This window comes from Marinicella meishanensis (genome assembly GCF_019931145.1).
Taxonomy (GTDB): Bacteria; Pseudomonadota; Gammaproteobacteria; order Xanthomonadales; family Marinicellaceae; genus Marinicella; species Marinicella meishanensis.
On the sequence record NZ_JAIOUV010000007.1, the window covers coordinates 57,672 to 115,342 of the forward strand.

The 57,671-nt window shown below is 52.3% G+C and carries 51 protein-coding genes and 1 tRNA gene (1 of these 52 only partly in view); 28 read left to right on the forward strand and 24 right to left on the reverse strand.

All coding sequences use genetic code 11. The features are described from left to right. Window positions 1–403 precede the first annotated feature (403 nt). A tRNA-Ser gene (locus tag K7G70_RS12625) sits at window positions 404–494 on the forward strand. A gap of 635 nt (window positions 495–1,129) precedes the next feature. Here the strand turns inward: K7G70_RS12625 and K7G70_RS12630 are convergent. The 8 genes from K7G70_RS12630 to K7G70_RS12665 all read right to left on the reverse strand — a co-directional run bounded on the left by K7G70_RS12630 (window position 1,130) and on the right by K7G70_RS12665 (window position 8,324). Next, window positions 1,130–1,303, reverse strand: a complete 174-nt coding sequence (locus tag K7G70_RS12630) for a hypothetical protein (RefSeq protein WP_223789016.1) — start codon at window positions 1,301–1,303, stop codon at window positions 1,130–1,132. Window positions 1,304–1,405: 102 nt separating this feature from the next. Next, window positions 1,406–2,617, reverse strand: a complete 1,212-nt coding sequence (locus K7G70_RS12635; protein ID WP_223789017.1) for a hypothetical protein — start codon at window positions 2,615–2,617, stop codon at window positions 1,406–1,408. Continuing rightward, the gene (locus K7G70_RS12640; RefSeq protein ID WP_223789018.1) at window positions 2,614–3,198 is read right to left on the reverse strand and encodes a MiaE family protein; all 585 of its coding nucleotides are present in this window, start codon (window positions 3,196–3,198) and stop codon (window positions 2,614–2,616) included. Before K7G70_RS12640 ends, K7G70_RS12635 begins: the two co-directional genes overlap by 4 nt. A 2-nt stretch (window positions 3,199–3,200) precedes the next feature. Further along, window positions 3,201–3,842 (reverse strand): response regulator, encoded by a 642-nt coding sequence (locus K7G70_RS12645; protein ID WP_223789019.1) that lies wholly within the window; start codon window positions 3,840–3,842, stop codon window positions 3,201–3,203. Between the two features lie 24 nt (window positions 3,843–3,866). Further along, window positions 3,867–4,991 carry a sensor histidine kinase gene (locus K7G70_RS12650; protein ID WP_223789020.1) on the reverse strand — a complete coding sequence of 375 codons (1,125 nt, stop codon included), beginning with the start codon at window positions 4,989–4,991 and terminating at the stop codon, window positions 3,867–3,869. 25 nt (window positions 4,992–5,016) lie between these two features. Beyond that, window positions 5,017–6,222, reverse strand: coding sequence for a hypothetical protein (locus tag K7G70_RS12655; protein ID WP_223789021.1), 1,206 nt, complete (start codon window positions 6,220–6,222; stop codon window positions 5,017–5,019). Next, a complete protein-coding gene (locus K7G70_RS12660) occupies window positions 6,219–7,604 on the reverse strand; it encodes a class II fumarate hydratase (RefSeq protein ID WP_223789022.1) in 1,386 nt (461 codons plus the stop codon). The genes K7G70_RS12655 and K7G70_RS12660 overlap by 4 nt, the downstream gene beginning before the upstream one ends. A 180-nt stretch (window positions 7,605–7,784) precedes the next feature. After that, window positions 7,785–8,324, reverse strand: a complete 540-nt coding sequence (locus K7G70_RS12665; protein WP_223789192.1) for a DUF924 family protein — start codon at window positions 8,322–8,324, stop codon at window positions 7,785–7,787. Window positions 8,325–8,464: 140 nt separating this feature from the next. On the opposite strand from K7G70_RS12665, the gene K7G70_RS12670 reads away from it, so the two are divergent. Continuing rightward, a complete protein-coding gene (locus tag K7G70_RS12670) occupies window positions 8,465–9,043 on the forward strand; it encodes a superoxide dismutase (RefSeq protein WP_223789023.1) in 579 nt (192 codons plus the stop codon). A gap of 73 nt (window positions 9,044–9,116) precedes the next feature. On the opposite strand, the gene K7G70_RS12675 is transcribed toward K7G70_RS12670, so the two are convergent. Then, window positions 9,117–12,269 carry an efflux RND transporter permease subunit gene (locus tag K7G70_RS12675; protein ID WP_223789024.1) on the reverse strand — a complete coding sequence of 1,051 codons (3,153 nt, stop codon included), beginning with the start codon at window positions 12,267–12,269 and terminating at the stop codon, window positions 9,117–9,119. A gap of 42 nt (window positions 12,270–12,311) precedes the next feature. Next, complete coding sequence (locus tag K7G70_RS12680; RefSeq protein ID WP_223789025.1) at window positions 12,312–13,505, reverse strand: efflux RND transporter periplasmic adaptor subunit; 1,194 nt, start codon at window positions 13,503–13,505, stop codon at window positions 12,312–12,314. A 321-nt stretch (window positions 13,506–13,826) separates the two neighbouring features. Between K7G70_RS12680 and K7G70_RS12685 the strand changes: the two genes are divergently transcribed. Then, the gene (locus K7G70_RS12685; protein ID WP_223789026.1) at window positions 13,827–15,290 is read left to right on the forward strand and encodes an amidohydrolase family protein; all 1,464 of its coding nucleotides are present in this window, start codon (window positions 13,827–13,829) and stop codon (window positions 15,288–15,290) included. Window positions 15,291–15,296: 6 nt separating this feature from the next. Here K7G70_RS12685 and ribA read toward each other — a convergent pair whose 3' ends face one another. Genes ribA through ribD form a run of 5 tightly spaced genes read right to left on the reverse strand, consistent with a single transcriptional unit; the run spans window position 15,297 to window position 19,217 of the window. Beyond that, a complete protein-coding gene (ribA, locus tag K7G70_RS12690; RefSeq protein WP_223789027.1) occupies window positions 15,297–15,881 on the reverse strand; it encodes a GTP cyclohydrolase II in 585 nt (194 codons plus the stop codon). Then, window positions 15,878–16,321: a 6,7-dimethyl-8-ribityllumazine synthase gene (gene ribH / locus K7G70_RS12695; protein ID WP_223789028.1), complete on the reverse strand. Its 444-nt coding sequence runs from the start codon at window positions 16,319–16,321 to the stop codon at window positions 15,878–15,880. The genes ribA and ribH overlap by 4 nt, the downstream gene beginning before the upstream one ends. A 27-nt stretch (window positions 16,322–16,348) precedes the next feature. After that, complete coding sequence (gene ribB, locus K7G70_RS12700; RefSeq protein ID WP_255590041.1) at window positions 16,349–17,461, reverse strand: 3,4-dihydroxy-2-butanone-4-phosphate synthase; 1,113 nt, start codon at window positions 17,459–17,461, stop codon at window positions 16,349–16,351. Window positions 17,462–17,472: 11 nt separating this feature from the next. Beyond that, on the reverse strand, window positions 17,473–18,090 hold the full coding sequence (locus K7G70_RS12705) for a riboflavin synthase (protein WP_223789029.1): 618 nt from the start codon (window positions 18,088–18,090) through the stop codon (window positions 17,473–17,475). After that, window positions 18,090–19,217 carry a bifunctional diaminohydroxyphosphoribosylaminopyrimidine deaminase/5-amino-6-(5-phosphoribosylamino)uracil reductase RibD gene (ribD, locus tag K7G70_RS12710; protein ID WP_223789030.1) on the reverse strand — a complete coding sequence of 376 codons (1,128 nt, stop codon included), beginning with the start codon at window positions 19,215–19,217 and terminating at the stop codon, window positions 18,090–18,092. The genes K7G70_RS12705 and ribD overlap by 1 nt, the downstream gene beginning before the upstream one ends. A gap of 80 nt (window positions 19,218–19,297) precedes the next feature. On the opposite strand from ribD, the gene nadC reads away from it, so the two are divergent. The 11 genes from nadC (at window position 19,298) to K7G70_RS12760 (ending at window position 29,691) form a co-directional block, all read left to right on the forward strand. After that, a complete protein-coding gene (gene nadC, locus K7G70_RS12715) occupies window positions 19,298–20,125 on the forward strand; it encodes a carboxylating nicotinate-nucleotide diphosphorylase (RefSeq protein ID WP_223789031.1) in 828 nt (275 codons plus the stop codon). 10 nt (window positions 20,126–20,135) lie between these two features. Further along, complete coding sequence (locus K7G70_RS12720) at window positions 20,136–21,803, forward strand: NAD+ synthase (RefSeq protein ID WP_223789032.1); 1,668 nt, start codon at window positions 20,136–20,138, stop codon at window positions 21,801–21,803. Further along, window positions 21,790–22,446, forward strand: coding sequence for a nicotinate-nicotinamide nucleotide adenylyltransferase (locus K7G70_RS12725; protein WP_223789033.1), 657 nt, complete (start codon window positions 21,790–21,792; stop codon window positions 22,444–22,446). The genes K7G70_RS12720 and K7G70_RS12725 overlap by 14 nt, the downstream gene beginning before the upstream one ends. A gap of 58 nt (window positions 22,447–22,504) precedes the next feature. Next, window positions 22,505–22,891 carry a type II secretion system protein GspG gene (locus K7G70_RS12730; protein WP_223789034.1) on the forward strand — a complete coding sequence of 129 codons (387 nt, stop codon included), beginning with the start codon at window positions 22,505–22,507 and terminating at the stop codon, window positions 22,889–22,891. 53 nt (window positions 22,892–22,944) lie between these two features. Beyond that, window positions 22,945–23,367: a type II secretion system protein GspG gene (locus K7G70_RS12735; protein WP_223789035.1), complete on the forward strand. Its 423-nt coding sequence runs from the start codon at window positions 22,945–22,947 to the stop codon at window positions 23,365–23,367. 246 nt (window positions 23,368–23,613) lie between these two features. Then, window positions 23,614–24,549, forward strand: coding sequence for a hypothetical protein (locus K7G70_RS12740; protein WP_223789036.1), 936 nt, complete (start codon window positions 23,614–23,616; stop codon window positions 24,547–24,549). A gap of 27 nt (window positions 24,550–24,576) precedes the next feature. Further along, window positions 24,577–26,892: a glycoside hydrolase gene (locus K7G70_RS12745; RefSeq protein WP_223789037.1), complete on the forward strand. Its 2,316-nt coding sequence runs from the start codon at window positions 24,577–24,579 to the stop codon at window positions 26,890–26,892. Between the two features lie 235 nt (window positions 26,893–27,127). Beyond that, complete coding sequence (locus K7G70_RS12750; RefSeq protein ID WP_223789038.1) at window positions 27,128–27,532, forward strand: RDD family protein; 405 nt, start codon at window positions 27,128–27,130, stop codon at window positions 27,530–27,532. Window positions 27,533–27,586: 54 nt separating this feature from the next. Further along, window positions 27,587–27,715 carry a hypothetical protein gene (locus K7G70_RS17940; RefSeq protein ID WP_255590049.1) on the forward strand — a complete coding sequence of 43 codons (129 nt, stop codon included), beginning with the start codon at window positions 27,587–27,589 and terminating at the stop codon, window positions 27,713–27,715. Between the two features lie 123 nt (window positions 27,716–27,838). Beyond that, the gene (locus tag K7G70_RS12755; protein ID WP_223789039.1) at window positions 27,839–29,026 is read left to right on the forward strand and encodes a tetratricopeptide repeat protein; all 1,188 of its coding nucleotides are present in this window, start codon (window positions 27,839–27,841) and stop codon (window positions 29,024–29,026) included. Between the two features lie 71 nt (window positions 29,027–29,097). Continuing rightward, the gene (locus tag K7G70_RS12760; protein WP_223789040.1) at window positions 29,098–29,691 is read left to right on the forward strand and encodes a hypothetical protein; all 594 of its coding nucleotides are present in this window, start codon (window positions 29,098–29,100) and stop codon (window positions 29,689–29,691) included. 7 nt (window positions 29,692–29,698) lie between these two features. On the opposite strand, the gene K7G70_RS12765 is transcribed toward K7G70_RS12760, so the two are convergent. The 4 genes from K7G70_RS12765 to K7G70_RS12780 all read right to left on the reverse strand — a co-directional run bounded on the left by K7G70_RS12765 (window position 29,699) and on the right by K7G70_RS12780 (window position 31,877). Beyond that, on the reverse strand, window positions 29,699–30,217 hold the full coding sequence (locus K7G70_RS12765; RefSeq protein ID WP_223789041.1) for a hypothetical protein: 519 nt from the start codon (window positions 30,215–30,217) through the stop codon (window positions 29,699–29,701). 9 nt (window positions 30,218–30,226) lie between these two features. Then, window positions 30,227–30,871 carry a chromophore lyase CpcT/CpeT gene (locus K7G70_RS12770; protein WP_223789042.1) on the reverse strand — a complete coding sequence of 215 codons (645 nt, stop codon included), beginning with the start codon at window positions 30,869–30,871 and terminating at the stop codon, window positions 30,227–30,229. 72 nt (window positions 30,872–30,943) lie between these two features. Then, window positions 30,944–31,597, reverse strand: coding sequence for an SdpI family protein (locus K7G70_RS12775; protein ID WP_223789043.1), 654 nt, complete (start codon window positions 31,595–31,597; stop codon window positions 30,944–30,946). Continuing rightward, window positions 31,584–31,877: a metalloregulator ArsR/SmtB family transcription factor gene (locus tag K7G70_RS12780; RefSeq protein ID WP_223789044.1), complete on the reverse strand. Its 294-nt coding sequence runs from the start codon at window positions 31,875–31,877 to the stop codon at window positions 31,584–31,586. Before K7G70_RS12780 ends, K7G70_RS12775 begins: the two co-directional genes overlap by 14 nt. 92 nt (window positions 31,878–31,969) lie before the next feature. Here K7G70_RS12780 and K7G70_RS12785 point away from each other — a divergent pair, with 92 nt between their 5' ends. The 10 genes from K7G70_RS12785 (at window position 31,970) to K7G70_RS12830 (ending at window position 41,051) form a co-directional block, all read left to right on the forward strand. Beyond that, on the forward strand, window positions 31,970–32,263 hold the full coding sequence (locus K7G70_RS12785; protein WP_223789045.1) for a hypothetical protein: 294 nt from the start codon (window positions 31,970–31,972) through the stop codon (window positions 32,261–32,263). A 108-nt stretch (window positions 32,264–32,371) separates the two neighbouring features. Continuing rightward, window positions 32,372–33,658, forward strand: coding sequence for a DcaP family trimeric outer membrane transporter (locus tag K7G70_RS12790; RefSeq protein WP_223789046.1), 1,287 nt, complete (start codon window positions 32,372–32,374; stop codon window positions 33,656–33,658). Between the two features lie 77 nt (window positions 33,659–33,735). Then, the gene (locus K7G70_RS12795) at window positions 33,736–34,170 is read left to right on the forward strand and encodes a hypothetical protein (RefSeq protein WP_223789047.1); all 435 of its coding nucleotides are present in this window, start codon (window positions 33,736–33,738) and stop codon (window positions 34,168–34,170) included. Beyond that, complete coding sequence (locus tag K7G70_RS12800) at window positions 34,170–36,032, forward strand: putative nucleotidyltransferase substrate binding domain-containing protein (protein ID WP_223789048.1); 1,863 nt, start codon at window positions 34,170–34,172, stop codon at window positions 36,030–36,032. Before K7G70_RS12795 ends, K7G70_RS12800 begins: the two co-directional genes overlap by 1 nt. Next, complete coding sequence (locus K7G70_RS12805; protein ID WP_223789049.1) at window positions 36,033–36,722, forward strand: exonuclease domain-containing protein; 690 nt, start codon at window positions 36,033–36,035, stop codon at window positions 36,720–36,722. A 44-nt stretch (window positions 36,723–36,766) separates the two neighbouring features. Next, the gene (locus K7G70_RS12810) at window positions 36,767–37,177 is read left to right on the forward strand and encodes a 7(1) septoil knot domain-containing protein (RefSeq protein WP_223789050.1); all 411 of its coding nucleotides are present in this window, start codon (window positions 36,767–36,769) and stop codon (window positions 37,175–37,177) included. A gap of 103 nt (window positions 37,178–37,280) precedes the next feature. Then, the gene (gene acs, locus K7G70_RS12815) at window positions 37,281–39,221 is read left to right on the forward strand and encodes an acetate--CoA ligase (protein WP_223789051.1); all 1,941 of its coding nucleotides are present in this window, start codon (window positions 37,281–37,283) and stop codon (window positions 39,219–39,221) included. 17 nt (window positions 39,222–39,238) lie between these two features. Further along, window positions 39,239–39,904, forward strand: coding sequence for a response regulator (locus K7G70_RS12820; protein ID WP_223789052.1), 666 nt, complete (start codon window positions 39,239–39,241; stop codon window positions 39,902–39,904). Window positions 39,905–40,000: 96 nt separating this feature from the next. Beyond that, complete coding sequence (locus tag K7G70_RS12825) at window positions 40,001–40,444, forward strand: hypothetical protein (RefSeq protein ID WP_223789053.1); 444 nt, start codon at window positions 40,001–40,003, stop codon at window positions 40,442–40,444. Next, complete coding sequence (locus tag K7G70_RS12830) at window positions 40,437–41,051, forward strand: hypothetical protein (RefSeq protein ID WP_223789054.1); 615 nt, start codon at window positions 40,437–40,439, stop codon at window positions 41,049–41,051. Before K7G70_RS12825 ends, K7G70_RS12830 begins: the two co-directional genes overlap by 8 nt. On the opposite strand, the gene K7G70_RS12835 is transcribed toward K7G70_RS12830, so the two are convergent. Then, on the reverse strand, window positions 41,035–44,817 hold the full coding sequence (locus K7G70_RS12835) for a hybrid sensor histidine kinase/response regulator (protein WP_223789055.1): 3,783 nt from the start codon (window positions 44,815–44,817) through the stop codon (window positions 41,035–41,037). The genes K7G70_RS12830 and K7G70_RS12835 overlap by 17 nt on opposite strands. A 166-nt stretch (window positions 44,818–44,983) precedes the next feature. Here K7G70_RS12835 and K7G70_RS12840 point away from each other — a divergent pair, with 166 nt between their 5' ends. After that, complete coding sequence (locus tag K7G70_RS12840; protein WP_223789056.1) at window positions 44,984–45,241, forward strand: DUF4212 domain-containing protein; 258 nt, start codon at window positions 44,984–44,986, stop codon at window positions 45,239–45,241. Between the two features lie 2 nt (window positions 45,242–45,243). After that, window positions 45,244–46,986: a sodium:solute symporter family protein gene (locus tag K7G70_RS12845; RefSeq protein WP_223789057.1), complete on the forward strand. Its 1,743-nt coding sequence runs from the start codon at window positions 45,244–45,246 to the stop codon at window positions 46,984–46,986. Between the two features lie 157 nt (window positions 46,987–47,143). Here K7G70_RS12845 and K7G70_RS12850 read toward each other — a convergent pair whose 3' ends face one another. Next, the gene (locus K7G70_RS12850) at window positions 47,144–48,424 is read right to left on the reverse strand and encodes a choice-of-anchor Q domain-containing protein (protein WP_223789058.1); all 1,281 of its coding nucleotides are present in this window, start codon (window positions 48,422–48,424) and stop codon (window positions 47,144–47,146) included. A gap of 121 nt (window positions 48,425–48,545) precedes the next feature. Continuing rightward, complete coding sequence (locus tag K7G70_RS12855; protein ID WP_223789059.1) at window positions 48,546–50,450, reverse strand: winged helix-turn-helix domain-containing protein; 1,905 nt, start codon at window positions 50,448–50,450, stop codon at window positions 48,546–48,548. Window positions 50,451–50,663: 213 nt separating this feature from the next. On the opposite strand from K7G70_RS12855, the gene K7G70_RS12860 reads away from it, so the two are divergent. Both K7G70_RS12860 and K7G70_RS12865 read left to right on the forward strand, forming a co-directional pair. Then, window positions 50,664–53,942 carry a WD40/YVTN/BNR-like repeat-containing protein gene (locus K7G70_RS12860; RefSeq protein ID WP_223789060.1) on the forward strand — a complete coding sequence of 1,093 codons (3,279 nt, stop codon included), beginning with the start codon at window positions 50,664–50,666 and terminating at the stop codon, window positions 53,940–53,942. A gap of 75 nt (window positions 53,943–54,017) precedes the next feature. After that, the gene (locus tag K7G70_RS12865; protein ID WP_223789061.1) at window positions 54,018–55,397 is read left to right on the forward strand and encodes a lipase/acyltransferase domain-containing protein; all 1,380 of its coding nucleotides are present in this window, start codon (window positions 54,018–54,020) and stop codon (window positions 55,395–55,397) included. A gap of 3 nt (window positions 55,398–55,400) precedes the next feature. Here K7G70_RS12865 and K7G70_RS12870 read toward each other — a convergent pair whose 3' ends face one another. Next, window positions 55,401–57,212 carry an acyl-CoA dehydrogenase gene (locus tag K7G70_RS12870; RefSeq protein ID WP_223789062.1) on the reverse strand — a complete coding sequence of 604 codons (1,812 nt, stop codon included), beginning with the start codon at window positions 57,210–57,212 and terminating at the stop codon, window positions 55,401–55,403. A gap of 111 nt (window positions 57,213–57,323) precedes the next feature. Beyond that, window positions 57,324–57,671, reverse strand: partial view of a DUF2207 domain-containing protein gene (locus K7G70_RS12875; RefSeq protein WP_223789063.1) — the 3' end only. The gene runs 1,518 nt beyond the window's last position; the window shows 348 of its 1,866 coding nt (coding positions 1,519–1,866); the start codon falls outside the window, past its right edge — the gene reads right to left on this strand; it ends in the stop codon at window positions 57,324–57,326.

The window sequence follows — 57,671 nt, forward strand, 5'->3', positions numbered from 1 at the left end:
GTATATCGTCTTTTTCATCGCTCTTGGGGATTCGGCAAATAATGACACAATTTGATCCCCGCACCATTCCAATCACATGAAAAAAACGTTACAAGACACCACCCACGCGGTGAGGTGTCTGAGTGGTTGAAGGAGCTCGCCTGGAAAGCGGCCAAAAACATACTTTGGCGTTAATAGCGTATCGGGGGTTCGGAAATTATGTCAGGAACAAAATTTACCATTCACCTCCCTGTGAATGGCCCTACGGGTTGCATGAAAAAGTTTTCCCGAAACTTTTTTCACGTCAGCCCAAAGGGGCAAATACATGGATGTATTTGATAATCCCTCTCTGACATTTCACAAACTTCCCACCATTAAGCCATTCCAATCACATGAAAAAAACGTTACAATCCACCACCCACGCGGTGAGGTGTCTGAGTGGTTGAAGGAGCTCGCCTGGAAAGCGGGTATACGTTAATAGCGTATCGAGGGTTCGAATCCCTCTCTCACCGCCAATATTTGCATGCCGCTGGCATACAAATATTGGCAGTTCGATCGGGTGCCGAACCCGAGCTGGTTCGAAAAAAATGACAGGATCATTTTTTGACGCCGAAGGCGCCCGCAGGTTCAAATGCAGGACGCATTTGATCAATCCCTCCCCCAACAATTCTCACTCGCCAAACATCATCTATTTGCCGCTGGCATACAAATATTGGCAGTTCGATCGGGTGCCGAACCCGAGCTGGTTCGAAAAAAATGACAGGATCATTTTTTGACGCCGAAGGCGCCCGCAGGTTCAAATGCAGGACGCATTTGATCAATCCCTCCCCCAACAATTCTCACTCGCCAAACATCATCTATTTGCCGCTGGCATACAAATATTGGCAGTTCGATCGGGTGCCGAACCCGAGCTGGTTCGAAAAAGATGACAGGATCATTTTTTGACGCCGAAGGCGCCCGCAGGGTCAAATGCAGGACGCATTTGATCAATCCCTCCCCCAACAATTCTCACCCGCCAAACATCATCTATTTGCCGCTGGCATTGATACATCAGTGCATTTTTGGGCAGCTCGAACAGCCGCCAATCATCTATGTTAAGCCACAAAAAAAACCCGCCAAAGCGGGTTTTTTTATGCTCACATGGTTACTTCTATATACCCTTGACCAAATTGCCCAATGCCAATAAGGCAAAACCGGCGACCAAGACCCAGTATTCATAACCCGAGACCACCGGGATGGCGGTGACTTTGGCTGATACGATTGACAAAATGGCCAGGATGACTGCAATCAAAAAGACCACTTGTTTGGGTGCACTTAAACTCATGTTCACTCCTCTTTTTTTGGTTTGACTTCGACGTTTTTTTTGGTTTGAGATCAAATCCACCCTGGATCATGGCAAAAAATACTTGAGATTGCAAGCCATCTTTCAGTCTGGACCTGCCCCGATGATGGTTTGATAGTCAGGCATGTCCAGCAATTGTTGTTGGGGTATCGAGTTGAATTGATCTTGCAAAAAATGCACGGATTTCAAAATTTTGAAGGCATCAAACCACTCATGCACGAATTGTTGCCAACGTTGATTGGTTTTGGCTTGTGAGTGGTTTTTGGGCAACAATTGGCCCAATTGCCAGTATTGATTGAGGCCGTGGTCATCAGTTGGCAGTTGTTGGGATTCAAAATAATCCAACAGTTCTTGGCGCCATGACTGCAGCACATGAAAAATGTGTGGGTGGTAGTAAAGCACCGATTGATCGCGGGCTGCCGCCTGTTGTAGCCGCTTGATCGCTGGTCCGGTACCAAAGGGCACCCGATCAGACAGCCGGCTGCGAATGCGCACCACCACATCGGCCACATTCAGGACCGCTCCCACCTTGGCCAATTTGTTCAACAAATAAAAATCTTCGCCACCACTGCGACAAGGAAAACCCCTGACTTGCACATAGGCGGTGGCATGGACCACCAACGTGCTGCCCAATGGAATGTAGGCATATTGCGCACCCAGGAACTGCACCCCTTGCCGGTAGTAATGCAGCTTGAAATCATATTGCTGTTGCCAATGTTGCAAGTCAGGATCGTCGCTGTGGTGCTCAAAGGACAGGCTCAAGGCCGCTGCTTGTTGCGCCTGGGCGGCTTGGAAATAGTTGGCTGGCAAACATACGTCGGCATCGGTGCTGTGAATCCATGGTGAGTTGACTCGCCCCATCAACATCAGGCGCAGAGCCGTGTCGGCTGCAATTTTGCGGGCCAGGCCCACTCCTTTACTGGGGTCAAAGGGGTGTTCATTGAAATCCAACAACAACAAATCACAACCAGCCAAACCCAACAACAAATGATGCCCAGCCGCCAATGCATGTTGCCGTTTGGCCTGAGCCAAGCAATGTGCTTTGAGCCGTTGGTTTTGTTGTTGCCACGTGGCGCTTTTGTCATGGTCTTGAGGTCGATTCAGCAACACGATCAACAACACAGACGGGGTTACCTGATGTTGCATCAGGCGCTCTATGAAATCGGGCGCTTCGCCACAAACGGGTACCATCACCACCTGTTGCCACTGGTGTTCCTTGGCCCCTTCAAGGCAGTCCACATCGTGGCCATATTGGCTGAGGTATTGCTTGGCGGCTTGCCGCTGTGTTGGGGTCAATGCACGGCAGCCCGGAACGGCAACTGTTTGACGATTTCGGCTTCGGCATCCAACAATTCATCCAACCGATCCTGGACTTCTTGCTGGCCGTAATATTGATGGGCCAATTTCACAAACAAAGTGTAGTGGCGGTTTTCGGCTTTGGCCAAGCGCAAATAGAAGTCTTTCATTTTGGCATCGTCCAATGACTCACCCAGCAGGTGAAAACGTTCATGCCCGCGCTTTTCCACGATGCTGAATATCAGCAATCGATCCAACAAATAGGTGCGGCCATCCTTCCTGATCAGTTTCAACAAGGCCCGAATGTACGGATCCTTTTCATCATTGGCCTGTTGCAGCCCGCGATCCAGCATGATTTTCATGACTTCTCTGAAATGCGCCATTTCTTCCATCGCCAAATCAATCATGCCACGAATCAAGTCGGGTTTATCGGGATAATGTTGCACCATAGACATGGCCAAGGCCGCGGCTTTGCGCTCACAAGCCGCATGGTCTTGCAAGAAGGCATTGAAATCAGATTTGGCCACATCAACCCATTCGGGGGCGGTTTGCACCCGCAATTCGTATTCCATATCACTCATGCTCAGATCAGTCCCAGCTCCAAAGCTTTCAACACCGCACGGGTGCGGTCTCTGACGCCCAGTTTAGACAAGATATTGGACACGTGGTTTTTCACAGTGCCTTCGGCCACAAAGATGGAATTGGCAATTTCCTTGTTGCTGTAGCCACCGGCCATGAGTCGCAGGATCTCGGTTTCGCGGTTGGTCAATGGTTCCGGGCGTTCAAAACTGACGAACTCATTTTTCAAGCCTTCCACACTCTCTAATATGCGTTCGGTGATTTGTGGGCGCACGATGGTTTTGCCTTCGGCCACTTGTTTGATGCCTTCCACCAACTCTTCCAGTGGCACGTCTTTCAACAGATAACCTTTGGCCCCGGCTTTGACCCCGGCCAAGATCAATTCTTCATCATCAAAGGTGGTCAGAATGATGGTGGGCGGCAATTGATTGAGTTGCGACAACTCATGCAACACATCCAGTCCAGACATGCCGGGCATGCGCATGTCCAACAACACCACATCCGGGTTTAATTTGGGCACCAAATCTATGGCTTCCTGCCCAGATCGGGCTTCGCCAATCACTTCGATGTCATCGGCAATTTCCAACAGGGCTTGAACCCCTTGCCTGACCAAATTTTGGTCGTCTACCAGTAATACTTTAATCATTCGTTGTTATGCCCTCAACTGCCATTAAACGGGAAAAGTCAGGGTGCATTTTAACCCCTTTCCAGACTCATAAACACACTGACCATTCAGTAATTTAACACGTTCGGCCATTCCTGTCATGCCGTTGCCTTTTTTCGACTGACCCAAGCCTATGCCGTCATCCTGCACCACCAAAACCACGCTGTGTTCCGAGCGCGCCAGTTTCACTTTCAAATGGTTGGCTTGGGCGTGCTTCATGGTGTTGGTGATCAATTCTTGTGCACAGCGCAAAATGGTTTGCGCCAGCTTGGGGTCCTCCACCAAAAACTCATCAGGTATTTCTTGAGTCACATTGAGGCGAGGCAAACCCGACAACAACTCTTTGATCGCCAAGCCCAGGTCCAAGGTGCCAGATTGGCGGAATTTCCCCACCACCTCGCGCACATCAGACAACAACAAACGGGCTATCGAATGGGCCTTCTTGACATAGGATTGGGGCTTGCCATCGGTCATGTGAGAGGCCGCCTCCAAATTCAAAGTCAAAGCCGTCAGATGGTGGCCGATCAAATCATGTAATTCCCGCGAAATGCGCAAGCGTTCATTGATCCGGGAACTGTCAGCCAACAGCACCTGCGTGGCTTTCAATTCGGTGTTCAACATGCGCAGTTCTTCCTTGGCGTTTTGTTGGCGAAATGCCACCAAAGAGATGATGAAGGAAAACACCGAAACACCCAGGTAAATAAAGAACAACACATAAGACTGGGTGCGGTCTTCCAATTCACTGCCGATGTAACCAAACTGAAACCCAATCAACAAATTGCACACGGTCAAAAGGATCAGGCTTTGGCGCAGCGGAAACAGCCATGCCAACAACACCGAGATGATCAAAGCATAAAAAATGCCGGTGCCGCTGTCGGTGATGTGGTTGATCACCAACACCAACACGATCAACATCACGATGGACATCCAGGCCTTGAGTTTGAAGCTCATTTGACCGATGTTGTTGGTCACAAACCAAAACACCAGCCCAAACAGCACATGAGATATCAGGTAAACATTGAAGGGGCGATTGAAGCTTTCGTACTGCAGCAACAATGGGATCGACAGGCTGAGCCAGATGATCAGCCCAGCCAGTCGAATTAAGCGGATGTGTGAGTAGCGATAAACCATGCTTTATGCCCTCACTGATTGGTGCTTATTTGATCAAAAATTCGTCGTCACCTATGCGTTCCACCGCCCGGGTGATGGTGGTGTCGCCGACCAACCAAAAATAGGTGCTTCTGGCGCTGGTCAACGGCCGTTCAACCAACACCGTTTGATTCAACACGTACAGGATGTCATCTTCTTTGAGTTGGTCGGCCACGATGCTCAAATCAATGCGTTTGTTGCGGGCGTGTGAACGACGCAGGTCATCCTGATCTTCGATGTTGGTGTCCACCGCAACGAAATTCAGTTCAGTCGGCTCGACCGTGGCTTCGACCACGGCTTCCTGGCGCTCAGCTTTCGGGGTGTCTCCAGCCACAGCTTCAGGGTCTTTTTGGTACTTGCCACTGCCTTTTTCAATCAACTTGTGCTCTGCGGGGTCATAGGCTTCCTGCATCCAGAAGTAGATCACCACACCTTGATTCACAAAGCGTTTGATCAACACCACATCACCTTGGATGTACAAATCATCTTTGCTGGTGATGTTGGCATAACTCATTTCTTTTTCCACCCGTTTGGTGCGGGCGTAGCGCTTGCGCAAGTCTTCTTTGTTTTCTTCGGTGATGGCGGCATCACTCTCCTCTGCTGGCGCAGCTGGGGTGGCGGCCACCACCGGTTCGCTGACGGCTTGTGGGGCCGTTTCACGGACCGCCGGCTCGGGTTGGGCCACTTCAGTTCGGCTCGGTTCATAGGCCGAATCGGTGCTGCCATTGGCTGGCGGCACGGTGATTTGCATGTTGCTGATGCCTTCCAACAAGTCACTGTTGTTGTTTTCGAAACTGGTGTCACCAAAATCCGGTGCTTCCACCTCGGTGTCAATTTCTGGCTTGTCAATGATGACTTGTTTTTGTACCGGTGTGTCACTGCTGGATGACGATGAAATTTTTGCCACCTTGGCGCCTTTCACAGCGGTGATGGCAATGCTTTGGTACAGTGAATCTTTGAAGGTCATTTGCACATCACGCTCGCCGGTGTTGGTCAAACCATTGCGGATGGTGGCATGCCAGTCTTTGGGTGCAGTGACTTTTAACAACCAATTGTTCTTCGTGGCTTGGGCCCCAATTTCAGACATTTTGCTGCTGAAGTTGGGTAATTTGTACTGGTTTTCAGTCATGCCCCATGAAGGCAATTCGGCGGCAACAGTGAAGCTGCACAGCATCAGTACGCTGATCAATGTGTTTTGAATAAATGATTTCATTTTGAGTCCTCGATTCCCCCTGTGGTCAATTTTATCGGATCTAAGATGGCTTTGATTTCAGCCTCTGTCATGTTGGTATTTTCTAAAGTCACGTCCAGCACCGAACGTTTTTCGCGGTAAGCTTGTTTGGCAATTTTGGCCCCCAAGTCATACCCAATCACCGCATTCAATGCCGTCACCAAAATGGGGTTTTTACCCACATTTTCGCTGACCGCATCGTGGTTTACTTTGAAACCTTTGATCGCACTGTGCGCCAATTCGTGGGTCGCGGTGCTTAATATTTCGATGCTCTGTAATGCATTATACGCAATCACGGGTAACATCACGTTAAGTTGAAAGTTACCGGATTGTCCAGCCACTGCAATGGTGGCGTCATTGCCAATCACTTGGGCACAAACCATGGCCATGGCTTCTGGGATCACTGGATTGACTTTGCCGGGCATGATGCTGCTGCCGGGTTGCAGCGACGGCAATTCAATTTCGCCGATACCCGCCAAGGGACCTGAATTCATCCAACGCAAATCATTGGCAATTTTCATCAACGTGGTGGCCAACACTTTAAGCTGTCCAGACAGTTCAGTGATGTTGTCTTGGGCACTGATGCCGTCGAATTTGTTGACCATGGAACTGAATGTCACATCGGTTTCGGCACTGAGTTTGGTCGCAAACAAGGCGCCGAATTTGGGATCGGCATTGATGCCGGTGCCCACTGCAGTGCCGCCTTGAGGCAGTTGCGAAACGCGGGTCAAAGCATCTTGCAATCGTTGGATGTTGGTTTCGACCAAACTGGCCCAAGTGTTCAACTCTTGTGCAAAAGTGACCGGCATGGCATCCATCAAATGGGTGCGACCGGTTTTCACCACATCTTGTAAACTGGCGGCTTTGTCTCGGCACACCGACACAAAGTCCGTCAATGACGGCAGCAATTGGCGGGTCACCGACAACACACAACTCACGGCAATCGCCGTGGGGATCACGTCGTTGGAACTTTGCCCCATATTGACATGGTCATTGGGGTGGATGAACAACGCATCCGTGCTGGCCAGGTGGGAGATGACTTCATTGCAGTTCATATTGGAACTGGTGCCGGAACCGGTTTGGAACACATCGATGGGAAAATGGGCGTCCACCGCACCCGATTGCACCTGTTGTGCCGCCTGGGTGATGGCCTGGCAAATGGCCGGTTCCATGTGCCCCAACTCTTGGTTGGCTTCGGCGGCGGCCGCTTTGATCAAGCCCAAGGCGTTGATGAAAGCCCGCGGCATGGTCAAGCCGCTGATGGGGAAGTTATTAACGGCCCGTTGAGTTTGTGCCCCATACAAGGCATCGGCGGGTACTTGCAGTTCACCCATGCTGTCTTTTTCGGTTCGAAATTCAGTCATCGTGTCCGTGGTTAAAAAAAGAGCCGAAATTATACGCGTAAATGGGGTCCGATTGAATAGGTAAATGGGCCTGTTCGCTGCAGGAAGGGATGTTGGCGAAGAAAATTAACAAAGTTTTACTTCACGGCACAAATGTCTGACATTCGATTGCTTGAGCAACAATTTTTGTCAATCAATGACTCAAAAACTGGACCCAGGTAGTTGCAGGAACGCCAATTCTTCCTGGGTTGATTGGCGGCCCAAAATGGCGTTGCGATGGGGGTAACGACCAAAGCGATCAATAATGGCCTGGTGCTTAAGTTCGAAGTCCAGGTTTGACTCCAAACCTGGTTGGCTGAACATGGCCACCGCTTGCGTATGAATCAAGGCCGATTCACTGTGCATCAACGGCATGTACATGAAGGCCAGCCTGGCCGGTTGGGTCAACAAGGCTTGGTCGGCACCGGTGTCAATGGCCGCCTGAGTCAATGACACTGCCAGGTCATCGTGGGCAAATGCCGCAGCCTGACCACGGAACATGTTCCTTGGGAATTGGTCCAAAACAATGATTTCGGCCAAGCGACCTGGCGGCGTTGCGCGCCATTGATACAATTCATTGCGAATGGCCCGCTGGTACAAATCTGCAAATCGCAGTTCGATCAAGCGATCAAATTCAGGGTCTTTGACCCACCATTGTTTGGCGTCAATTTCTGCAAACCAGAATGACAACACCGCTGACATCTCTTTCACACCCAATCTCCTAACATGTGGTCGATCCATACATTGCCACTAAAAATATAAACCGAACCTTTAAATGTGCCAGGTGGACCACATATGAAAGGCTGGAACTTTTTATCTCACTTTACAATAGGAATTTGCACATGTCATTTGAATTACCCCAATTACCCTATGCCAACAATGCATTGGAACCCCACATTTCTGAGGAAACTTTGAATTATCACCACGGCAAACACCACAACGCCTATGTCAACAACCTCAACAACTTGGTCAAAGACAGTGAATTTGCCGGCTTGTCGTTGGAAGAAATCATCCTGAAATCATCTGGTGGCGTGTTCAACAATGCGGCTCAAATTTGGAACCACACCTTTTACTTCAATGGCTTTTCACCCAACGGTGGTGGTCAACCCAGCGGTGCCTTGGCGGACAAAATCAACGACGCATTTGGCAGCTTTGATGCCTTTGTGGAACAGTTCAACCAATGCGCCATGACCACTTTCGGTTCCGGCTGGGCTTGGTTGGTACAGGATCAATCAGGCGCTTTGCAAATCGTCAGCACCGCCAATGCGGGCAACCCCATGACCGATGGCTTGCACCCTTTGTTGACCTGTGATGTGTGGGAGCATGCTTATTATGTGGACACCCGCAACGACCGTGGCGGCTACTTGAAAAACTTCTGGAACATCGTCAACTGGGACTTTGTGGCCAACAACTTGAAATAAACGCGATTCCATATTCGCCCAAAAAAACCGCAGCTTATTGGCTGCGGTTTTTTTGGGTCAAGACCAAGCCCGATCAATTCACCACGGTGATGCTGGGTTCATCAGAACCTGACTCGTCATTTTGGTCGTCTTTTTTGCGGCGACGGAACAACTTGCGCGCACCAGTCTTGATGTCAATGCCAATGCCATACAGCGATGGCACCATCAACAAGGTCACAAAGAAGGCCATGAACACCCCAAAGGCCAGTGACACCACAATGGGTTGCAAGAAGGCTGCTTGAATTGACCGTTCCAGCATCATCGGCATCAAGCCCACAATGGTCGTCACCGAAGTCAGCAGAATCGGTCTGAAGCGCAACACCCCGGCTTCCACGATGGCTTCTTTCGCATCCATGCCCTTTTCCCTGAGCTTGTTGCAATAATCCATCAACACCAGGTTGTCGTTGACCACCACCCCAGCAGCAGCGGCGATGCCAAAGTAGGAGAAGATGGCCATGGTCATGTCCAAAGCCGCGTGACCGACGACGGCGCCCACGAATGCAAATGGGATGGCGATCAGGATCAATATGGGTTGCGAGTAACTCTTGAACGCCACTGCCAACAAGGTGTACATGGCAAAGAATGCCATGAAATACAAACCCATCACTTCTTTGATGAAACGGGCCTCACCTTCAGCCTGGCCCACCGAGCCACGGATGATGCCTGGATACTTGGCTTCCCAGGCTGGGTAGAAATTTTCTTCCAGGTCTTTGTTGATGTCACTCCTGACATCGTCTTTCAAATCCGCACTGATGCGGGCAGCGCGGTTACCATTCCAGCGTTGGATGCTCTTGATGCCAGGGGCATATTCCAGATCAGCCACCGCCATCAAAGGCACTTCACGACCATCGGTGGTGCGCACAAAGAAGTTATTCAAGGATTCAATGGAGCGTCTGGACTCCACCGGATAACGCACTTTGACCCGCACATCTTGTCCGTTTCTGGGCACCCGTTGCACTTCTTCGCCAAAATAAGCTTGTCTCACCTGTCGGTTGATTTCTGCCAACGACAGGCCCAATTTGGTGGCACCTGGCTTCAGGGTCAGGCGAATTTCTTCCGAAGCCCCTTCCAGGTTGTTGCGCACATCATACAAACTTTCATAGGTGCGCAACTGGTCTTCCAGTTCATTGGTGGCCGCCCGCAACACATCCAGGTCGGGGTGTCTGATGGACAGCTCAAAGCCAGGATCATTGTTGCCTTGGGTGTATTGCACCGACACCTCTTTGGCATCCGGCACATCCCCCATCAACTCACGCAAGCGCACCGAGGCGTCTTTGGCCGACATGCTCTGTACCGCTTCAGGTCGCGATTCCGGCGGGGTCAGCTTCACAATGGCGATCACGCTGTCGCGTCTGGAACGGGTGTACCAATTTTCAATCAAGCCGCCTTGACCATCGGTCATTTCGTTGACTTCATCTTCCAATTGTTTTTCGGCCGCTTGCAACTGCGCCAAAATTTCCAGGGCCCGACTGTACGGCGCCCCTTCTGGCAACACCACATTGACGATGATTTCATCGGACTCAATGTCAGGCATGAAACTTTTCTTCACCAAACCATTGCCGAACATGCCAAAACCGATGACCAACAGGCCAATAAAAAAGCTGGTGGTCAAGTAGCGGTTGCGCAAGGCAAACTCACCGATCTTGCGATAGTGGTTATGGGCAAAGTTGATGATGCTTTGCGACACCGCTTTTTGCATGCGACCCAAGCGGTTTTGGTCTTTGCGCGGTTTCATGGTCGACAAGTGAGCCGGCAAAATCAGCAAGGACTCAATCAAGGAGAATGTCAGGGCCAAAATCACCACCCAGGTGATGTGGCGGGTGAACTCACTGGTCGAGCCACCCAAAAACAGCCACGGCATGAAAGCCATGATGGTGGTCAAGACCCCAAAGATCACCGGTTTGGACACCAGCTGGGCGCCGGAGATGGCGGACTTGGTACCACCACCCAGACGGGTTGATTCGGAATGGATGCCTTCACCGACCACGATGGCGTCATCCACCACAATACCCAGCACCAGCAGGAAGGCAAAGGTCGACAACATGTTCAAAGAAACGCCAACCGTTGGCAGGAACACAAAGGCACCGGCATAGGCCGTGGCAATGCCCACAGCCACCCACAGCGCCACCCTGGGGCGCAAGGTCAACATCAAAATGGCCAACACCAGGATCAAGCCCATGAAAGCTGATGAGCCAATGGTTTCCATGCGGCCTTTGAAGTCTTCGGCTTGGTCATTCCACAAAGTCAGTTTGGCACCATGTGGCAAGGTGTCTTGTCGTTCAGCAATCCATTTGCGCACCGATTGTGAAGCGGTCACAATGTCCATGATTTCGGTGGTCATCACCTGAATCAACACCCCAGGTTCACCATTCAAGGTGGCCAAAATCGGGTTGTCTTCAAAGCCGTCAATAACGGTGGCCACATCACCCACCCGAATGACACCACCGTCATTGGTTTCTTTGATGATGATGTTGGCAAAATCGGCTTCGGTGTCGGCTTGGCTGCGAACTTTCAGTTGATAAGTACCGACTTCGGTTCTGACCGTACCGGATGATTGGTTCATCGAAGAATTGCGGATCGCGGTGGCCACATCAGAGAAGGTCAGGCCATACCGTTGCAAGGCGTCTTCACCTACCTCAATGGAAATTTCTTCGTTGCGGGTACCGAACAATTGCACCACCGTGATGGCCGGTAATTGGGCCACCTCACGGCGCAAGGTTTCGGCCAAGCGCTTCAACTCGCGCTCGGTCATGTCACCATGAACGGCGATGCGGATGAATTCATCGCGGTTGACCCATTGCTGCACAATTGGTTGTTCCATGTCAGTGGGGAACGACGAAATCGAATCAACACGGATTTTCACGTCATTCATGAACTGATTGAAATCAACCTGTTGTTCAGCCAGGATGTACACCTGACCTATGCCCTCACGGGATGACGACCGCACCCATTCGATGGCATCCATGTCGCTGACCGATTCTTCGATTCGGGCCACCAACTGTTCTTCCACGTCTTGTGGCGAAGCACCTGGCCAGGCCACGCTGATTTGTAAGCCAGGGAACCTGACTTGTGGATCCATTTCGCGTTCCATTTGGCTGAACTGGATGAAGCCAGCGACAAATATGCCGATCATCACCAAATTCGCAGCCACTGAATTTTTTGCCCACCAGGCTATCAATCGATTCATGCTGTTACCTCGCTCTCTTGTTCTTCACTGGTCTGTGCGCTGTTAAAGTTGAGCCAAAGATTCATTACTGGCGGCCTGGCCTTTGACCATTGGCTCCACCAACATGCCTTGGGCCGCATTGGGTAAGGTGGACACCGCCACCTTTTCACCCACACTCACACCACCGCTGAGCAACACCTGCTCTTTGGAAGTGGAAATCACTTCCACCGAACGGATGTCCAATTTGTTCTCGGCATCCACCACATACACTTTGTCGGCGTTGCGCAAGGCGTCCCGTGGAATCACCATGGCTTGAATGGATTCAACCCCTTCGATGTTGGCCTGGACAAACATGCCAACCGCAAATGGCACCCCGAAATCGGCGCCAGCGCCATAAGGATCTTGCACTTCAGCGATGGCGTATACCAAGCGGGTTTCTTGATCAAATGAGGCATTGATGCGGGTGATTCTGCCTTGCCAGCTGTGTTTGGAGCGGCCCATGTGAGAAGTGAATTCCACCGCAGGGCCAGCACCATTTTCAGCCATGAAACCCATCGGCAAATCCAACTCAGTCAACTGAATATCGGTCAGTGGCAAACGCACTTCAACGGCATCCACGGAAAACACCTTACCCAGCTGGGTTCCAGCGGTGATGTACTGACCCACACCGACCAAGCGGTTGACCACGCGGCCTTTGAATGGCACTTTGATTTCGGTTCGGGCCACATTCAATTGGGCTTCTTTCAAATTGGCTTGGGCCGCCCGCAATTGGGCTTTGGCGTCTTCGACCTGAGGCTTGTTCAAAGCAAATTCGGTCGGTTTGACGTTGCCATTCTTTTGCAGCCAGGTGTCTTTTTTCATTTCGGCATTGGCCAATTCGCGTTCCAGATTGACTTTGGCAGCCGCTACTTCGGCTTCGGCCCGCACCACCGCCACTTTGTAATCGGTGTCGTCGATTTTGATCAAAGTTGACTCAGGCTCAAACTGCGCCCCTTCGGCAAATGAATCAGCAATGCTGACCACGTGGCCAGTAACCCTGGAAATCAAATCAATTTCGGTTTTGGGCCGAACTTCGCCTTGGGTTTCAACATCGGGGGTGATGACTTCGCTTTTCACTTCGTCAACATACAGGGAAATCAGCCGCTGGGTGGGCTCTTTCTTTTCAGGTTCTGGCTTGGCGGCCGCCAACGCTTGGACCACGTAAACACTGATCACCAATACCAAGACAGGTGCAAGAATTTTGACAAATGTTTTCACGACTTTTCCTCTTATTTATGAAGGTTGATTGGCTGAGTAACGCGGGAAGATGGAGATAGTTACAATCAATTCACAAATCAGTACTTTTGGCACATAAGCCGTTTTAACTTGAATTGAAAGACTGATTAACGCCTGCCCACATCGTCTACTATTTATTATTTGAGCATGAACAGTTCGGTTGATTCATGGGCTGTAAGTCACCCATTACCGCATTTTTCGTAGGCCATAAGTCACGGTTTCTCAAGCAACCCTGACCAATGGCCTATCCCCCCGTGACGCAGATGGGTTATAGTGAATAGACCGCAATACCGGAGACACACCATGGCCGCCCCCCAAGACCAAGACAACCGCAACCTGCCAATCAAACTCGACAGCACCAGCAACGGTGAATTTGCCCCCATTCCCTTGGCCCAACCGCAAACCGAAGCCAACTTGTTGGCCCACCAGCAAGCCACCGAGCTGGCCAAAAAGTTGAACCAACCCAGGCGCACTTTCCTCAAATCCAGTTGCGGTGCCGCCGCCACTTTGTTGGCCTTCAACTCGGCATTTGCCCGCCATGGTTTGACCGGAGGCCACTATGCACTGTCTGCCGATGCAGCCACCGAAGGTGACCTGGCTGCCACTGAAGTGGACGGACAAGAATTCATATTTGATGTGCAAGGTCATTTTGTGAACCCCAACGGTGACTGGCTGAAAAAATTACCACCCACTGCCAAACCCCTGTCATTCATGCCCAAATCCCAATGTGATTTGGCTGGCCAAGACGGCAATCGCAGTTATTTGCAATGTTTGGGCAGTGATGAATTCATCAAAGACGTGTTCATGGATTCAGACACCGATCTCATGGTCCTGTCCTTCGTGCCTTCGGCACCTGACAATGAACCCTTGACCATCCAAGAAGCCGATGCCACGCGTCAAATCATTGACCAAATGGAAGGTGATCACCGTTTGTTGTTGCATGGCCGGGTCAACCCAAATCAACCCGGTGATCTGGAAGGCATGGATGCCTTGGCCGAGGAATGGCAAGTGGCGGCATTCAAAACCTACACCCAGTTCGGCCCAAAAGGCATTGGCTACTGGTTGACCGATGACGTCGGTCTGGCGATGATTGAGAAGGCCCAAAAACTGGGCGTCAAAAACATCTGCATTCACAAAGGCATCCCCTTTGGTCCCAAATCGTTTGAGCACAGTTTGTGTGATGACGTGGGCGCAGCGGCCAAACAATTCCCGGATATGAATTTCATCATCTACCATTCGGGCTTTGATCACGGCTTCACCGAACAAGCCTACACCGCCGACAGTGAAAACCGCGGCATCAATTCATTGATCCATTCGGTGCTGAAACACGGTATCAAGCCGGGTGGCAATGTGTATGCAGAACTGGGCAGCACCTGGCGGTTTTTGATGCGAGATCCCAACCAGGCGGCCCATGCCATGGGCAAACTGATCAAGCATTTGGGAGTGGAGAATATCCTGTGGGGCACCGATTCCATTTGGTACGGCTCACCACAAGACCAAATTCAAGCCTTCCGGACGTTCCAAATCTCAGAAGCCTTTCAGGAACAATTCGGGTACGCCCCGATCACCGCCAGTGACCGGGCCAAAATTTTTGGCCTCAATGCCACCAAACCCTACCAAATCAGTGCGGCCGAAGTGGGAAAATTCATCCAACAAGACAAGCTGGCTATGAGCAAACAAAATTATTTGAACCACCCCACCCCGCATTTTCAAACCTATGGGCCCAAAACCCGCCGTGAGTTTTTGAACTTGATGCGCTGGGGATAACAGCCCTTAATCCAGGTGCAGGAATTTGTCCTTTTTGGTTTTCAGGTAAAACTGATTGTGGGGGTTGTGACCGACTTTGATCGGCACCCGGTCGACCACCTGCACACCCTGTGACTCAATGGATTTGATCTTGTCGGGGTTGTTGGTCATCAAGCGCACTTGGGTCACAGCCAAATGCTGGAACACACCGGCCAACATGTCGTAATTGCGGTTGTCTGGGGGGTGGCCCAGTTGCACATTCGCATCGAACGTATCCAGCCCTTGATCTTGTAGGTGATAGGCTTTGATTTTTTCAGTCAAGCCAATGCCCCGCCCTTCTTGCCGCAAATAAATGATCATGCCCTGTTGGGCCTGAGCGATTTGTTCCATGGCATAGGCCAATTGCGGACCACAATCACAGCGCAGACTGAACAAGCCGTCACCGGTCAGGCATTCCGAATGGACCCGGGTCAACACCACATCATCAGTGCCAAGCGTGCCGTGGGTCAACACCAAGTGTTCTTGCCCTTGGTGTTCAAACACATGCACCACGAACTCACCATAGGCGGTGGGCAGTTGGGCTTGGGTGATGAATTCGATGGCTTCACTCATCCGACGTGATCCGAAATTTCTTTGCGCAGGCGCAGCAAGGCCACGGCGGCCTGGGCCGCTTCTTTGCCTTTGTTTTCTTTGCCCAAGGACTCATCAACACTGGACCGGGCCAGGGCCTGTTTTTCATTCTCTACCGTGATGATGCCATTGCCAATGGGGATGTTGTGGGCCAATGACACGTTCATGATGCCACGGGCACTTTGTTCACACACGTGATCAAAATGGGCCGTTTCACCTCGAATCACCGCCCCCAGGGCCACGATGGCCACATATTGGTTGGTTTGGGCCAGGTATTGGCAAGCCAATGGCACTTCCAGCGCTCCCGGCACATCATACCGTTCGTATTCGATGTTTTGTTGGTTCAAATAGTTGACCGCGCCTTGAAACAAACCGTCATTGATGTGGCGGTAAAACGGGGCGGTGATGATGGCTACTTTCATGTGTGTTCCTGTGCTCGCACGGTGCGGTTATTTTTTGTAATCGATGAATTCCGTGATTTCCAAGCCAAACCCCGACAATGCCGGGAAGCGGATCTCAGGGCTCATCAACTGCATTTTGCCGACATTCAAGGCCTTCAAAATTTGTGAGCCGATGCCGACATTCTGATAAGCGTAGGTGCCTTTGTTTTTGCGCTTACCGGCTTCTTCGATGTCGGTGGGTACCGATTCATTGGCGTTCAACACCACCATCACCCCGCTGCCATGCTGGGCAATGGTTTGCATGGCCCGTTGGGCCGTCCAGTAGTTGTCTGCCGAATCCAAGCCACGCAATTCTCGGAAAAAGTGGCCATACTGGACCCGCACTGGTACCGATTTTTCGGGTTGCAATTCACCCAGGTAAAAAGCCAAATGCTCGGTGTCGGTGATGCGGTCGGTGAATTTCTTGACTTGAAACTCTCCCCATTGGGTGTCAAAGCTGAACTCGTCTACCACCGAGACGGTGGTCTCGTTCATCATGCGGTATTCAATCAAGTCCGCAATGGTACCGATTTTCAGGTCATGTTGTTGTGAAAATTCGATCAAGTCTTCACGCCTGGCCATGCTGCCATCGTCATTCATGATTTCCACGATCACCGCCGCGGGTGTGCGGCCTGCCAATTGCGCGATGTCACAACCGGCCTCGGTGTGACCGGCGCGAGACAACACCCCGCCTTGTTGTGCCATCAGCGGGAATATGTGTCCGGGCATCACCAGATCACTGGGTTTGGCATCCACTTGCACGGCATCGATGATGGTTTTGTAGCGGTCATAGGCCGAAATGCCGGTGGTGATGCCTTCAGCGGCATCGATGGAGACGGTGAAATTGGTCGCCAATTGGGCGGTGTTGTGATCCACCATCAACGGCAATTGCAGTCGCTGGCACTGTTCTGGCATCAAAGTCAGACACAACAGGCCGCGGGCGTGTTTGGCCATGAAATTGACCACTTCCGGGGTGATGGCATTGGCGGCAATCACCAAATCACCTTCATTTTCACGGTCTTCATCATCCATCAGGATGACCATTTTGCCGGCTTTGATGTCGGCAATCAGTTCTTCAGTGCTGTTCAAAGCAATTGGTTGGTTTTGTTGGGCTATTTTCATGATGGCATGGTTCAGGATGGTTGCAGGATTTGGGCGAATTGGGGTTGCAGCATTTTCGCCACATAACGGGCAATGGTGTCAACTTCGATGTTGACCGCGTCACCGGGTTCAAGCCCGCCCAAGTTGGTGTGGCTCATGGTGTGGGGCACCAAATTGACCGTCAGCACTTGATCATCGATGGTGTTGACAGTGAGGCTGACGCCGTTGATGGTGATCGACCCCTTGGTCACCACATAGGGTGTTAAAGCGGCGGGAATTTCAAATTCAAACACTTCAGAACGGGCGCTGGGAGTGCGGCTCAGACATTGGCCTATGGCATCCACATGCCCCGAAACCAAATGCCCACCCAGCTGGTCTTCCAAAGTCATGGCCGGCTCCAAATTCAAGTGGGAACCTGGCTGCCAGTGAGACACGGTGGTTTTATTGACCGTTTCCACCGACACGTCCACCGCCACGGCATCACCTTCGATGGCAGTGACGGTCAAACACACCCCATCCATGGCGATGGAATCGCCCAGTTTGATGCGTTCTGGTTGGCTGAAATGGGTTTTGATCTGGAACCACAAGTCGCCTGATTTTTCTTGCCGATCAAGCACTTGGCCCAGTGATTGTATGATGCCTGTGAACATTACTTGTGTTTGATCAACGCCTGTGTGCGCCAATCGAGTCCCAATGAGGTTGTGGAGATCACTTGAATATGGTGGCGGTCGGCCATTTCTTCAATGTTTAATTTCAGCAATGGACGACCACTTGAACCCATCAACACCGGCGCGGTGTAAATCAACAGTTCATCCAATAATTGCTGTTGCAACATGGCACCGGCCAGGGTGGCACCGGCTTCCACCAGCACCTCATTGATTTCCAAGTGGCCCAAATGGGCCAGCAATTGTGACAGATCGACCCGGCCATCGATGGCAGGCATCACTTGAACATCGACCCCCAACTGCTTGAATTGTTTGACTTTATCACAGTCTTCTTGCGCCACCACCAGCATCACTTGGCCGGGTGGTTGCAGGATTTTGGCAGTCAAGGGCAGGCGCATCTGACTGTCCACCACCACCCTCAGGGGTTGATTCGGCTGGTCGATCAACCATTTGCGGTGTTTTTTGCGCAAATCTTCTGGGCGAAAATCCAATCGACAATCGTCTTGTAACACCGTTTCAATACCGGTGATGATGGCCCCACTGCGCCCGCGCCAATATTGACCATCGGCCCGGGCCGGCTCGCCGGTGATCCAAAAACTCTCGCCACTGGCCATGGCCGTGCGGCCATCAATGGATTGGGCCAATTTGCAGCGCACCCAGGGCAAACCGGTTTGCATGCGGTGAAAAAACCCCCGATTCGAGGCTTGACCTCGTTTGGCCAAGACCCCCTTGATCACTTCGATGCCGGCCGCTTGCAGTTTGTCATAGCCGCCGCCAGCCACCAGGGGATTGGGATCATCATTGCACACCACCACCCGTTTGATCCCAGCTTGAATCAAGGCATCGGCACACGGCGGGTTGCGTCCCTGATGGCTGCAAGGCTCCAGGGTCACATAAGCGGTGGCGCCAGCGGCTTGTTCACCAGCCTGCTGCAAAGCCAAGGCTTCGGCGTGGGGTTCTCCCACCCGCTGGTGAAAGGCTTGGGCCACAATTTGGTCGCCTTTAACCAAGACACAGCCCACCCGCGGATTGGCGCCGGTGGTGAACAGACCTTTGGCAGCCAACTTGAGGGCTTTTTTCATGTATTTGCGGTGCCGACTCTTGTGCTTCATGGGTGGGTCAAAGATAATGACTGCTTTTAAACAAACGCACATTTTACCAGCCTGTCCGCAGGCCTGCGAGTCAAAAACCCATGAACCCAGTCAATTACCGCCACATCATCGCCCAAGCCTTGTTGGAAGACATCCAAACCGGTGATTTAACCAGTGAAGCCATTTTCCCAGCCAGTCAACTCTGCACTGCCCAGTTGATCGCCAAACAAGCCGGGGTCATCGCCGGACTGGAGGTGTTCAAAGAGACCTTTTTGTTGTTCGATTCATCGGTCCATGTACAATTGAACTTCAAAGATGGCGAACGCTGTGAAAACCGCGCCGTGGTGGCCGCAATCGAAGGTCCGGTGTTGTCTGTCCTGGGGGCCGAGCGGGTGGCGCTGAACCTGTTACAACGGATGAGTGGCATCGCCACTTTGACCAATCAATTTGTGCAAAAAGCGCAAGGCAAATGCAAAATCCTCGACACCCGCAAAACCGCCCCCAACCTCAGGGTGCTGGACAAATGGGCGGTTGTGTTGGGCGGCGGCATGAACCACCGCCATGGTTTGTATGACATGGCCATGCTCAAAGAAAACCACATCAAGGCGGCCGGCGGCATCACCCAGGCGGTGAATAAGCTGCTGGAATACGACAACCACCAACGGCCCATCGAGGTGGAGGTGACCAATTTGGACGAGTTGCGCGAAGCCCTGACCTGTCCGGTGGACCGCATCATGCTGGATAACATGGACAACGAAACCATGGCCGAAGCGGTGCGCATCACGGCGGATAAAATCGACCTGGAAGCTTCCGGCAACGTCAACCTGGAAACCATTGAAGGCATTTCCTTGACCGGTGTGGATTTCGTCTCGATTGGCGCCCTGACCCACTCGGTGAAAGCCATGGATTACAGCTTGTTGGTGGTGTAAGCGGAGTCCCATGATGCAACAACCGAACCTGAACATCGCCTTGTCCCAATTGAACGTCAAAGTCGGAGACCTGGCCGGCAATCGGCGCTTGATCCTCGATGCCATCCAAGAAGCCAACAACCAAGGCGTGCACCTGCTGGTGTTCACCGAATTGGCCGTTTGTGGCTATCCACCCGAAGATTTGCTGTTCCACCAACAATTCCTCGATGATTGTTATGCGTCGATCAAGACCATTGCCGAACAGGTGGGCGACCTGGCGGTGGTCATTGGCTTTCCCAGGAACCACCCCAATGAACCGGAGTTGTTACACAATTCGGCGGCTTTGATGCAGGATGGCGAGATCAAAATGATCTACGACAAACACAAGCTGCCCAATTATTTGGTGTTTGATGAGAAACGTTACTTCACCCCCGGCAGTCATGACGGCATCGCCGAACTCACCCTCAATGGACAACGGCTGCGCATCGGCATCACCATCTGTGAAGACATTTGGTATGACGCCGAACCGGTGGCCCACCAAGCGGAACAAGGGGTGGACCTGTTGGTCAATATTTCAGCATCACCCTACGCCGCCGGCAAGATCGGCAGCCGCATCGATATGCTGCAATGGCGCGCCAAAACCTTTGCCACGCCTTTGGTGTACTGTAATTTGGTCGGTGGCCAAGATGAATTGATATTTGATGGCACCAGTTGTGCCTTGGATGCGGCCGGTGAGCTGGTCTTGTTGGCGCCTTCCTTTGAGGCCGCTTTCAGCACCGTCAATTTCGCCCACAGCCAGGGGCCGGTTGCCGAACCAGAAACGCCATTGGCTGAACTGTACGATGCTTTGGTGACCTGTACCCGGGACTATTTTCAGAAAAACGGCTTCACCCAGGCGGTACTCGGCCTGTCAGGCGGTATTGACTCGGCCTTGACCGCGGTGATCGCAGCCGATGCCATCGGTGCCGAAAATGTCACCGGCGTGCTGATGCCCTCGAAATACTCGTCGGATCATTCGGTGACCGACGCCCAACTGTTGGCCGACACCCTGGGCATCCACAGCCAATTGGTGCCCATCAAGCCCATGCACAACGCGTTCCATGAATTTTTGGAACCGCTGTTCAATGACTTGTATGACGATTACTTTCACCGCCAGACCGACGAAAACATCCAAGCCCGGATTCGCGGCGTGCTGTTGATGGCTTTTTCCAACAACAACAACGCCATCTTGCTGTGCACCAGCAACAAAAGTGAAACGGCTGTGGGCTACACCACCCTGTATGGCGACATGGCCGGTGGCTTTGCCCCGATCAAAGACCTGTTCAAATTACAGGTCTATGCCTTGTGTGAATACCGCAACGGCATCGATCCCGCCGGACCGGTGATCCCAGCCAACACCCTCAGCAAACCACCCTCGGCCGAATTGCGCCCTGATCAAAAGGATTCCGATTCCTTGCCTGAATACGCGGTGTTGGACGGCATCCTGGAAGCCTATTTGCATCGCCACAAAGACGCCGCACAGATTGCCAAAGCCATGAATCAGGACCTTGATTTGGTGATCAAGGTGCTGAAAATGGTGGACCGCAATGAATACAAACGGCAACAAGCGGCACCCGGACCGCGGGTGACGCAGATGGCTTTTGGCAAAGACCGACGGATGCCAATCACCAATGGCTTCAGGCACGATGCCAGCGACTGAAGGTCACACCCTGGTCTTTGGCCTCACCGCCGATCCCATCCATCGGGGGCATGAACAGGTCATCCACAACAGCTTCGCCTTTGCCCAGTCCCAAGGCTTACCGATCCAGCGGTTTTTGATGGTGCCCACCTACCAACCCAATTTGATTGCCGGTAAACAACTGCCCCGCACCGCATTCAACCACCGCCTTGCCATGTGTGAGCTGGTCGCCAAAGCAATGAGAAAACAGTTTAAATATCCTGTTTATATCACTGATACTGAAAAGAAATTATTTATTAAAAATGGCCAAAAAAGCTACAGCATCGACACCTTGGCGGCGATTGATGCCCCGGCCAAGCTGTTTGTGCTCAGCGCCGACCATTTTGCCGGTCGTTGGCCCAAATTCAGAAAATGGCATCGCTGGCAGGAACTGGTCCAAACCAATGGCCTGCTGATCCACCAACGCCCCGGCCATGGCCTCAATGCCACTTTCATCCAACAACTGCAAGCCATCAACCCCCATGTGTACGTGGTCAAAGACCTGCCAGCCATTGACGTGTCCTCCACCCAAATCAGACACACCGGACCGGCCATGGCCTGGCAGCAAGCATGGATCTCCGAACCAGTTCACCAGTACATCCTAACGCATAAGCTCTACCCATAAACGGAACCCAAAGCCCCGCAACGAGTCTATCCCTATTCTCAATCCACGGAATGGACTCATGAAAACAATCGTAGTATTAATCACAACCATAACACTGCTGGTGGTGATCATCAGTCAGTCATTCAACCACGTCACCACCGGCTCTCGAACCAAAGCCACCTTCAAGGAAAATGAGATCTTGCTGAAAAGAATGGCCATGGCCGCAAAGGCGCACTTGCACGACACCGGCCAATGGCCAAAACACCTTTCAGATTTGGTGCAAGCAACCACCAATGTCAATTGGCAGGGCCCTTATATCAAGGCCAAAGATTTGCTCGATCCCTGGGGCCTGCCTTATGCCTTTCAAGCCGACCCACAAAACAACTCAATCACTGTATGCACCCTGGGTTCTGATCAACAACCTGGTGGTGATTCTCTGGCCAGCGATGTCACCTTGCTGATGTAGGATGCCATAATGGAATACCATTATGATCGATTGTGTTTGCCTGAACCCACACAATGAAATTAATTGATACAGCAGTTTATTTCATCCTCGCAGTGGCATTGTTGCTGGCATGGCTGAATGCCACCGAGCGTAAATGTGCGAACAAACAAATCCAGAGTAAAGTTGAGATGCACCAACTGATTCATGCCATTGAATTGTACAAAACCGATACTGGCCATGACCCCACGAAGCTCATAGACTTGTCTGTCAATCCGCCCGTGCCAGGGTGGCTTGGCCCATACATATCTGAGAAGGAACTGGTGGACCCCTGGGGGCATGCATACCGGTATGTGCCCATACTTCAATCAGGCCAGATCATTTTGTACCACCTGGGTGCTGATGGCGAGGTCGGTGGGGACGGCGCTTTGCGCGATGGTTTTTTACTGCATTCCCCTGAAGGGACCCATGAATACATTGAGCCTTCAGTGATGCGTTGATTTCAGTCGAACATAGACCAGTACCCACACCCTGTTCAACCCAACCTCTACCATCAGACAAAAATGGGCCAAATGTCATATGTTTTATTCACGAAAGTCATAGTATAAAGTTCCCCGTGTTGATGCACCATGCCACTTGGCACCATGGGGCCTTGCTATCAGAGGCCACCATACCCCTTTGCCAGGTGGCACAACCAACCATTAATAACCGCATCACACATCACATTCATTAACAGAGGAGTAATCATGAATAAAAAATTTCTTACCCTGGCAGCACTGGGGGTCATCAGCCACAGCCTCGCTGCCGAACCGGTCACCATGCGCTCAGGCGTGTTGGTCGATGACCAGCAACAGCAAGCTTTGATCATGTTGCCCGAAGGCGGCATTGCAGCGCTGGACCTGAAGACCGGTACCACCAATTGGCGCACAGCCGCATCAGACAAGCCCATTGTGCTGAACGGCAATCAATTGTTGAGCCAAAAACAACACCAACAAAAAGGCAGCCTGTCACTGGTTTATCACGACACCAGCAATGGCCAAGTGTTGAACAGCACCGCTGTGGAATTACCCAGTGAGGTGATGGCCTCGGTGGTGGACGGTGCCGGTCATCAATTCAAATTGGAGCAAAGCACTCAGCAAGCCACGCAATTACACTGGAGTTATTCGGGTGGCACCGCCCAAGGCATGTCCCCAGATGTTTTGGAGCTGGGCAGTCAAAGAACCCCTGCCAGTACCAACAACAATCGCCAAAGCGGCGTCATTAATCTCAATATCACGGATTTGAGCATTGTTTCAGCCGCTCCCGCTGCCTTGGCACCGGTGGCAGCCCAAACAGAACAGGCCGTGCTGGCAGATAAAACCGGTCGGCAGTTTGTCTCACCAAAAGGACAATTTGTGTTGATCAGTGAACGCCTACCCAGCAACCAAGCCATCAAATACCGCTGGACCATTTACACCGCCAGCGGACAACAGCTGGGACAACTGACGGCACCCATGTCTTATGCGCCATTTACGGTGGTGGGAGACTTGCTGTTGTACATGACACCGGCCACAGGCCAGCTCAGCAATGGGGCCTTGATCAAGAACCCACCGCTGCTGAAAGCGCACAGCTTATCCAAACAACAACCGGTTTGGGAACACCCCGTGCGAGACCTCAAGTATTTTGGCCAAATGCCCATTTAACCCACCACAAAGTAAACGGAGAAAACTATGAAATTATCATCCATTAAATCATCATGGGTCTGTTTGACTTTGCTGGGTTCGGCAAGCACTGCCATGGCCCAAACCTTGACCTCAGAAGGGCCCGCGCCCTTTGAGAGCGGTCAGTCAGAAACCTTGAATCCCAATCAAGTGGGGGCTGTCAACGCCTTGGTACCACACCCCACTGATCCCAACATCATCTATGCGGGCACCGTCAATGGTGGTGTCTGGCGCACCACCATGGCCACCATCCCAGGCAACAACCCACCTTGGGTTTCGCTTACCGATGATCAGGAATCCTTGTCCATCCAAGCCTTGGAGATGGACCCCACCGATGGCAGCTTCCAAACCCTGGTGGCCGGTATTGGCCGGGTCAGCAGCATTGGTCGCATCGGCGGTTCCCGAACGGGATTGCTCAGAACCACTGATGGCGGTGACACCTGGTCAGCCTTGACTGACTTGGCGGGCAGCAACATCTCAGGCGTGGCGCCACGGGGCTCGGTCATCGTGGCCGCGGCCGACAACGATGACAACAGCGCGTCATGTGCTGGGACGGGGATCTTTCGGTCAACCGATACCGGCGCCAGCTTCACCCAAGTGACCAATGGCATCAGCGGTGGTTTGGTCGACGCCCTGGCCTCAGACCCTTCTGACAACGCCATATTGTATGCCAGCATCGTCGATGCCCCAGCTTGTGGTGGCACCTCAGGCATCTACAAGAGTGTCGACACCGGTGCCAACTGGAGCAAGATCAGTGACGCCACCATCGATGCCACCCTGGTGGATTCGGGCGGTACGCACGTAGAGATCGCGGTCGGCAACAACGACAACGTGTTTGTGGGCATCGCCACTGGCGGTCGTTTGGCCGGGGTGTTTTATTCAGACAATGGCGGAGGCAGTTTTGCCTCCATGGAGCTGCCTGGAACCTTTGAACCGGATGACTTTTTTGGTATCCACCCAGGCGGTCAAGCCAGCATTCACATGTCCATGACGGTGGATCCCAGCAATGACAGTGTGGTATATATCGGCGGCGACCGTCAACCGGCGGACAACAACGACGGCACAACCGGCCCCTTTGCCTTCCCCAATTCACTGGGGGCCAACACCTTCAGTGGTCGCTTGTTCAGGGGTGATGCCACGGCCACACCAGGCAGTCAATGGGAATCCTTGACCCACTCGGGCACCGCCAACAACACCGCGCCCCACGCCGATTCACGGGATTTGGCCTTCGACGCCAACGGCAATTTGTTGGAAGCCGATGACGGCGGGGTTTACATCCGCACCTCACCCAACAATGCCTCCGGCGATTGGATTTCCTTGAATGGCAGCATGCAAACCACGGAAATGCATTCGGCCGATTACGACAGCAACTCTGACGTGTTGGGTGGTGGCGCACAAGACAATTCTCAAGGCAGCCAAAACATCACCGGCCAACCAGAATGGACCGTCTTACTCGGTGGTGATGGCGGTGATTTTGATGTCGACGATGTGTCATTGGCTGGTGCTAGTCAATCAGCCAGATACACCAGCGCACAAAACCTGCAAGCCTTTATTCGCGTGGTACGCAATGCCGACAACAGTTTTGACTCGTTCACTTTTCCGGCATTGACTGTGGTCAGTGGTGACACCAACACCGTTGGTCAATTCGTCACCCCGGTTGACATCAACAGCCAAGATCCGGATCGTTTGGTGATCGGTTTTGCCAACAGCGTCTATGAATCATTGGACCAAGGCAACACCTTGAATCAAGTGACCCCAGCCGTGCGCGCTTTCGGCTTTGGTGCCAATTCAATTGCGGCTGGCGCCCCTGGCAATGCCGAGCTGTTGTATGTGGCCGCCGACACCGATCTGCTCAGACGCACCACCGCCGGTGGTAACTTGTCATCGGTATTCAGCTCACCCAACTTGGTGGCAGCGGTTTCCCAAAACGCCATCAACGGCGACCGAGCGGCCTTCGTTGAATTGTTTGGCGGGGTGTTCATCACCAACAACGCCGGTGACAACTGGACCGAGGTGACCGGTAATTTGACCAGCTTCAATCCCGGACGTATCTGGTCGGTGCTGCACGCTGGCAATCCTTTTGCTGGCGATGATGCGCTGTTGGTCGGCACCGATCGGGGCTTATTCATTGCCCAGGAAGACAGCGGCTTCAGCACCTGGACCGAATTGTCTGCCGATTTGCCCAATGCGCCGGTGTTTGGTCTGAAATATGATGCGGTGATCAACACCTTGTTCATCAACACGCTGGGGCGAGGCACCCACTCGTTCGAGCTTTTGTTTGAGGACACCGATTTGATTTTTGAGGACAGTTTCGAAGGTCCTTAAAGCCACCTTCAAATGACGTGGAAAACAGCCAACCACCACCTCAGGTTGGCTGTTTTTTCATGATCTGATGCCATCGTTGATCCTGCTGGTGTCAAGTTTTGCAACCACTGCTACATGGCAGCCAAAAGTTTCAGTCCTTCACTGATTTGCAAGCAAACTTTGTTAAATTTGCCAAGACCCGCCACAAGGGTCATAGTACCGATTCATCTGCATACATCAATAAGGACATATTCAAATGGAACACTTGCCCCTCACCCTCAATGGACAATCTGTCTACGCCACTTTCGGACAACGTTTGGGTGCGGCAATCATCGACATATTGATCGTGATTCCCATCGTCATCGCGGTCCAAGCCATCAACAGCCAAACTTATGGCGCGGAAGTGGCCATTGAAGTGCTGATCACCGTGCTGTCACTGAGCTATGCGGTGGCCCTGAACTATTTGTATGGTGGCACCATAGGCAAATTGGTACTGGGTATCCGCATCACCCACATTGATGGCAGTCGCATCAGCCTCAAAACCAGTTTCATGCGGTCATCGGTGGATATTTTATTGAGTGTGGTCACCGTTTATGTCTTTGTGGTGACCCTACAGGGGCTTGATCTGAATGCCTATTTTGCCAGTAACTGGATCAGATAGGCTGAACTCATCACTGAGAACTTTCCAGCTTGGCACCATTGGACCGATGCCATCATGATGGTCTGGTATTGGAGTGAACTGCTGGTGATGCTGACCAATGAACGGCGCCGGGCATTGCATGATTTCATCGCCGGCACGGTGGTGATCAAAAAAGCATTCCTGTTGGATCAAGCAGCGGTTTGAAGCCCTGACCGAACCGATTCAAGGCCACATCGCTCAATTCGCTCGGCTGATGGGGGCTTTGACACCGCCTAAAATCATCGAAAATTACTATTCCAAGTTGCGGCGCTGTTCTATAATCATAGAATGAAACAATTCACGGTACGCATCAGAACTTCGCTGCCACTGATCCTGTTGACCCTGCTGTTGACTGCCTGTGGCTCCTCCTCACGCCTCAACCTGAAAGCCAGTTATACCGAACAAGACATCTACCATGACGGCCTGTTTGGTGCGCCCACCCAGTTGATCAACTTGGATGAGGTGTTTGCCCTGACACCGGCTCAACGCGAGGCCTTTTTGAAAACCTTTCACAGCAAGGAATACCGCAAGCTGTCGGACAGTCAGCGGATATACAAATTCCTCGAACACCAACTGGATAATTTCAACTTCCATTCCAGAACCCTGGTTGCCACCGACGCCATGGCCCAAAATGCTGGCAATTGCATGTCACTGGCGATCTTGACCCGGGCCCTGTCACAGTTGACCCATGTGGGCATCAGTTATGAATTGGCCAGAACCCCGCCGGTGTACCAGTTGGAAGGCAATCTGCAACTCAGCTCGCAGCACATCCGCACGGTGGTTTACAACAAAACCGCCACCACCACCAAACAATTCGTCAAACCCAACGACAAGGTGCGCATCGATTACTTTTCGACCTTGGGCTCACGCACCCTGAGGAAAGTCAAAAAACAAGAATTTCATGCCCTGTTCTACAGCAACCGGGCGGCCGAAGCGATGATCGATGGCGACCACAATTTGGCGTATTGGAACCTGAAAGAGGCTTTGCACATCCAGCCGGACAACCTGGTGGCCATCAACATGCTGGGCGTGCTGTATGACCGGATCGGTGCCAATGAGTATGCCGAACGGGCCTATATCTATGGTTTGTCCTTCAGCCAGGGACATTTGGAGTTGATGAACAACTACCACAAATTCCTGGTCAATGCCGGGCGCTTGAATGAAGCCCAGATGATTGCCAACGAACTGGAAAACTACAACGACCCGGACCCGTTCAAATGGCTGGACCTGGCCAACCAGGAAATGGCCCAAGCCAATTACCGCAAGGCCATCAAATTTTATGAAAAAGCGGCCGAATTGGCCGATTACATGCACCAACCCTATGCCGGTATTGCCAAAGCCAGCTTTGAACTGGGTTTGAATGCCCAGGCCATCAGGGCCATGCAGCAAGCACTGGAAAATTCACACACCGCACAAACCACCTCGATTTACCAGGCCAAGTACGACTTAATCAAAGCCCAAAAGAACCTGAATTGATGCGAACAGCAACTCGGAGTGGGCCATGGTCATGGTAAACTGCGGGCTGTTCATTGATCCAGGAAATAATAGTGCAACACATCATTTGCATCAGCAACCAGACCGTGGCTGACGCCTTACCGGGCGAAGGCTTCATCCAAACCGAAGACAACATCTTTGACCTCGCTCAATTGTGGATTGGCCCCAGGCCGCATTTGGAAGAGGATGAGAATTTCAAACAAATCATTCCTTACGTGATCCTCTCTTATCAAGGCAAAATCGCCGTCTATCAGCGCACCAAACAAGGCGGAGAAAGCCGCTTGCATCATTTGAACTCCATTGGCTTTGGCGGTCACATCGATGCCTTCGATTTGGCTTACGATGAAACCGGTGTCATTGACTTGGATCGCACCATCGAAACATCAGGTCAGCGGGAAATTGACGAAGAATTGAACATTGCAGGCATCACCAGCAAAACGCCCTTGGGCTACATCGTCGACAACAGCAACCCAGTTGGACGGGTGCACATTGGGGTGGTTGAACGCTGGGAATTGGCCACCCCAGAGATTCAAAGCAACGAAGCGGAGATCGAAGTGCTGGGTTTGTTCGCGCTGGATGAGTTGCAAGCCATGACCACCGACATGGAAAACTGGAGTCAACACGTGGTCAATGGTTTGACCGAATGACCCTTCATCACTCTTGGGCGTATGGCTTGATCACCGATTTGGCCAAAACCTGGCCGGTGTAATAACCGGCATAAGCCACCACAAACCACACCCAAACCGGCGCGCCATCGACTTTGTTCAACCAGTAAGCTGGCCAGGCAATGGCGGTGATGAAGTTCATCAACGAGTTGATGAAAAAGTTGACCACATCACCAACACCCAAAGCCGCCAGGGTGTCTAAGACAGTTGCTTCACTGGTCAAGAAATCCACCACTTCCCAGAATTCGACCACCAGGTAGGTCAACACCGCCACCACCCCATAAAAACCGCCACCGAAATCGACCCACTTGGACATCATCACATTTTGCATGGACCATTGTTGCTGCTTGAGGTCTGCTTTGACGCGTTTGCGGGTGGCTTTGTCGGGCTTGTCCATGGCCGTTACGGTGTCGGCTTGTGATGATTTGAGCATCACATAAAACAGCACAAAACTGATTAATCCGGTGCTGACAAATGCCAAGATGAGTTGCCCAATGGCCCAAGTCATGGCGATTCCTCAGTCAGCGCTGGCTGGTAAGCGGTCAAACACATAGGGACCCGCGGTGGCGCCCCATACCTGTTGGTCATTGGCATCCCAGCCTTGGTCCCAGCTGCTGATGCCCGTGGCTGTGATGGTCACCTCCGAAGTGGCATAAGTGGCCCCGCGCAAGCTGCTCAGGCAGGCCTTGTCTTGGGTGCTGCCCTGATATTGTGCCGCCCCGTCAAACTGCAAAATCACCGCACAACCGGTGCGCAACTGCAAGTCTGCCACCGTCACATCAGCCAACAGGCCTGGGTCTTCATAGGCGCCGATGACGGCTTGTGGATCCGGCAGTTCATATACAGCACTGGCAAAGCGCCCATCTGCCATTGGCGTCACCCGATAAATCCGTTGGCGATAAGGTTGTTCAGGTCGGGTCCCGACCGCTTGTTCCACATACAGCCAATGACCATCCTCGCGTTCGGTCCAGATGGGCTTCATTTTCAAGCTGATGTGAAAGTAACGGTCATCTTGACTGGCTTGTTGTTCACTGCTGAAGGCCCCTGACATCCAGGCCACCAGTTGAGTCAAGGCCGCTTGATCATCCTGCACAGCCGGTTTTTCAGGTTGGCACCCCAACAACAACATGGCGCCTGCACAAAGCCCTAAGAATCGAATCATCATGCCCATCATCTGTCATCAAAAGGGCCATTTTAACACCAGAAAACGGCCCCATGGGGCAACTATTAGGCCTCAATCTTCTTCGTCGAAACCTTCGATTCGATGGTAGATCACCAGCGAATAAATCACCGGTATTAAAGCGCCGGCCATGATCAGTGTGGTCAACAGCCAAAATGGCCAATGCATCAAGCCGCCCACCAAGGTCAGGATCCCGGCCAAGATAAAAGTCCACGAACCCAGGCGGTGGGTCTTGTACCACACTTCATCCGAAGACAAGGTCCATGGGGTGCGGATGCCCAGAAAGAAATTCTTGGGCACTTTGCTGAGGTAGTTGCCAATGATCAAAAACAACACCCCCACCCCGACCATGACCCACTGATTCATGTCAATGGCGCGATCCATTCCGGCTTCAAACGACAACACCATGATGCCCAAATAAAACACCGCCATCACCAAAATGATGATTTCATAAACTTTCTGGGCTTGGTTCAGCTTGAACCCTTTGGGCGCGATTTTGGGCAACCACAGCAACAAGGCACTGGACAACAAAGAAATGATGGGCAACAAAAACACCCCCCACGGCTTACTCATGTAGCCATCGACTTCACCATGGACATTCCAATGGGTGGGGATCTGTTCTGGTAATTTCGGCTCATACCAAAACGCCACCACCCATGTGATGGCCACCACCGCGACCAAAGACCCGAGGATTTTACGGTTTTTCATGTTCATCTCCTTTCAACAACTGATTCATCAACAACAGCAATTCTTCCAACACAGAAAGGTTCAGCGTGTATATGCGCTGCTGTCCTTGTCGGCGCACCCGCACCAACTCTGCCTGCTTCAACACATTCAGGTGGTGCGATAAGGTGGCACCACTGAAATCAAAATGGGCTTTGATGGCTGCCACCGACAATTCCCCTTCTTTCAACAAATTCAGTATTTTGCGTCGTTGAATGTCGGCGATGGCGGTGAACAGCGAAGCTTGTTTGGGTGTTTCTTGCATTTTATTTAGATTATCATCTAATTATCTATTTGTCAAATCGGTATAATGAACCCATGCCAAGCCTATCATTGCCTTTGACAACCGAATGAACCATGGAAGCCACCGCATTTTACAGTGAATACCTCAGCTTGTTTTTGTCGCTGGTCATCGCCGGAACCGGTTTAAAACTGGCCATCCAAAAACACGACCCCAAGACCTACCAAGTGGGCGACAAATCCTTCTCAAGACAAAAAGTTCACACCACTGCCACCTTGTTGTTTTTGGGCGTGGTGATTCAACTGGTGGCCAATGCCATGGCCAATCTGGATGGGCGAGAATTGCTCTTGGATGAAAAGGTGATTGGCGCCTATGCCTTTTCACTGGCCGTCTTGATTTTCAAAAATTGATTCGCCAGACGAATTCAACCCGCTTGCATCGGCCCTCATACTAAAGGCTAATACCACGCCCCCAGGGATTTGCCTAACATGTCTCCCAAAGCACACAGGAGGCAACACATGAAACTCAAGAAAAAACTCTTAACTGTGGCCATCGCCACCACCTTGGTGTGTGGGGGTGCCCAGGCCAACGATGAAAAGTACCAACAACTGGAGGCCAAAATTGCCTCTTTGGAGGCCATGTTGCTGGAATTGAAACAAGAATTGGGTCAACGTCCAGCGGGCGAACCCAAAACCGCAGCCCAGAACACTGCCAAAGATGATGCTGGCGAGCAACACAGTTACCAATTTGGCGGTTTTGTCAAAGCCACCGGGTCTTTTTCTGCCTACAGCGATGGTGATTTGGCCAGTGGTTCAGTGGGCCGTGATTTTTACATCCCAGGAACCATTCCTGTGGGGGGTGAAGGCGAAGACACTGATTTTGATTTTTCGGCCAAGGAATCTCGGATTAATTTCAAAAGCAGTCACCAATTGGCAAGTGGCGACCAAATCACCACGTTCATTGAAATGGATTTTTTGTTGGCCCCCAGTGGCAATGAGCGGGTCAGCAACTCATACCAACCCCGTTTGCGGCATGCCTTCATCAAATACAACGATTGGTTGTTCGGTCAAACCTGGAGCACCTTCCAAGACGTGGGTGCCCTGCCCGAATCGGTGGACTTCCTGGCGGCACCCGATGGCATCATCTTCGAGCGCCAACCCATGGTGCGTTACACCAACGGTCCCTGGCAATTGGCCTTGGAAAATCCAGAAACCACAGTCACCCCATTTGGCGGCGGTGGTCGGATTGTCTCTGATGACAATGGCGCCCCAGATTTTGTGGCCAAATACACCCACCAAGCCGACTGGGGACATGTGGCGGTGGCCGGGCTGTTCCGCTATTTGGAATTGGACCAAGTCAATGACAACACCTCAGAAACTGGCTATGGTCTGAGCATCACTGGCAAATACAAAATCGGTGATAAGAATGACCTCAGATTCAATCTGGCCTCAGGTGTAGGCATGGGCCGTTATGTGGCCTTGAACACCGCCAATGCCGCTGTGTTGACGGAGACCGGAGCCTTAGAAACCATCGATTCCACGGCTTTTGCCGTGGCGTATCGGCATCACTGGAATGACCAATTGCGTTCCAACTTCATCTTGTCACGGATTGAAATTGACAACGATGCTGACTACACCGGCTTGGGCGTCAGTAAATCGGCCCAAAGTGCCCAATTCAACCTGTTGTACTCACCAGTGCCCAAAATCACCTTGGGGGTTGGATTTTTACATGGCAAAAGGGAGTTGGAGTCAGGCGCTGACGGTGAGTTAAATCGGTTGATCTTCAGTGCCAAATATGCGTTTTGAAGCGAACTTTATTAACCGCACACAAGAGGTCCTGCCACGGGCCTCTTTTTGCGTATAATGAAGACATCCAGAAACCCATGAACAGACACCTCAAAATTGCCATTATTATGGTCCCTTTGTTGGCCCTGGCTGGTTATGGCCTGGCCGGCTGGTGGCTTGATCGCCAGCAACCGGCTGCAGCCAATGGTCAATTGCGCTTATTAGGAACCTGCCAACCCAGTGACAATGCCTGTGTGTTTCAAACACCCGGTTTGGAGCTCAAACTGATCAGCGCGGTCAAACAAGAACAACTGCAATTGGCTGCGTACAGCAGCCAGGCCATCAGTGATTTTTCCTTGGCCTTGGGTAACGAACAAGGTTTTCAACAGTTTCCCATGATGAAGTCGGTAGACGGTCGTTACTGGCAATTGCAAATATCGCCAACGACAAACATCCGCCAATTTGATCAATTGAGGCTGGCCTTCAAACACCAACAACAACCAGTGTTCGCTGAAACTCAAGTGAGGTTCTGATGGAAATTGAACAGCTGGAGATTCATGATTTTTTGCAACAAACCCATCCATTGAACAAATTGGATGGGGCCACCCTCAAACAACTGGCCACCGCCATTGAAATCACCTACCACCCCAGAGAAGACGTGGTGTTGGAACCCGGGCACAACAACCACTGGCTGTACATGATTCGCTCCGGCGCGGTGATTCGCACCGATCACCAAGACGGTCTGGTGGCTCAGTTTGGCAGCGGTGACTTCTTTGGCCATCGGGCCATTGAGCGCGGTGGTTTGATCAAAAACAAAGTGTCGTGCTTGGAAGACAGTTTGTTTTACCTGATACCTGACACTTTGTACCACACGCTGATGCAAGAAGTGCCGGCTTTCAATGACTATTTCAGCCAACAAAAAAACCAACGGCTGAAAAGCGCCCTGCATGAACTGCAAGCCAACCACGACAACATCCTGATCAAATCGCGGGTGGCCGATTTTTTGCACCCCGCTTTGACCATCGACGCCAGCCTATCGATTCAAGACACGGCCCAGCTGATGCAACAACAGGACAAAACTTCGGCGTTGGTGCTGGATGCGGCAGAAAAAACCATCCTCGGCATCGTCACCGACCGGGCGTTCTGCACCAAAGTGGTCGCCGATGGCATACCGGCGCAGCAAAGCATCGACCAAGTCATGACCCACAACCCGGTGTGCATCGATCCTCACAGCAATGGCTTGGAGGCCATGTTGTTGATGACCCGCTTGAACATCCGCCACTTACCGGTGGTGCAGGACGGTTCGTTGGTGGGTATGGTCACCGCCACCGACCTGATCCACCACCAAAGCCACAACCCGATTTATCTGGTCAACGAAATTCACAAGGCCACCGACTTGGCGCAAGTGGTCAGTTTGAGCCAACAAATCCCCACTGCCTTGGTGAAATTGGTGGCCGCCGGCTTACACGCCAAAGACATCGCCCATTCCATCAGTTCCATTGGTCGCGCCATCATCCAGAAAGTGATCAAACAAACCATCCAGGAACTGGGTCCGGCGCCCATTCGCTTTGCCTACTTGGTAGCTGGCTCGCTGGCCCGCAATGACCAAACAGCCCATTCGGACCAAGACAACGGGCTGTTGTTGGCCGACAACTATGAGCCGGCACAACACGGCTGCTATTTTCAACAATTGGCCAGCACCGTCAGTGATTGGCTCAACCGCTGCGGCTATGTGTATTGCCCTGGAGATGTGATGGCCAGCAACGAACAATGGCGGCAGCCACTGGCGGTGTGGCAAAGTTATTTTGAGCGGTGGATCCTCACCCCAGAACCGAAAGCATTGATGTATGCCAGCATCTTCTTTGATCTGCGCTGCGTGTATGGTGATGCTTCATTGTTGGACGAGCTGCATGAATCGGTTAAGCAGCTGATCCAACAACAGCGCCGATTCCTGGCTTTCATGGCGGCCAACGCCCAACAGAACAAGCCACCTTTGGGCCTGTTTCGGCGCTTTGTGCTGGAGCAACACGGTGCCGAGCACAAAACCCTGGACATGAAAAAACGGGGCATTTTGCCACTGACCGATGTGGCCAGGGTGTTCGCCCTGGATGCCGGCACCGCGTTGATCAACACCCGTGACCGCATCCAAGCCGCTTGCCAGGCCGGTGTCATCAGCAGCGAAGCGGCCGATGATTTGATCGACAGCCATGACTTCTTGTGCACCGTGCGCCTGCAGCACCAGGTCAAAAACATCCAAGCCGGACAGGCTGCGAACAACCACGTCAATCCGGATGAGTTGTCCTCTTTGGAACGGCGCCACTTGAAAGATGCCTTTGAACTGATCAGCACCTACCAGGATGTGGTGAGCCAAAAATACAACCAAGGTCAGCTGTGAATGTTTGATTGGTTCAATCACAACAAGCGACTGCTTCAACATGCCCTCAAACACCAACCCCAAGGGGCCTTGAAGCATTACTTAACCACCCCCTTGCCGGACCTGAACCAGCCCGCTTTGGCGGTGGATTACCTGGTCTTGGATTTCGAAACCACTGGCTTGAATCCCTACCAAGATCACATCATTTCATTGGGTTACACCCACATCAGCCAAGGCCGCATTCAACTCAAGCAGTGCCGACATGCATTGATCAAAACCAACAAAAAGTTGACCAGTGACAACGTCAGCATCCACCAAATCACCGATGACGACCTGGCTGCTGGCATAGACGTACAGACCATGATGGAATGGTTGTTGACCCAAATGGCCGGCAAAGCCTTGGCGGTCCACTACCAGAAAATCGAACATGACTTCCTGCAGCAGCTCAGCCTACAGTTGTATGGGCACCGTTTACCGCTGTGTGTGGTCGACACCTTGGCCATCGAGCGGCGGTATCTGGAGCGACAGAACCAACCCATCCAGCCCAATCAATTGCGCCTGTTCAACCTGCGTGAACAATACCACCTGCCCCGGTATCATGCCCACAATGCCCTGGAAGATGCCCTGGCCACGGCCGAGTTGTTGCTGGCTCAAATCAAACATCGACAGCGCCAGGGATACCCGCTAAAATTAAAAGACATCAGCCACTGATGTGGGCTGAGTCACCCAGCAACGACAATCGATGGGAGGATTGTATGAACAAAGACGTGAAAATTGCCGCCGCCGTGATCGCTGGCATCATTCTGATTGCCATCTTTGATCGCCCGCGTGGCGCCTCACCCGACATGGCCTATGAAGCCATGAGTCAAGCCATGCAGCAAGTCGGACAAACTGCGGCCAAGGCCAGTTCCAGCAACGAGCCCTCTTGTTACCACAACGGCATTGAATTGAAAGGCAAAGTGCAATTCGTGGATTCTTTTCCGGACCTGAAAATCAAATTCGTCAGCTCTTTTGCCGACATCGATGTGCAGTTCGTCTCGTCATTTCCAGATGACTGTGGTCAATGGCAAGAAGTCAGTTCATTCCCTGATTTTACGGTCCAAGTGGTCGACTCATTTCCCGACATAGAAGTGCGGAAAGTCAGCTCATTTCCTGGCATGAATTAACCCCGCTAACTGGGGTCACATAAGACCAAAGTCTAATGGGTCAAACGGCTGAAAAATGGCATATTGACCCCCACAGCTCAAACAATCACAGCGAGAACCCGCCATGCAAGAACGCTATCCAGTGAACCCAGCAATTGCCGCCAAGGCCCGGTGCACCAATGACCAATACCTGGCCATGTACCAACAAAGCATCGAACACAATGAAGCCTTTTGGGCCGAACACGGTCAACGAATCGACTGGTTCACCCCGTATACCCAAGTCAAAGACGTTTCTTATGCCCAAGATGACTTGCACATCAAATGGTACGCCGATGGCACCTTGAATGTCAGTCACAATTGCATCGATCGGCATTTGGCCACACGCGGCGACCAAACCGCCATCATTTGGGAAGGTGATGACCCCAATGAATCCAAGCACATCACCTACCACACCTTGCACCAAGAGGTGTGTCGCTTTGCCAACACCTTGAAAAAGCTGGGGGTGGGCAAAGGCGATCGCGTGACCTTGTACATGCCCATGATTCCCGAAGCGGCCTATGCCATGCTGGCCTGTGCCCGCATCGGCGCCATCCATTCGGTGGTCTTCGGCGGCTTCTCACCCGATGCATTGGGTGACCGCATCATCAACTGCAAATCGAAGCTGGTGATCACCGCTGATCGCGGGGTGCGGGGCAGCAAAGCCATCCCCTTGAAAGCCAACGTGGATCAGGCGGCGGCCAAGACCGGGGTCAGTGATTACCTGGAAACGGTGTTGGTGATCAAAACCTCCGAACAAGCCGTTGATTGGCAACTGCATGACCATTGGTACCACGAAGCCAGTGCCGATGTGGGCACCGCTTGTGAACCGGAAGTGATGAATGCCGAAGACCCCCTGTTCATTTTGTACACCTCTGGCTCCACCGGACAACCCAAAGGGGTGTTGCACACTTCAGGTGGCTATTTGGTGTATGCCTCGATGACCCATGAATACGTGTTTGACATCCACCCGGGTGACATCTATTGGTGCACCGCCGATGTCGGTTGGATCACCGGTCACAGTTACGTGGTCTATGGCCCATTGGCCAACGGCGGCACCACTTTGATGTTTGAAGGTGTGCCCAACTACCCCGACTTCAGTCGCTTTTGGCAAATTTGTGACAAACACCAGGTCAACGTCTGTTACACCGCACCCACGGCAATCCGGGCCTTGATGAAAGAAGGTGATGAGCCGGTCAATGCCACCTCCAGAAGTTCTTTGAAAGTATTGGGCTCGGTGGGCGAACCGATCAACCCCGAAGCCTGGAAATGGTATCACGAGGTGGTTGGAGATGAGCGCTGTCCGATCGTTGACACCTGGTGGCAAACCGAAACCGGCGGCATCATGATCACCCCCCTACCCGGAGCCACTGAATTGAAGCCTGGTTCAGCCACCCGACCGTTTTTTGGCATCCAACCGGCCTTGCTGGACAACGATGGCAACGAGCTGTCTGGTGAAGCAGCCGGCAACTTGGTGATCACCGACTCCTGGCCAGGCCAAATGCGCACGGTATTTGGCGACCACCAGCGGTTTTACTCCACCTATTTCGCCACTTTTGACCAGGTCTACACCACCGGCGATGGGGCCCGCCGTGATGCCGATGGCTATTATTGGATCACTGGACGCACCGACGATGTGCTCAACGTGTCCGGCCATCGCATGGGCACGGCCGAAGTCGAAAGCGCCTTGGTGGCCCATGAAGCGGTGGCTGAAGCGGCGGTGGTGGGCTATCCCCATGACATCAAAGGCCAAGGCATTTATGCCTATGTCACATTGGTCAATGGGGTGGCTGAGTCCGAAGACCTGCGGGCCGAACTGGTGCAATGGGTGCGCAAAGAAATCGGCCCGATTGCCACCCCGGATAAAATCCAATGGGCCCCAGGTTTACCCAAAACAAGATCTGGTAAAATCATGCGGCGGATTTTGCGCAAAATTGCCGCCAATGAATACGACAATTTGGGCGACACCTCCACCCTGGCAGAACCGGAGGTGGTGACCCATTTGATCAACAACCGTTTGAACCGTTGAATCATCAAGCAGCCGTCATGAACTGGGATCCGGCACAATTCACCGTTGACAAAATCATCATTGCCGATGACCACCCGATGTTTCGTGATGCTTTGCGCCAAGCCATGAGCAGCAGCCATGCCGATTGCCAAATCATAGAAGCCGAGTCTTCAGAGTCCTTGCGGTTGCAATTGCGTGAGCACCACGATGCCGATCTGTTGGTGTTGGATTTGAACATGCCAGGGGTGGAAGGCTTTTCGGCCTTGGCCTATGTACAAAAGAAGTACCCCGATTTGCCGATCATCATGATTTCGGCCAACGACAAACCCGAAACCATCATGCATGCCAAACACTTTGGCGCCTTGGGTTTTGTCAGCAAATCAGCCTCCATCCAGGAGATTCGCCGTGGGGTGAACACCGTGTTGCAGGGCGACACCCACTTCCCTTACCAATTCAATGAGCAGTTGTATCAAAAACTCGACGACACCCTGGCTGAGACCACCCGCCAGGTGGCCGAATTGACCCCCCAACAACTCAAAGTTCTGGGCATGATCAAACAGGGTCTGTTGAACAAACAAATCGCCTATGACCTGGACATCTCAGAAGCCACCGTCAAAGCCCATGTCACGGCCATCATGCGCAAGCTCGGAGTCAACAACCGCACCCAAGCGGTGATGAAAGTGGCCAACATCGAAATCCACTGAACCTCCTGACATGACACCAACATGGTGAGTCAACAATGCTTTACCTGAGCATTGTATCGTGTTAATATTCACTATTTACTGAATTTAGTGATATTAATGAGTTTCACCGCACAAATGGCCCAATTTTTTGACGAAATGGGTCAGGGCTCCATGACCGGCAGAATTTTTGGGCATTTACTGATCTGCCAACCCGCCAAACAACGGGCCAAGGCCATCCAACAGGCCACCGGTGCCTCTGCCGGTGCGGTTCATGGCGCTTTGAAAACTTTTGTTGCGGCCGGCTTGGTCAACAGAAACAGCGAGGCTGGCAGCAAGACCATGTGGTATGAAATCGCCGATGATGCCTTTTTAACCATGTTGACAGCACGGCTGGCCATGATCAAAAAACTGGTGCAATTGGCTGATTTGGGCTTGGCTGAGATGCCATCAGGCGCCGACACGCAACGGCTGGAAGCGATGCGATCCTGTTATGCCCATTTTGAACAGCGGTTCCCAGCCATGATTGCTGAATTCAAAGCACAAAAAGAACGCCATGAGTGACGCCATTGTCCTGAAATTTCTGGCGCTTTGGCTGGTTTGCCAGTTACTGGCCTGGCTCATGTTGCGATGGGGCAGCCATTGCATCAACCATCCACTGATGCGCCGCTTGGGTCACTTGGCCCATCAACAAAAAATGCGGGCATTGGTCAAGATCTGGCCTTTGAACCGACTCATTCCGGCTTTGAATCAACACCACATCCGCCGCTGTCAAGTCATCATCACCGGCCTCATCATGGTCAAAAGCCTGCTGTGTCTGGTGTTGGGCGTGGTGATGATCATCTGGTTACCATTGGCCGCATTTGTGGTGCCTGCCATCATCACTGAACACGACCCAGCTGACCAGCATCTGCAAACCGTGGTGCATCGCATTGCGTTTTGGCAAGTCACCAGCCACGCCTTGGCCGCTGCCATGGGTGCGGTGTTGTTGCTGGGTTGGTGGCAGCAAAACCCGCAGATTATCAATCTTGACCCGACCGTGGTTATGACCTTCAGCTGGGCTTTAGTGGGAGTGGTCTTCTGTGCTTGGTTGGCTGGCAAACATGAAACGGCTTTGCTCCAAGAATTGTATGCCAATAAAGTTTTGGCGGCATTCAAAGCAACTGATTGATCAACTGCCTGAGCTTGACCGGTTTCACCGGTTTCAGCAACAAATGAAAACCGGCTTTTTCGACCAATTGCTGCAAAGTTTCGCTGTGGTTGGCCGTGATCATCACCACCGGCACTTGCCAGCCTGTTGAATGGCACAATTCTTGTACCAGTTCGGTGCCCAATTCGTCGTCCAATTGATAATCCACCAACAACAAATCGGGTTGGCTGCCCTGCGCCACCAAAGCCTCGACGGCGGATCCGTCGATCGCCACCTCCACGTGCAGCCCCCAACCATTCAACAATTGTTGCATCCCAGCCAGGATTTGTGGCTCGTTGTCGATACACCACACGGTTTTGCTGGCGTGTGTCGCCAGCCGTTGAGGACCGGGCTCCACGCTGGGTGATGCCGCCGTTGCTTGGGGCTGTCCGGCAGGCACGGTCAAAATGAAAGTGGAACCACGACCGGGCACTGAATTGATTTTTAGCGGGATGTCCAACTGCCGCAAAATCCGATCCACGATGCTCAAACCCAAGCCCAAACCTTTGTCAGCCGCTGGATCATTGGGGCGCAAACGTTTGAATTCATTGAAAATGAGTTTTTGTTCGGCGGCTGTCAGACCCGCACCGGTGTCGATGACGCCAATTTGCACCGCACCCTGGTGGGATCGCGCGGTCACCAACACCCCACCTGCTGTGGTGTAGCGAATGGCATTGCTGGTGAGGTTTTGCAACACCCGATACAAGAGTTTTTCATCGGTGTGTAACCACAAATCAGGTTCATGCACCCGCAAATCCAGGCCTTTCCTTTCGGCCCGAGGTCGGTATTGGGTGACCAGTTGGCGCAACAGCTTGGACAATTGAAAGTCCTGAGGGTCTGCCTGCACCCCACCGGCATCGAATTTGGCAATGTCCAACAAGGCACTGAGCATGTTCTCGGCGGCTTTCAGGGATTGGTCCAATTTGACGATGTTGGCGCCGATGTCAGATGGCAATTGCGGGGTTTTTTCGCGCAAGATGGAAGCAAATAAGCGGGCCGCATTGAAGGGTTGCAACAAATCATGACTGGCATCGGCGATGAACTTGGTTTTACTCAAATTGGCTTGTTGCGCCGCTTCGGTGGCCAGTGACAGGGCTTCGGTGCGCTGTTTGACCCGTTGTTCGAGGTTGGCTTTGGCCTGCACCAATTCCAATTCGGCTTGTCGACGTGTGCTGATGTCTTGCATGATCACAAACACCCCAGCCACCTGCTGCTGTTGCCAATCGGGCACATAGGTTCCCAATATGAAGTGAGATTGGCCATCAAAATCGGCCAAGGACATTTCAAATGATTGGGTGGTGCCGGCAAACGCCGCCCTCAGGTAAGGTTCCCTTTTGGCCAATTCCATGTCGGAAAACAAATCGTCCAAAGAGCGGCCGATCATGGCATCCCGCGACAGCCCCATGAATTGTTCATAGGCTTTGTTGACAAACATCACTTGTCTGGCTTGATTGACATAGGCCAACATGGCCGGTGAATGGTCGGTGTAAAACTGAATCTGTTTTTGACTGTCAATCAACTCTTGCTGGGCCTTTTTGTAGGACGTCACGTCACTGTAGGTGGTGACATATCCGCCGTTGGGCATGGGGTGTCCCTCAATCTGCAACACCCGCCCGTTGTCAAACGTGCGTTCGGCCTGGTAAGAGCGTCGCTGGCGCAGCAGCACCAATCGCTTCTCAATTTCTTGACGGCTGTTGTCTGCGGGCATCAAGCCCCGTTCTGCATTGAACTGCAGCACGGTTTGAATCGGCATGCCGCGTTTGATGAACTCTTTGGGGTAGCCCAACAGTTCAATGTACTGTTTGTTCCAGGCCACCAACCGCAAATGATCATCCACCACACTGACCCCTTGAGAGATGTTGTCCAAGGTGGCATCGATCAAATCCCGATTGAATTGAATGGCTTGCTGGGTTTGGTCCAGCAAATTCAAAATGTCATTCACCGCCATGCCTTTGGATTGCAGCATGGCGGTCACCACCGCCCGGGCGGAAGAGGTGCCGATGGAGCCTGCCAGCAAGGATTCGGTGAATTGAATCATGGGTGGGCTGGCGGGCTGCTCATCAGCCACTTGTTGGTTTAAATTTTGCGCAAACTCGGCGAATGATTGTTGTGCGAAACCCTCCCCCACCAAGCGTTTCACCACCTGCTTGAGGTCCGCCACAGTCAGTGATTGATCGGGGCCTCGCTGGTGCGGTGACCACCCCAGTCGCTGGCGGCTGCGGTTGCGCCACCACCGCCCGCACAAAGCGGTGAGGATGTGCACCAAAAAATTGATGGTCACGGAGGTGCCAAATAATTTGAACAAGGGTGGATCTTCACCGGTTAATTGCAGCATGCTGGTCAACAAACCATAATCGGTCATGGGCACCCCAGCGATTGGCTGGGGCAAGAACACCATCACAAACCAAGTCATGACACCGGCCAACAAACCGAGAAAAGCCGCTTGCTTGTTGCTTTGTCGCCAATAGATGCCCAGCAAAATGGCAGGTGCGAATTGCACCATCAACAAGAAGGACAGGTTACCCATGGCCGCCAACGGCACGTTGTTGCTGGCCATGCCATAGAACACGAAAGCCACCAAACTGATGGCGAATATACTGATGCGTCGGCTCCACAACACCATGCGCTTCAAACTGTTTTTATGCGGCAAATGGTAATTTTTCAGACGCAGATACAAGGGCAGGATCAAATCGTTGCTGACCATGGTGCTCAAAGCGATGGTGGCGATGATCACCATGCCGGTGGCGGCGGCCAAACCACCCAAAAACACCAACAAAGTCAGACCCGCCGACTGATATTCCATGGGCAATTGCAACACATACAAATCGGCTTTGGCGCCCGGTGTCAGAAAGGCACTGCCGGCCAAAGCAATTGGAATCACAAACACAGTGAACACCAACAAATAAAGGATAAAAATCAAACGGGCTTTGCCCAAATCTTGCGGGCTTTCATTTTCGATGACGGTGACATGAAATTGTCTGGGCAGGCACATAAACACCATCAAAGCCAACATGGTTTGTGACAAAAAATTGACCGACAAATTGGGACCATTGGCAATCTGTTGAACTTGCAAGCCTTCAGTCAGCAACGCCGTTGGGCTGGGATATAAGACCAACACCACATACAAGCCCACCGCCATGAATGCCACCAGTTTCAAAGCCGATTCGAAGGCAATGGACACCATCAAGCCCCGGTGGTGTTCGGTGACATCAAATTTACGGGTGCCAAAAATGGTGGAAAAAAAGGCCAACAACACGGTGATGAGCAAAGCACTGGTCAACTCATCGCTGGGGCCGTTGCTGGGTTGCCCCCCAATGGCCCCCACACTGGCGGTGATGGCTTCCAGCTGCAGGGCAATGTAAGGGATCGAGGCCACCACTGCGGTGATGGTGACCAACACCGCAATGCGCCGTGACTTGCCGTACAAGCTGGCCACAAAGTCCGCCACCGATGTGATGTTGTTGGCTTTGCTGATTTGAATGATTTTTTTCACCAATGGCCAACCCACGGTGAACAGGATCAACGGTCCCAAATAGATCGGTAAAAAATCCCACCCTTTGGATGCGGCGGTTCCCACCGCGCCGAAGAATGTCCAGGACGTGCAATAAACCCCCAAAGACAGGCCGTAAACCCAACTGCGAAGTTTGGGCTTGTTTTGGATGTTCAATCCATCCCCCCAGCGGGCCACACCATACATCAAGGCCATGTATGCCACCAAGATGATATAAACGCTGTATTCACTGAACATGTGGTGTCCTCACTGCTTCATGCCAAGTCATTGAACTCAAGTGGATTTTGCTGCTGCTAAAGCATCTTAGCACAGCCATCAGCAGCACCATGGTAGACCAAAGTCTAAGATCATTTAGCGCCCGGTTTTGCTACATTGCCCTTACTTAACTTTTTGTGAGGGTCACATGTCATCAAACAGCAATCACGACGCCTACTGGAAAGCCAACCTCAAACTCATGGGGGTGTTATTGGCCATCTGGTTTTTCGTCTCATACGTGTGTGGGATTTTGTTGGTGGAACAATTAAACCAGATCCAGTTCGCCGGTTTTAAATTGGGCTTTTGGATGGCTCAGCAAGGGTCCTTGTATGTGTTCTTGGTTTTGATCTGGGTTTACGTTCGAGGCATGAACAAACTTGACAAGAAATTTGACGTGGAGGAATGATCATGGAACTGAAAACATTAACCATCATCGTCGTCGTCCTTTCCTTTGTCCTGTACATTGGCATCGCCATTTGGTCCAAAGCCAGAAGCACCGGTGACTTTTATGTGGCCGGCAAAGGGGTCAACCCCATAGCCAATGGCATGGCCACCGCGGCCGACTGGATGTCAGCAGCCTCCTTCATTTCCATGGCGGGCATCATCGCATTTGCTGGTTATGACGCATCGGTTTATCTGATGGGTTGGACCGGCGGCTATGTGTTGTTGGCCCTGTTGTTGGCACCCTACTTGCGTAAATTCGGCAAATTCACCGTGCCACAATTCATCGGTGATCGGTATTACTCCAGAACCGCACGCATCGTGGCGGTGGTCTGTTTGATCATCATTTCATTCACCTATGTGGCCGGACAAATGCGCGGTGTGGGCATTGTCTTCTCTCGCTTCCTGGAAGTTGAAATCCTCACCGGCCTGATCATCGGCATGGGCATCGTGTTCTTCTATGCGGTTTTGGGCGGCATGAAAGGCATCACTTACACCCAAGTGGCCCAATATTGTGTGTTGATCTTTGCCTACATGGTGCCGGCCATTTTCATCTCCCTGCAAGCCACCGGCAACCCCATTCCCCAGTTGGCTTTTGGCAGTGAAATGTCAGGTGAAGGCATGTACCTGCTGACCAAGCTGGATGACGTGGTGCAATCCCTTGGCTTCACGACCTATACGGACGGTAGTAAAAGCACCATCGACATGTTCTTCATCACCGCCGCTTTGATGGTGGGTACGGCTGGTTTACCGCACGTGATTGTGCGCTTTTTCACTGTACCCAAGGTCGCCGATGCCCGCAAATCGGCATTTTGGGCCTTGTTGTTCATCTCCATCTTGTACACCACCGCCCCGGCTGTGGGCGCTTTGGGCCGCATGAACTTGATCGAAACCATCCAACCCGGCGAAGTGGGCACCCCCACCGGTAATTTGCAATACAGCGAAAAACCTGACTGGTTCGCCACCTGGGAAAAGACCGGCTTGTTGACCTTCGAAGACAAGAATGGTGATGGCCGCATTCAATATTACAACGACAAGAACGAGGCCTTTCAAGCCAACGCTGCCAGTTATGGCTGGCAAGGCAATGAGCTGAAGGTAGACCGAGACATCATGGTGTTGGCCAACCCCGAAATCGCCCAGTTGCCCAATTGGGTGATTGCCTTGATCGCCGCCGGGGGCATTGCCGCTGCCCTGTCAACTGCTGCCGGCTTGTTGCTGGTGATTTCAGCGGCCATTTCTCACGACCTGGTGAAAGGTGTTTTTGCCCCGCACATTTCTGAGAAAAAAGAATTGATGGTGGGTCGCATCGCGGCGGCATTTGCGATATTGGTGGCTGGTTACATGGGATACAACCCACCCGGGTTTGTGGCCCAGGTGGTGGCCCTGGCCTTTGGCTTGGCCGCCTCCTCCCTGTTCCCGGCCATTTTGATGGGGATTTTCAGTAAAAAAGCCAACAAAACCGGCGCCATCGCCGGCATGGTGGTGGGCATCGTCTTCACCCTGGCATACATTTACTACTTCAAGGGCATGCACCCTGAGCTGAACAATGCCGAACATTGGTGGTTTGGCATTTCACCCGAGGGCATCGGCACCTTGGGCATGATCCTGAATTTCTCGGTGGCCTTTGTGGTGAGTAAAGCCACGGCCCCACCTCCGGCTGAAATCCAAGCCCTGGTGGAGTCAATCCGGGTTCCCAAAGCAACCACTTGATTGGGGTTGCACTGGCCTGATCCTGACCAAGATCAGGCACTCCTCAAGCCCCGCTCCGGCGGGGCTTTTTTAAAACATTCAATAAAAGAACATTCAGGACCCAGCTGTTCCGGGGCAGGCGTCACCAGATTCTGATTGTGGCAGTGATTGGGATCAATCACTGTTGCTCGATATATGAAATGTCCAAGTCATCATAGAAAATGATGTCAGCTGACAGTTCAATGGCACCACGGTCACAGCGGGCGTCGCCATCAGCGTAACTGTCCTGTGGCCGCGACACCCCCCGCTGGTCTACTCCTTCACAACCAATGCCTGGTCCTGGCGCCGCCGGATGGGCACTGTCGACAGCGGGACTGAAAAAACCCAAGCGAAAATAGCGGTGCCAATTTTCATCATCGGTTTTCAACACGGTCAATTTGGGGTCCTGCTCGTTGAGGTTGGTGGATCCCACCGCAAAACAGGATGAATTGTCTGATGAAATGTTCCAGTTATTGGCCTGTAAATCGACCAAACCATTGGCACAATTGAGGTTGTTTTGATCGAACAGCGAGTTGCGAATCCTCAATTCTGGGGTGGCGAAGTCATTGGGGTTGGAGACCACACCCCGATTGCTGTGGTTGACCACAGTGGTGTTGCGAATCGACAAATCGGCACCACTGGCGAAAATGCCGGTGTTGCTGTTATCAAAAATTGTGGCGTTACGAATGGTTAAGCCGGTGCTGCCAAAGGGTGAAAACCCAACAAACACCGCTTCTTGGAATCCGTCATTGAGGTTCAGGTTCTCATAAATGGTGGCGCGGTCGATGTCCACCAAGCCAAACAAAGACATGGCCCCGCCTTGTGACACCGCCGCGTTGCCTTTGAACACACTGTCGATGATGTTCAACTCACTCAAGCCATTGAGGTAAATGGCACCGCCTGAATCAGCCGTGTTGTCTTCAAACCACATGCGGTTGAGTTCCACTTGGTTGTCGATGCTGATGTTGATGCCACCACCGCTGTTGAAGTCGGCAGACCCATTGGTGACCCTGAAATTTACCAGCGTCACCACGCCCACCCCACTCAACACATGGAACACCCTATCATCCAGTTGGGTGGCATCCACGGTGGGGTAGTTTTCGGTGTCTTCGGTGAAGGCGCCAATGGCCACCGATTCGGTGATGTCCAAATCACCACTGGCCGCGGCATTTTCATTGTCACCATCAATGGTCAGCTGGATGGTGCGGTCACCGGGCAAGACAATGATGTCAGGCCCGGCCAATGCATTGGCTTCCATCACCGCCGCACGCAGGGTACAAAAGCCGCCTGTGGGTATTTCACACACCCCGTCACCAGGATCACCATCAACTTGATCTTGCACGGTTAAATCCACCTGAAAAATGGCCGCCGAAACCAGGCCATGGATGGCCAATAAAACACAACACAAAATTTTCTTCATCATCATCTCCTCACACAACAGTCAGATTGACTGGTTCAAAAGCGTGACATGTTAAGCAAGCGGTGCGCTCAGAAAATGATGAAGCGCTGATGATTCCGTGATGAATGGGTGTGGCTGTTTTTCAGTTGATTTCTGGATCCAGGCCAAATTGTTCGGCAAAGGCCAGGTGTCGGGCCAAGGCTTGTTGCAAAATGACTGCGAATAGGGGGTGGTTGCGAATGGCGTCCATGGCCGGGTCCCGAATGAAATAGGCATGGGCAAAGAAGCCATGGTCCACCGCTGCTTGAAACTGCTTGATGGCCGCTTCAGGATAGCCGGCCAAGGCATACAACTGGGCCAATTTATAGGCCATTTCACCGTCGAAGTGTTGTTGTTGCAAGCGCTGTTCTACCATGTCATCGATGAGCCCTTTGGCCGCTTCAAACTGCTCATTGATGATCCAAAACAAGGCGTGCGAAAATTGCCCAAACAAGTCATTGGGGGTTCGTTCCACCACCGCTTGCAGCAACGGCTTGGCTTGGTCGGGGCGTTGCGACAACACCAGATTCAAACCCCGATAGTAATCATGGTAGGCATTGCCTGGCTCAGCCAACAGACTGAGGTGCTCATCAAAACGATTCAAGTACAACAATGAATTGGGGGCTTGGTAAATCGGTTTCTTGCTGTAAAAATAAGGATCCAGCTGGCGAATCCGGCTGATCAACTGCGTGGCTTGATGTAAAAAGCCGGCATAGCGCAAAGTATACACTTTGATGTTCAACATCACCGGATCATGCCAATCGGCATCAGCCGCCAACTCATAGGCTTTTTCCACTTGATTGGTTTCCGTCAGCATGACGTTGCGGCCGATGGTCAATGCCTGGTATTTACCCGGCGCCAATTGTTCCACTTTCGCAGCCATGGCCAGGGCCTTTTCGTAGTTGTCAGTGGATTGTCCGCAGACATAGACCAATTTAAAGTAGTGTGCGAACAATTGAAACCAGGCATAGGCAAAATTCGGGTCATTGGTCGTGGCTTTTTGCAACAGCTGCTCAGACTGCAAAATTTCTTTGCATGAGTCTCGACGCATCAAGTGATGGGCTTGCAACACCATGCGATAGGCCTCGGGATCATTGGTTTCATTGAAACCATCACTGCGGATGGTGACGCCTGGCTTGATCAATTGAATGATTTCCCGGATGGTATCCCGTTGTTGTTTGTACAGCTCTTTGAGGTCTTGGCTGTTGGCCGGGTACGGAAAGGAGAATTGGCCCAATGAAAAGGGTGTCAGTTGCCCATTGGCATCGGCTTTGTGCAGCTCAAATCCCAGCATGATCCGCGAATCCGAGTATTGAGTCAGTTCCCCTTGGATGATGAAATTGGCTCGGGTGGCTTGTTGGATGGCCCACAGATCATGCCACTGGTCTTGCCAAGCCAACAGGCTGTCTGGGTGGATCACCCGCATGTTCAAATTCAAGCCCAATTGCGCCACCATTTGATCAATGATGGAATAGGACATCACCGACACGGCCGCTGAATCGGCTGGAATCTGAATGGGCATGATGGCAATGATGGGATGGGCGGTGAGCTGGTTGGCACTGACTGGCTCCTGTGGCGAGCCACCCCAGCGAAATACCCACAAAATCACCCCAGCGGTGAGCAGCGCAACCAGGGGCATGGTCCATTTTTTCATGCTGGCTTGCCCAACACTGGCTTCCTCACCTTGATCGACCACAGTCAACGGCTCAGGCGGCATGAACTGATACCCTTTACCGCGCACCGTGCGGATGTGTGATTGTTCACTGTCCTTGTCATCCAGCACCTTTCTCAGTTCATAGATGGTGCGGGTGATGACATGGTCAGTCAGCGTTCGCCCCTGCCACAACTCATTGAACATGTCATCTTTGGAAACCACCCGATCACGGTGCTTGATCAACAGCAATAAGGCATCGAACACTTGCGGTTCCAGTTCGATTTCTGCGCCATTTTTGTACAGTCTGACCGTCTCCACATTGAGCAGAAAAGGGCCAAATTCAAATGCTTTCATGATGGGTTGTGGGTTTAAATATAGCAATCCTTGGTTGGTTATTTTAGGCGATTCCAACCGGTGGCGTAAGGGTAATCGGTCACACAATCCACAATCCATGCCCCCAGGCTGGCTGCTCAGGCAACAGAACCGGGGTGAAGCATGACTTTTGACAGATATCACCTCCCATGCGGTATGATAGATTCTTTGCACCATTCAAAAAGAGGATCACTCATGTTCAAACATCACAAACTGCTGGTCATCACCGCGTTGATGGTCATCACCGCGGCTTGGCTGCCACCGGCATACGCCAAAACCAAAAAAGCCGACGCACACCCACTGGCCAACCTGCCCTTGCGCAACATCGGCCCGGCCATGATTTCAGGGCGCATCTCGGATTTCGCCTTTCATCCCGACAAAAAGCATGAGTTTTATGTGGCCACGGCTTCAGGCAATTTATGGAAAACCAGCAACAACACCATCACCTGGGAACCCATTTTTGAGCACCAGGGCTCCTATTCTTTGGGGGTGGTTGAAATTGATCCCAACAACCCTTTGGTGATTTGGGCTGGCACCGGTGAAAACAACTCACAACGCTCAGTGGCCTTCGGCGATGGCATATACAAGACCACCGACGGCGGCAAAACCTGGAACAACATGGGCCTGAAGGACTCCAATCACATTGCTCAAATTTGGATCAACCCACAAGACAGCGACACCGTGCTGGTGGCTGCCCAAGGTCCTTTGTGGAGCAACGGTGGCGATCGCGGCCTGTACAAGACCACCGATGGTGGAGACAACTGGGAGCGCATCCTGTACATCGACAAATACACCGGGGTCAATGAATTTGTCATCGATCCTGACAACACCGACCACATCGTGGCCAGCTCATACCAGCGTCGACGGCATGTGTGGACTTTGATCAATGGTGGCCCTGGCAGTGGCATCCACAAATCCACCGATGGTGGGGTGACCTGGAAAGAAATCAAAGCCGGCTTGCCCAAAGACCACATGGGCCGCATCGGCTTGGCCAACGCCCCGTCACAACCCAAAACCATTTACGCCATCATTGAAGCCAATGACAAAGAGCAAGGCGTTTACCGCTCACTGGATTTTGGCCAAAATTGGCACAAGCAATCCAGCTACATGACCAACAGTCCACAATACTACAATGAGTTGATTGTGGACCCACACAATCCTGATCGCATTTATTCGATGAACACCTTCACCAACATCTCTGAAGACGGCGGCAAAACCTGGACGCCTTTGTCATTGAAATATCGACATGTGGATGACCATGCGCTGTGGATTGATCCTGACAACACCGAACACCTGTATATTGGAGGTGATGGCGGTATTTATGAGTCATGGGATCGTGGCCAAACCTGGCGCCACATCCAAAACCTGCCCATTGGCCAGTTTTACCGCATTGAACCGGACAATGCCGAACCCTTTTACAACGTCTGTGGCGGTACCCAGGACAACAACTCATTGTGCGCCCCATCCCGCACCAATGATATCCATGGCATCACCAATGCCGATTGGCACATCATTCTGGGCGGCGACGGCTACGAGCCTCAATTTGATCCCAATGATCCCAACATCGTGTACGCACAATACCAATATGGCGGCTTGGCCCGCTACGACCGCCGCACCATGGAACGCATTTACATCACCCCCCACCCGCCGGCCGATGAACCGGCTTACAAGTGGAACTGGAATTCACCCTTGTTGCTGAGCCCACACCACAGCACGCGGCTGTATTATGGGGCAGAAAAATTGTTCCGATCAGACGATCGCGGTGATTCCTGGACCGTGATCAGCCCCGATTTGACCCAACAAATTGATCGCAATGAATTGGCAGTCATGGATCGGGTTTGGGGCGTTGACACCATTGCCAAAAATGTGTCCACTTCGATGTATGGCAGCCTGATCGGCATCAGCGAAAGCCCGGTGCAAGCCGATCTGTTGATGACCGGCAGTGACGACGGGGTCATCAGTGTGTCCACAGACGGCGGGGACAATTGGCGCTCGGTGAAGAAATTCTCCGGGGTGCCCGACATGTCGTATGTGTCCGATGTGTTGTTCTCGCAACACAATGCCGAAGTGGCTTACGCCACCTTTGACAACCACAAACGCGGTGATTACAAACCCTATGTGTTGCGTTCCAATGACCAGGGCAAAAGCTGGAAATCGATCAGCAGCAACTTACCTGAAAGGGGCTTCGCCCACACCATCGTGGAAGATCATGTGGACCCGAATTTGTTGTTTGTTGGCACCGAGTACGGGGTGTTTTTCACGCAAAATGGTGGTGACTCCTGGGTTGAATTGAAACAACTGCCAACCATCGCAGTGCGTGATTTGGCCATTCAGAAAAGAGAAAACGACCTGGTGGTCGGGACCTTTGGTCGTGGCGTGTACATCTTGGATGATTACACCCCATTGCGCACCCAAGTCACTGATTTGAAAACCGATGAAGCCACTTTATTTCCAGTCAAGGACGCGTGGTTGTATGTCGAAGGCGACCAGTTTGATGACCGCGTCAAAGGGTCTTCGGGCAGTGACTTCTTCACCGCCCCCAATCCACCCTATGGGGCCACGTTTTCATACCACCTGAAAGCCGAATTCAAAACCCTCAAAGCACAACGCCGAGCGGCAGAGATTAAAAAGGAAAATGCCGGTGAAGACACCCCCTACCCGTCTTGGGATGCCCTGCGAACTGAAGACAACGAGGAAGCTCCGATGGTGTTCTTGTTGATTGAAGATGCACAAGGCAATGTCATCCAACGGGTGCCGGCGAAAAACAAAGCTGGCTTCCAACGGGTGCAATGGGACATGCGCTACCCAGCGCCAGACCCAGTCAGCCTAAAAAAACCCGGTTTCGTGCCTTATTGGGTCTCGCCACCGATGGGCCCACTGGCCGTGCCTGGCAACTACCAGGCCACCTTGATGAAACGCCAAGGGGGTGAATTGATCGCCCTGAGTGAAGCGCAATCCTTCAGACTGAAATCGATGGACAACAGCCCTGAAATTTCTGACAACCCCGCTGCGGTGCTGGCCTTCAAACAAGAGTTGGCTGAAATGCAACGCCGCACCGATGGCGCCAGTGGTAAACTCAGAGAAATCGAGAACCGCTTGAAGCATTTGGTCAAAGCCGTGGACCTGGCCACCGACAGCACCGAAGCCCAGGCCCAAACCGTGCGCGATCTGCAACAGCGCTTGACCGAGCTGAAAGTGGTCATGTGGGGTGATCAGGTGATCGCTGCCAGACAAGAACCGGTGCCTTGGTCGGTGTCACAACGGGTTGGCAGTTTGTATGGTGGTTTGATTGAATCACAAGCCGACATTCCAGGCAATTATCGGGAGTCCATGAAAGTGGCGGCCAGTCAGTTGTCCACCGCTTTGAAAACGCTGCATATGCTGGATACCGATTTGCGGATGTTTGAAGAGGAGCTGGAGGAACATGGCGCTCCTTGGACCCCGGGTCGCATGCCCAGCTTGGGATTGAAATAAGCACCTGAATCAGGCCACTCAACATCCTGTTGGGTGGCCTTGATTTGAAATTCTGGCCAGTGCTAAACTGGTCTGATGTTGCGTTCACTTTTCAAACACTCACAGTTGCTGATTGCCCTATTGGTCATCAGCGCTTGTCAAGGCAACAAACCCGATCTGGCCCGGTTGTATCAATTCTCCCAACCGAACCAAGCAGCCCAACCTCCGGTGATTTTGATTCATGGCATCATGGGCAGTAAACTCAGAGACCGCAACAGCTTCGAAGAAATCTGGTTTGGCAACCTGATTGATCTGTTGTTTTCGAGCTACCATGCAATCAAGCTATCCTTTAACCCACTCACCTTAGAGCCCATCACCGATGAGTTGGAAGCGTTTGAAATAGCTGACCAAGCCGCTGGCACCGATTTTTATCGGGCCATCATCGACACTTTGCAGGCCTATGCCAATTATCAAATCAGCCATCCCGGGCAGTTTGATCCCACCAACCTGAGAAAACTTTACATCTTCAATTATGATTGGCGACAAGACAATCAGAAAACGGCCGCCCAATTGTCTCAATTCATCACCCGCATCCAAGATGACCACCGTGACCCTGATTTAAAATTTGACATCATTGCCCATTCCATGGGCGGCCTGATCACCCGCTACTACCTTCGCTATGGAGAAACCGATGTGTTGAATGACAACAATTTTCCCATGAATCAAGCGGGCTCCAAACATGTCCGAAAAGTGATTCTCTTGGGCACCCCCAACTTGGGCTCGGTGGGTTCAGTCAAGTCATTCATCACGGGGTTGAAAGTGGGTTTGAGGAAAGTCCCCACCGAAGTGTTGGTCACCATGCCCAGTGTTTATCAACTGTTTCCCCACAGCATCAACAACTGGGTGATCGATGTCAATGGCAATCCTCTGGATTACGATGTGTTCGATGTCAGCACTTGGCAACAGTTTCAATGGTCCATTTTTGATCCCAAAGTCCGCCATCGAATCTTGGCAGGGTTCGAAAATGAGGCTGAGGGAGCCCAATACTTGGCCAGTCTTGAAGACTATTTTCATAAGCACATTGAGCGGGCTCGGCGTTTTGTGTGGTCATTGACCATTCCTGTTGATGATCCCTCCTACCGCTTGGTGGTGATGGGAGGAGACTGCGAGTTAACCCCAGCCAGGATTTTGTTGGAAACCAGCGATACGGGTCGTCAAGCCATCCGCTTGACACCCAAGCAAATTGAAGAACCAGTTCCGGGGGTTGATTATGACCGCTTGATGCTCGAACCTGGAGATGGCACAGTCACCAAAGCCTCTTTATTGGCCAGAGATGTGTTGGACCCGACAGTGCCCCGACACAAATACAGCTTTTTTCCCATTGATTACCCTTATTTTCTGTGTGAACCCCATTCCACCCTCACTTCAAACATCAACTTTCAAGACAACTTACTCAACATTCTGTTAACCCGATAAGCCTCAAAATCCAGCCTCGGCAAAGTCCAGACAGGTGCTGTCGAGTTTTGCCAACAACGACAAGGGTGCTTTAATGGTGGGCAGTTCATAACGATAGAAATAACGACAGGTGTCGATTTTACCTTGGTAGAATGAGCGCTCTGCTGCGCTGTTGGCAGTCGGTAACTGCTGTTCGGCCATGATTGCCTGACGCAACCACATCCAAGCCACCACCACGTGGCCAAAAGCATCCAAATACAGGGTGGCATTGGCCAGATAGGCAGCCGCTCCCTTGGCCGCCACTTGTTGTTGCATGGTCAGGGTGGTTTGCAGTAAAGTTTGCGCCGCACTGGCCAGTTCTTGTCCCCAGGCTTGGGCCTGTTCACAATCTGCTGCCTCGGCCAGGGTTTCACTCATCACTTGGTGCAAGGCTTGGGCGGAGGCCCCTTGATTTTGCGTCACTTTGCGGCCCAACAAATCCATGGCCTGGATGCCCTTGGTGCCTTCATGAATCGGGTTCAAGCGGTTGTCGCGATACAGCCGTTCCACCGGATAGTCACGGGTGTAGCCATAACCGCCATGTACTTGAATGGCCAGGTCATTGGCCCGCAAGCCAAATTCGGCGGGCCAGGATTTGGCCACCGGGGTGAGGATGTCCAACAAATCAGTGAACCGTTGTGCTGCTGTTTGATCGCCTGCTTCAAGTGAGATCAACCGCTGATCGACCAAGTAGGCACAATACAAGCCCAAGGCCAAGCCCCCTTCGGCGTAGGCTTTTTGTTGCACCAGCATGCGTTTCACATCGGCGTGTTCAATGATCGGACGCATCGGGCCGGTGGGATCTTTCGCAGACACGTCTCGACCCTGAAGGCGTTCTTTGGCGTAGGCCAAAGCGTGCAAATAACCGGTGTATGCCAAGGATGTGGCCCCCATGCCAACGCCGATGCGGGCTTCGTTCATCATCTGAAACATATATGTCAAGCCATTGCCAGGTTCACCGACCAACCAAGCCTTGGCACCGCCATTTTCGCCAAAATGCAACACCGTGTTGACGGTGCCTCGAAAACCCATTTTGTGGTTGAGGCCGGCCAGACTGACGTCATTGCGGTCACCCAGACTGCCGTCGTCATTGACCCAAAATTTGGGCACGATGAACAAGGAAATGCCTTTGACTCCAGCCTCTCCACCGGGGATTTTGGCCAACACCAAGTGCACGATGTTTTCACTCATGTCGTGTTCGCCGCCGGAGATCCACATTTTGTTGCCAACGATTCGATAAGTCCCATCATCGGCTGGCATGGCCTGGGTTTTGATGTCGGCCAGGGAAGAACCTGCTTGCGTTTCGGACAGGCACATGGTGCCGAAATAACGGCCTTCGATCAAAGGTTTGAGAAACAACCTTTGTTGTTGCTCATTGCCATAACTGGCCAACAAATTGCCGGCCCCAGCCGACAACAAGGCATAGGCCGATGTCGACACATTGGCCGCACCCAAGATGAAGGCCACCGCCTGGCCCACCACATGCGGCAACTGCAGACCGCCAAACCGCTCATCAAACACCGCAGCGGGTATGCCCGCCTCCACCAAGGCATCCAGCGCGGCTTTGACTTCGGAAATGATTTTCACCCGACCATCGATCAATTCGGGCTCATGCGCATCCACCAAAGCGGCATGGGGCTGAAATTTTTCTTCGGCCAGTTTTTCCACCAAATCAAGCAGCTGTTCAAACACGTCTTTGGCATGGTCTTGGTAGCGGGTGGCGGTGCAAAGCTGTTCGGTCGGCAGGACTTCGTACAACTGAAAGGCCAGATCACGGCGGTTGTATATGTGTGGCATGGTGACTTGGGGGTGTTGATTAAGAGCCCATCATTGTAGCTGAATTGAGCCGCTGAATTGAATCATTCAATGCCACGCAAAAAACTCAGCAATGACATCAAAGTAGCCGACTTACCAACCACCGCCGCCGCCACCGCCACCGCCACCGCCGGAAAAACCGCCGCCCGATGAAAAACCACCGCTGGATGATGACGGCGGCACTGCGGCGGCCGATACAGTGGCTGCCATGCCACGGCTCATTTCACCGATGCCCCCTGCCGAGCCCGACAAATTGAATTGACCGCCTGAATACCAATCTGGCCGGTAGCTGTGTTGTGACGGATCGGTGCCGGATGCTCGCAGGTGATTGGCAAAACGGTCAGACCATTGATTTTCCACCCCCAAGGCAATGGCATAGGGCAGGTATTTTTCAAACAACTCTGAACTCATTTCAGGTGGGTGCATGATGTCCAAGCGGTG

What these genes read in the sequence shown, in the direction of transcription:
- K7G70_RS12835 (WP_223789055.1), bottom strand. Translation starts at nt 44,817, where the DNA reads ATGTTCAGTGAATACAGCGTTTATATCATCTTGGTGGCATACATGGCC.
- K7G70_RS12755 (WP_223789039.1), top strand. Translation starts at nt 27,839, where the DNA reads ATGAAACAATTCACGGTACGCATCAGAACTTCGCTGCCACTGATCCTG.
- K7G70_RS12860 (WP_223789060.1), top strand. Translation starts at nt 50,664, where the DNA reads ATGTTCAAACATCACAAACTGCTGGTCATCACCGCGTTGATGGTCATC.
- acs (WP_223789051.1), top strand. Translation starts at nt 37,281, where the DNA reads ATGCAAGAACGCTATCCAGTGAACCCAGCAATTGCCGCCAAGGCCCGG.
- K7G70_RS12765 (WP_223789041.1), bottom strand. Translation starts at nt 30,217, where the DNA reads ATGACTTGGGCCATTGGGCAACTCATCTTGGCATTTGTCAGCACCGGA.
- K7G70_RS12845 (WP_223789057.1), top strand. Translation starts at nt 45,244, where the DNA reads ATGGAACTGAAAACATTAACCATCATCGTCGTCGTCCTTTCCTTTGTC.
- K7G70_RS12655 (WP_223789021.1), bottom strand. Translation starts at nt 6,222, where the DNA reads ATGAAATCATTTATTCAAAACACATTGATCAGCGTACTGATGCTGTGC.
- K7G70_RS12840 (WP_223789056.1), top strand. Translation starts at nt 44,984, where the DNA reads ATGTCATCAAACAGCAATCACGACGCCTACTGGAAAGCCAACCTCAAA.
- K7G70_RS12730 (WP_223789034.1), top strand. Translation starts at nt 22,505, where the DNA reads ATGAAAACAATCGTAGTATTAATCACAACCATAACACTGCTGGTGGTG.
- K7G70_RS12665 (WP_223789192.1), bottom strand. Translation starts at nt 8,324, where the DNA reads ATGTCAGCGGTGTTGTCATTCTGGTTTGCAGAAATTGACGCCAAACAA.
- K7G70_RS12740 (WP_223789036.1), top strand. Translation starts at nt 23,614, where the DNA reads ATGAATAAAAAATTTCTTACCCTGGCAGCACTGGGGGTCATCAGCCAC.
- K7G70_RS12850 (WP_223789058.1), bottom strand. Translation starts at nt 48,424, where the DNA reads ATGAAGAAAATTTTGTGTTGTGTTTTATTGGCCATCCATGGCCTGGTT.
- K7G70_RS12825 (WP_223789053.1), top strand. Translation starts at nt 40,001, where the DNA reads ATGAGTTTCACCGCACAAATGGCCCAATTTTTTGACGAAATGGGTCAG.
- K7G70_RS12645 (WP_223789019.1), bottom strand. Translation starts at nt 3,842, where the DNA reads ATGATTAAAGTATTACTGGTAGACGACCAAAATTTGGTCAGGCAAGGG.
- K7G70_RS12785 (WP_223789045.1), top strand. Translation starts at nt 31,970, where the DNA reads ATGGAAGCCACCGCATTTTACAGTGAATACCTCAGCTTGTTTTTGTCG.
- K7G70_RS12775 (WP_223789043.1), bottom strand. Translation starts at nt 31,597, where the DNA reads ATGAAAAACCGTAAAATCCTCGGGTCTTTGGTCGCGGTGGTGGCCATC.
- K7G70_RS12770 (WP_223789042.1), bottom strand. Translation starts at nt 30,871, where the DNA reads ATGATTCGATTCTTAGGGCTTTGTGCAGGCGCCATGTTGTTGTTGGGG.
- K7G70_RS12670 (WP_223789023.1), top strand. Translation starts at nt 8,465, where the DNA reads ATGTCATTTGAATTACCCCAATTACCCTATGCCAACAATGCATTGGAA.
- K7G70_RS12630 (WP_223789016.1), bottom strand. Translation starts at nt 1,303, where the DNA reads ATGAGTTTAAGTGCACCCAAACAAGTGGTCTTTTTGATTGCAGTCATC.
- ribA (WP_223789027.1), bottom strand. Translation starts at nt 15,881, where the DNA reads ATGAGTGAAGCCATCGAATTCATCACCCAAGCCCAACTGCCCACCGCC.
- K7G70_RS12720 (WP_223789032.1), top strand. Translation starts at nt 20,136, where the DNA reads ATGATGCAACAACCGAACCTGAACATCGCCTTGTCCCAATTGAACGTC.
- K7G70_RS12745 (WP_223789037.1), top strand. Translation starts at nt 24,577, where the DNA reads ATGAAATTATCATCCATTAAATCATCATGGGTCTGTTTGACTTTGCTG.
- K7G70_RS12810 (WP_223789050.1), top strand. Translation starts at nt 36,767, where the DNA reads ATGAACAAAGACGTGAAAATTGCCGCCGCCGTGATCGCTGGCATCATT.
- nadC (WP_223789031.1), top strand. Translation starts at nt 19,298, where the DNA reads ATGAACCCAGTCAATTACCGCCACATCATCGCCCAAGCCTTGTTGGAA.
- K7G70_RS12735 (WP_223789035.1), top strand. Translation starts at nt 22,945, where the DNA reads ATGAAATTAATTGATACAGCAGTTTATTTCATCCTCGCAGTGGCATTG.
- ribB (WP_255590041.1), bottom strand. Translation starts at nt 17,461, where the DNA reads ATGAAAATAGCCCAACAAAACCAACCAATTGCTTTGAACAGCACTGAA.
- K7G70_RS12790 (WP_223789046.1), top strand. Translation starts at nt 32,372, where the DNA reads ATGAAACTCAAGAAAAAACTCTTAACTGTGGCCATCGCCACCACCTTG.
- K7G70_RS12870 (WP_223789062.1), bottom strand. Translation starts at nt 57,212, where the DNA reads ATGCCACACATATACAACCGCCGTGATCTGGCCTTTCAGTTGTACGAA.
- K7G70_RS12660 (WP_223789022.1), bottom strand. Translation starts at nt 7,604, where the DNA reads ATGACTGAATTTCGAACCGAAAAAGACAGCATGGGTGAACTGCAAGTA.
- K7G70_RS12640 (WP_223789018.1), bottom strand. Translation starts at nt 3,198, where the DNA reads ATGAGTGATATGGAATACGAATTGCGGGTGCAAACCGCCCCCGAATGG.
- K7G70_RS12780 (WP_223789044.1), bottom strand. Translation starts at nt 31,877, where the DNA reads ATGCAAGAAACACCCAAACAAGCTTCGCTGTTCACCGCCATCGCCGAC.
- K7G70_RS12650 (WP_223789020.1), bottom strand. Translation starts at nt 4,991, where the DNA reads ATGGTTTATCGCTACTCACACATCCGCTTAATTCGACTGGCTGGGCTG.
- K7G70_RS12805 (WP_223789049.1), top strand. Translation starts at nt 36,033, where the DNA reads ATGTTTGATTGGTTCAATCACAACAAGCGACTGCTTCAACATGCCCTC.
- K7G70_RS12750 (WP_223789038.1), top strand. Translation starts at nt 27,128, where the DNA reads ATGGAACACTTGCCCCTCACCCTCAATGGACAATCTGTCTACGCCACT.
- ribD (WP_223789030.1), bottom strand. Translation starts at nt 19,217, where the DNA reads ATGAAGCACAAGAGTCGGCACCGCAAATACATGAAAAAAGCCCTCAAG.
- K7G70_RS12705 (WP_223789029.1), bottom strand. Translation starts at nt 18,090, where the DNA reads ATGTTCACAGGCATCATACAATCACTGGGCCAAGTGCTTGATCGGCAA.
- K7G70_RS17940 (WP_255590049.1), top strand. Translation starts at nt 27,587, where the DNA reads ATGATGGTCTGGTATTGGAGTGAACTGCTGGTGATGCTGACCAATGAA.
- K7G70_RS12675 (WP_223789024.1), bottom strand. Translation starts at nt 12,269, where the DNA reads ATGAATCGATTGATAGCCTGGTGGGCAAAAAATTCAGTGGCTGCGAAT.
- K7G70_RS12830 (WP_223789054.1), top strand. Translation starts at nt 40,437, where the DNA reads ATGAGTGACGCCATTGTCCTGAAATTTCTGGCGCTTTGGCTGGTTTGC.
- K7G70_RS12795 (WP_223789047.1), top strand. Translation starts at nt 33,736, where the DNA reads ATGAACAGACACCTCAAAATTGCCATTATTATGGTCCCTTTGTTGGCC.
- K7G70_RS12855 (WP_223789059.1), bottom strand. Translation starts at nt 50,450, where the DNA reads ATGAAAGCATTTGAATTTGGCCCTTTTCTGCTCAATGTGGAGACGGTC.
- K7G70_RS12685 (WP_223789026.1), top strand. Translation starts at nt 13,827, where the DNA reads ATGGCCGCCCCCCAAGACCAAGACAACCGCAACCTGCCAATCAAACTC.
- K7G70_RS12820 (WP_223789052.1), top strand. Translation starts at nt 39,239, where the DNA reads ATGAACTGGGATCCGGCACAATTCACCGTTGACAAAATCATCATTGCC.
- K7G70_RS12725 (WP_223789033.1), top strand. Translation starts at nt 21,790, where the DNA reads ATGCCAGCGACTGAAGGTCACACCCTGGTCTTTGGCCTCACCGCCGAT.
- K7G70_RS12865 (WP_223789061.1), top strand. Translation starts at nt 54,018, where the DNA reads ATGTTGCGTTCACTTTTCAAACACTCACAGTTGCTGATTGCCCTATTG.
- ribH (WP_223789028.1), bottom strand. Translation starts at nt 16,321, where the DNA reads ATGAAAGTAGCCATCATCACCGCCCCGTTTTACCGCCACATCAATGAC.
- K7G70_RS12800 (WP_223789048.1), top strand. Translation starts at nt 34,170, where the DNA reads ATGGAAATTGAACAGCTGGAGATTCATGATTTTTTGCAACAAACCCAT.